This is a genomic window from Coprococcus sp. BIOML-A2 (assembly GCF_009875795.1).
Classification (GTDB): domain Bacteria; phylum Bacillota; class Clostridia; order Lachnospirales; family Lachnospiraceae; genus Coprococcus; species Coprococcus aceti.
In genome coordinates, this window is the sequence record NZ_WWSI01000003.1 from 558,186 (window position 1) to 610,501 (window position 52,316).

The 52,316-nt window shown below is 45.2% G+C and carries 34 protein-coding genes, 6 tRNA genes and 1 rRNA gene (1 of these 41 only partly in view); all 41 read right to left on the reverse strand.

The features are described 5' to 3' along the window. Positions 1-1,455, reverse strand: partial view of a VirD4-like conjugal transfer protein, CD1115 family gene (locus tag GT575_RS09405; protein WP_161171907.1) — the 5' portion only. 378 nt of this gene lie to the left of the window's left edge; the window shows 1,455 of its 1,833 coding nt (coding positions 1-1,455); the start codon lies at positions 1,453-1,455; the stop codon falls past the left edge of the window. Beyond that, positions 1,452-1,952: a PcfB family protein gene (locus tag GT575_RS09410; protein WP_055169325.1), complete on the reverse strand. Its 501-nt coding sequence runs from the start codon at positions 1,950-1,952 to the stop codon at positions 1,452-1,454. Before GT575_RS09410 ends, GT575_RS09405 begins: the two co-directional genes overlap by 4 nt. An 86-nt stretch (positions 1,953-2,038) precedes the next feature. Further along, complete coding sequence (locus tag GT575_RS09415) at positions 2,039-2,458, reverse strand: DUF4313 domain-containing protein (protein WP_002576240.1); 420 nt, start codon at positions 2,456-2,458, stop codon at positions 2,039-2,041. Between the two features lie 12 nt (positions 2,459-2,470). After that, on the reverse strand, positions 2,471-2,782 hold the full coding sequence (locus GT575_RS09420) for a DUF5720 family protein (protein ID WP_025487374.1): 312 nt from the start codon (positions 2,780-2,782) through the stop codon (positions 2,471-2,473). A gap of 22 nt (positions 2,783-2,804) precedes the next feature. Then, a complete protein-coding gene (locus GT575_RS09425; protein WP_009004944.1) occupies positions 2,805-3,551 on the reverse strand; it encodes a BRO family protein in 747 nt (248 codons plus the stop codon). Positions 3,552-3,585: 34 nt separating this feature from the next. Continuing rightward, the gene (locus GT575_RS09430) at positions 3,586-4,449 is read right to left on the reverse strand and encodes a DUF6017 domain-containing protein (protein WP_055194503.1); all 864 of its coding nucleotides are present in this window, start codon (positions 4,447-4,449) and stop codon (positions 3,586-3,588) included. Positions 4,450-4,516: 67 nt separating this feature from the next. Further along, positions 4,517-4,708, reverse strand: a complete 192-nt coding sequence (locus GT575_RS09435) for a hypothetical protein (protein WP_005335946.1) — start codon at positions 4,706-4,708, stop codon at positions 4,517-4,519. 23 nt (positions 4,709-4,731) lie between these two features. Next, a complete protein-coding gene (locus GT575_RS09440) occupies positions 4,732-5,007 on the reverse strand; it encodes a DUF5720 family protein (protein ID WP_002592134.1) in 276 nt (91 codons plus the stop codon). A gap of 12 nt (positions 5,008-5,019) precedes the next feature. Then, a complete protein-coding gene (locus tag GT575_RS09445) occupies positions 5,020-5,946 on the reverse strand; it encodes a ParB/RepB/Spo0J family partition protein (protein ID WP_055290218.1) in 927 nt (308 codons plus the stop codon). Then, a complete protein-coding gene (locus tag GT575_RS09450; RefSeq protein ID WP_055228680.1) occupies positions 5,903-6,724 on the reverse strand; it encodes a ParA family protein in 822 nt (273 codons plus the stop codon). Before GT575_RS09450 ends, GT575_RS09445 begins: the two co-directional genes overlap by 44 nt. Positions 6,725-6,843: 119 nt before the next feature. Continuing rightward, complete coding sequence (locus tag GT575_RS09455; protein ID WP_161171908.1) at positions 6,844-7,206, reverse strand: RNA methyltransferase; 363 nt, start codon at positions 7,204-7,206, stop codon at positions 6,844-6,846. A gap of 263 nt (positions 7,207-7,469) precedes the next feature. Continuing rightward, positions 7,470-26,327, reverse strand: coding sequence for a fibronectin type III domain-containing protein (locus GT575_RS09460; RefSeq protein WP_161171909.1), 18,858 nt, complete (start codon positions 26,325-26,327; stop codon positions 7,470-7,472). Between the two features lie 200 nt (positions 26,328-26,527). Further along, positions 26,528-27,151 carry a hypothetical protein gene (locus tag GT575_RS09465; RefSeq protein WP_015533966.1) on the reverse strand — a complete coding sequence of 208 codons (624 nt, stop codon included), beginning with the start codon at positions 27,149-27,151 and terminating at the stop codon, positions 26,528-26,530. Between the two features lie 104 nt (positions 27,152-27,255). Next, positions 27,256-28,218, reverse strand: coding sequence for a class B sortase (gene srtB / locus GT575_RS09470; RefSeq protein ID WP_055147022.1), 963 nt, complete (start codon positions 28,216-28,218; stop codon positions 27,256-27,258). Positions 28,219-28,225: 7 nt separating this feature from the next. Then, a complete protein-coding gene (locus GT575_RS09475) occupies positions 28,226-29,200 on the reverse strand; it encodes an LCP family protein (RefSeq protein WP_158576563.1) in 975 nt (324 codons plus the stop codon). A gap of 97 nt (positions 29,201-29,297) precedes the next feature. Next, positions 29,298-30,533 (reverse strand): serine hydroxymethyltransferase, encoded by a 1,236-nt coding sequence (gene glyA, locus GT575_RS09480; protein WP_055147028.1) that lies wholly within the window; start codon positions 30,531-30,533, stop codon positions 29,298-29,300. 46 nt (positions 30,534-30,579) lie between these two features. Then, entirely contained in the window at positions 30,580-31,542 is a 963-nt protein-coding gene (locus tag GT575_RS09485; RefSeq protein WP_055147031.1) for a glycosyltransferase family 2 protein, read from the reverse strand. 25 nt (positions 31,543-31,567) lie between these two features. After that, positions 31,568-32,509, reverse strand: coding sequence for a hypothetical protein (locus GT575_RS09490; RefSeq protein WP_055147034.1), 942 nt, complete (start codon positions 32,507-32,509; stop codon positions 31,568-31,570). 146 nt (positions 32,510-32,655) lie between these two features. Next, on the reverse strand, positions 32,656-35,232 hold the full coding sequence (clpB, locus tag GT575_RS09495) for an ATP-dependent chaperone ClpB (RefSeq protein WP_161171910.1): 2,577 nt from the start codon (positions 35,230-35,232) through the stop codon (positions 32,656-32,658). 130 nt (positions 35,233-35,362) lie between these two features. Beyond that, entirely contained in the window at positions 35,363-36,811 is a 1,449-nt protein-coding gene (locus tag GT575_RS09500) for an LPXTG cell wall anchor domain-containing protein (protein WP_161171911.1), read from the reverse strand. Positions 36,812-37,018: 207 nt separating this feature from the next. Beyond that, entirely contained in the window at positions 37,019-38,467 is a 1,449-nt protein-coding gene (locus tag GT575_RS09505; protein WP_055147043.1) for a glycoside hydrolase family 1 protein, read from the reverse strand. Between the two features lie 65 nt (positions 38,468-38,532). Beyond that, positions 38,533-39,255 carry an NAD-dependent protein deacylase gene (locus GT575_RS09510; protein ID WP_022216138.1) on the reverse strand — a complete coding sequence of 241 codons (723 nt, stop codon included), beginning with the start codon at positions 39,253-39,255 and terminating at the stop codon, positions 38,533-38,535. A 23-nt stretch (positions 39,256-39,278) separates the two neighbouring features. Next, on the reverse strand, positions 39,279-40,538 hold the full coding sequence (locus tag GT575_RS09515) for a CdaR family protein (RefSeq protein WP_022216139.1): 1,260 nt from the start codon (positions 40,536-40,538) through the stop codon (positions 39,279-39,281). After that, positions 40,528-41,451, reverse strand: coding sequence for a diadenylate cyclase CdaA (gene cdaA, locus GT575_RS09520; protein ID WP_055147046.1), 924 nt, complete (start codon positions 41,449-41,451; stop codon positions 40,528-40,530). The genes GT575_RS09515 and cdaA overlap by 11 nt, the downstream gene beginning before the upstream one ends. 91 nt (positions 41,452-41,542) lie before the next feature. Beyond that, the gene (locus GT575_RS09525) at positions 41,543-42,565 is read right to left on the reverse strand and encodes a hypothetical protein (RefSeq protein WP_022216141.1); all 1,023 of its coding nucleotides are present in this window, start codon (positions 42,563-42,565) and stop codon (positions 41,543-41,545) included. A 2-nt stretch (positions 42,566-42,567) separates the two neighbouring features. Further along, positions 42,568-42,999, reverse strand: coding sequence for a hypothetical protein (locus GT575_RS09530; RefSeq protein WP_015533974.1), 432 nt, complete (start codon positions 42,997-42,999; stop codon positions 42,568-42,570). Between the two features lie 124 nt (positions 43,000-43,123). Beyond that, positions 43,124-43,867 (reverse strand): tetratricopeptide repeat protein, encoded by a 744-nt coding sequence (locus tag GT575_RS09535; protein WP_015533975.1) that lies wholly within the window; start codon positions 43,865-43,867, stop codon positions 43,124-43,126. Then, the gene (locus tag GT575_RS09540; protein ID WP_015533976.1) at positions 43,864-44,811 is read right to left on the reverse strand and encodes a vWA domain-containing protein; all 948 of its coding nucleotides are present in this window, start codon (positions 44,809-44,811) and stop codon (positions 43,864-43,866) included. The genes GT575_RS09535 and GT575_RS09540 overlap by 4 nt, the downstream gene beginning before the upstream one ends. A gap of 19 nt (positions 44,812-44,830) precedes the next feature. Further along, complete coding sequence (locus tag GT575_RS09545; RefSeq protein WP_015533977.1) at positions 44,831-45,862, reverse strand: VWA domain-containing protein; 1,032 nt, start codon at positions 45,860-45,862, stop codon at positions 44,831-44,833. Further along, positions 45,853-46,329 (reverse strand): hypothetical protein, encoded by a 477-nt coding sequence (locus tag GT575_RS09550; protein ID WP_055147058.1) that lies wholly within the window; start codon positions 46,327-46,329, stop codon positions 45,853-45,855. The genes GT575_RS09545 and GT575_RS09550 overlap by 10 nt, the downstream gene beginning before the upstream one ends. A gap of 45 nt (positions 46,330-46,374) precedes the next feature. After that, the gene (locus GT575_RS09555; protein ID WP_022216145.1) at positions 46,375-47,265 is read right to left on the reverse strand and encodes a DUF58 domain-containing protein; all 891 of its coding nucleotides are present in this window, start codon (positions 47,263-47,265) and stop codon (positions 46,375-46,377) included. Between the two features lie 16 nt (positions 47,266-47,281). Beyond that, on the reverse strand, positions 47,282-48,271 hold the full coding sequence (locus tag GT575_RS09560) for an AAA family ATPase (protein WP_015533980.1): 990 nt from the start codon (positions 48,269-48,271) through the stop codon (positions 47,282-47,284). Between the two features lie 283 nt (positions 48,272-48,554). Next, positions 48,555-50,225, reverse strand: a complete 1,671-nt coding sequence (locus tag GT575_RS09565; RefSeq protein WP_161171912.1) for a Na+/H+ antiporter NhaC family protein — start codon at positions 50,223-50,225, stop codon at positions 48,555-48,557. A gap of 984 nt (positions 50,226-51,209) precedes the next feature. Further along, complete coding sequence (locus GT575_RS09570) at positions 51,210-51,389, reverse strand: DUF951 domain-containing protein (protein ID WP_015533982.1); 180 nt, start codon at positions 51,387-51,389, stop codon at positions 51,210-51,212. 115 nt (positions 51,390-51,504) lie between these two features. After that, positions 51,505-51,577, reverse strand: a tRNA-Phe gene (locus GT575_RS09575). An 11-nt stretch (positions 51,578-51,588) separates the two neighbouring features. Then, a tRNA-Met gene (locus tag GT575_RS09580) sits at positions 51,589-51,662 on the reverse strand. A 14-nt stretch (positions 51,663-51,676) separates the two neighbouring features. After that, positions 51,677-51,758, reverse strand: a tRNA-Tyr gene (locus tag GT575_RS09585). Between the two features lie 37 nt (positions 51,759-51,795). Beyond that, positions 51,796-51,868: transfer RNA gene (locus GT575_RS09590), tRNA-Thr, on the reverse strand. 16 nt (positions 51,869-51,884) lie between these two features. Then, positions 51,885-51,956 (reverse strand) — tRNA-Glu (locus GT575_RS09595). A 16-nt stretch (positions 51,957-51,972) separates the two neighbouring features. Continuing rightward, positions 51,973-52,044, reverse strand: a tRNA-Asn gene (locus GT575_RS09600). 146 nt (positions 52,045-52,190) lie between these two features. Beyond that, positions 52,191-52,316, reverse strand: a 23S ribosomal RNA gene (locus tag GT575_RS09605); the annotation flags it as partial.

The window sequence follows — 52,316 nt, forward strand, 5'->3', positions numbered from 1 at the left end:
GAAAAGTGTGCAGTCACAGTTGCCCGTGATGGTGTCTGCCGCATCCTTGTAGATGGTCTTGAGCTGAGACTGGGACTGCAAGATGATTGACGCCGATATTTCACGGCTTCGGATGGTGGCGATAAGCTTATCAAACTTCGGGATTTGACCGATGTTCGCAAACTCATCGAGCAGACAGCGCACATGGACGGGAAGCCGTCCGTTGTAAACGTCATCTGCCTTGTCGCAGAGAAGGTTGAAGAGCTGGGAATACATGATTGCCACTACGAAATTGAAGGTGTCATCGGTATCGGAAATAATGACGAACAGCGCCGTCTTCCGGTCTCCGATGGTGTCCAGTTCCATCTCATCGTAGCTCATCAGCTCCCGCAGCTCTGCAATGTCGAAGGGCGCAAGCCTTGCACCGCAGGAAATCAGGATCGACTTCGCAGTTTTTCCGGCGGCCAGCTTATATTTTTTATACTGACGCACCGCAAAGTGGTTTGGCTTCTCGGCTTCCAGTGCATCAAACATCAGGTCTACGGGATTTTTGAACTCCTCGTCATCCTCCCGGACTTCCATGGCGTTGATGAACTCGATGAGGGTGGAGAAGTTTTGCTCCTCCACTGGAGCTTCATAGTGGATATATCCAATCAACGCGCAATACAGCAATGTTTCCGCCTTGACCCAGAAATCGTCTCCGGCCTTGCCTTCGCCTTTGGTATTGGCAATCAGCGTTGTTACCAGCTTCAAGATGTCCTTTTCGCTATGGATATAGGCGAAAGGGTTATAGTGCATGGACTTCTTGAAGTTGATGGTATTTAGGACCTTGATTCGGTACGGCTCATAAATGACTTTGCCGCGCTTATCCTTCATGGGCTTTCCGTCCTTCCCCAGCTTGGGCGCACCCCTTTGGAGCATTTTTCCGCACTCCACCAGAATTGTTCCCTTCGGGTCCGTCACAACATAGGAGCTGTGCATCTGCATCAGGTTGGGTTTCAGCCAGAATCGGGTTTTACCGGAACCGGAGCCGCCAATCACCAGTACATTTTTGTTTCTGGCAGTCTTGGGGTCCTTGGGGCGGCTGTTCATGGTCAGGCTCTCCGTTTTCGTCAGAATCACATTGTTCTGAAATACAGGATCAACGTAAGGTGCAATATCCTCACGGGTTCCCCAGCGGGCCGAACCATATTCCAAACCATGTCGATATTTCTTGGTGTTCTTGCTTTTAAGATACACCGCCAGCCTCAGACCAACACCGCAGCACAGCCCTACCAACAAGTCCAATGGATGCAGGCTTGGCCAGAAACTTTGCAACGTCCCAGGCAGAACCGCAACCAGCGAAAGAAACTTTTCTGAAGCATCCGCCCCTTGTGCCATTCGCCATGCCTCTCCAAAATTGGTAGCAAACAGCCCCAGCAGGATATACGGCATATTCAGCAAAATGAGCTTTTTGATGTCCAATGTCTTTTTCATCGTTCCAGCTCCTTTCGCTTGGTGCGATCCACCACGGCATTTTTGACCATCTCTTTGAACTGACTGAGTTTTGCCAGCACAGACGGGCGTTCCGTTTTCTCGGCCTTCTTGACCTTTTTGCTGGTGTACTCGGTAAATGCAGCGGTCAGCGCATCGGCGTCACGGCCTTTGAAAAAGATCAGGTACTTGGGTGGGGAGCTACTGCGGTCTTTCTTCACCGCATAGTCCACACCATATTTCCGGGCGATCTTCTCAAACTCCTTGATAGATGGGTCTGTGATCTCAATATTGGAGATCCCCTGATTCTGACCAATGATCTGCTTGACGGTCTGTTTGCCGTGGGGTGTCACAGGAGCGTCACGGCTTCTCTGCTTTTGCAGCTTCTTTTCCTTGCAGTGGGCCATGTACTTGCTGATGGCGGCTTTGAGCAGCCTGCCGGTGAACTTTGTTCCACTGACAACCAGTGTTAAAGTCCTGTTTTCCACTTCTTCCTGCATTTTCATCGCCTCCTTTCCACAAAATGTGCAGGGGTGGTGCACTTCTTTCTAAGGCGGGACCACCAGCCGCCGGAGAAAATATTTCTTCATCGCTCCATCCCGCGGTTCTTTTTCTTTACCGGCTTCTTATCCGGCAGATTCCACTCTTCCCGAAACTCTGCCACACCTTTGGGGTCAAATGCCTTCAACTTCTCCAGATCAAAGGCAACGGCAGAATATTTTCCATAACCGGACTGCACCTGATAGGGAAGCACCTTCCCCAACTTGTTCTCTTTGATGAATCGCAGCAAATCCTTGCTGATGTCACCGGAAATAAACGCCTCTCCGGGGTCCAGGGAATATCCTGGTAGGTTCACCGTCATATCTGCAAACGCCTCTGCTCCATCTTCTGTATGGGTAATCATGCCGATATAAAGCCGCTGATTATTCGCATACATTCCAAGTTGCAGCGATATGGTTTCTTCCCCATATTCCCACTTAAAGGGTACTTTCTTTTCCTCATTCATATCGGATTCCTCCTATCGTATCTGTTCTTTGTGGTCATAAAACAAATCTCCATTTCTGACCTTTGCATGGCTGAGAATCTTGATCTGCCCATTTGCCTGACTGTCCAGAGCTTTTTCATAGCCTATATCTGACAAAAACAGGCGGGTGCGTTCTCCTTTCCAGCCAACCGGGGAGTCATGCGTCAGTACATCAAAAATAATCATGTGCCGGGTGTTCTCCGCAAATCGCTGGAGATCCATGTAGTCATGACCGTGATAGTTCTGCGCCCCGGCTTTCTGGCGCATTTCCTCCATCAGCTGCCCGATTGTTTTGCCTTCCTGCATAAAACCCACTTCCTTTCCGTTCTTATGAGACCAGCAAGATCATCTCCCGCAGCTGAGCAAAGTAGAGCTTTCCCTTTGGCGTAACCAGCGTGTAGGAGCCGGTATGCCCGTGATTGCAGTAGTCTTTCACACAGAACAGCCCCGTATTTTTCACATTGGCATAGGGCAGCACATTGCCGGATGCTGTGCGGTACACAAACCGTCGTTCTATCAGAAACCGAACAAACCGGCGCTCCGGGACATCCAACTCTTTGGCGGTTGTCCTGAGATTGGTGCTGTGCTTTAAGTCGATGAACAGGTCATAGAAAGCGGCTTTGCCCTCCAGCTGTGCATTTTCCTTACGCAGAGAAATATTTGCTTCACGCTCAGCCAACAAGTCTGAACAGAGCTTCATCAGAGCCTCCGGGGAAGTAGCTACCTCCCAAAGCTTCTCTCTTGTGAGATAGGCCCCGTGCTTGCGAATGGTAGGCAGAACCTCATCGAATACCCACTGTTCAAACTGTTCTGCCGATGGCAATTTGCTGTGAACAATCAGGCGGTACAAATCTCCTTCGGGGATAAAAGTCATACTGATTTTGCGGTCGGGGCTTTGTGGGTGAGGTGCGTCGCGTTTCACGACATACCTACAATGGCGGATAATTGCATCGCGGGAATTGCTGTACCCCAGCGCAGCGGCCACATCCGTTCCGCAGAACAGGTATTTGCCGTTTTCTTCGATGACCCGGATACTGCCAAACTCCGGGTTTTTGAAAATTTCCATCTGGTTCATGTCGTGCCTCCTTTGGCATGATAAAAGGCGGCCTTTACCAGCCGCCTGCGTGCATATCGTGGTTGACCAATGAAGTGAAGTGATTATTCATGGTGGTAGGCGCATTGAACAGCACCGCAAGCAGGTACTGCTTCATGTTGCGTACCTGGGTGGTGTTCTTTTGCAGACAGTCCATGACAAACTCGATGTGGGAGCTGTCCAGTTTCAAAAAACGGGAACGCACGATCTCGTGAGGAAAGTCTGCCCCAGAGATCCGGGTGGTCTTTCGTCTGGCACAGACCGTTTCTACCAACAGCTCTACGATCTCATTCAGGTCATCCAGGTAGAGAGGATAACGCTGCTTCAGACAGTCATACTCGATATTCTCCAAAATCAATTCCCGATAATTTTCTATCTCTGTGACAGACATCGCATCTCTTCCTTTCCGTTCCGGCGGTCTTGCCGCCGCTGTTTCCCGGAAGGGAATGGAATCGGTACTTGATCCATAAGTAATTGATTTTTCTGTATTTGATTTCTCTATATTTAATTCTGCGGGCTTTTCCGTATCCGGTTTATCCATATACGGGTTTTCCGTATCTGGTGAATCCGTATCCGGTTTTCTAAGCTGTGGCTGCTCGTATATGACATACTCTGTATCGCTGATGCGTCCCTGCCGGTCACGCAGCTTGTGCCGCACAATGTAACCGGCAGCCTCCAATTCCCGCAACGCAGCGCCTATGGCATCCACGCCCTCCTTACAGATCTTTGCAAGACCACGGGTGGTGTAATTCCAGTCCTCTGGCAAAGACAGCATCATGGAAAGCAGCCCCTTGGCTTTTAACGACAGGTTTGCATTTCGTAAATGATGATTGCTCATCACGGTATAATCACGGGTCCGTTCAATACGAAAAACGGCCATCGACCTCACTCCTTCCGAATTTTGGGTACAAAAAAACCGCAATCCTCATTTCAAAGAATTGCGGTGTTCAACACTTTTCAAATTTTCTTGCATAGAACCAAAACAGCGGCTTTCGAGGACGCGCCTCTGTAAATGGCTCCTCCTGGGCGAAAGGAAGTGTTTGCATCACTCGGTCAATATCCGTTGAATCCATGTCATGCTGAGATTTGCAATCTTCCCGGATTGCTTCTTGAATTTCCTTTACCGTACACATAGTCATTCCTTTCCTTTCGTTGTATGGGTTTATGAGCGGCGGCGTTTTCCCGGTTTAAAATCGAGGATATGTCCCTCAATCACACGAGCGTAACGCTTGATCTTAATCTCCCGGCGCTGCTGGCTTTGCAGGGCAGCCTGATACCCGTCCTCGGTCAAAAACAGCCGCATTTCCTCTCCGGGGCTGCCGTAAGCTGTGCTGGGACGCAGGACGGAAAACTCAATCATCCAGCGGGTGTTATCCCAAAACCTCTCTACGGCGAGAATGTTGTGTCCTTTCAGCTCGCGGGCTGAAATATCCCTCATAGGCGGCTCCTTTCATCGTTCCTGATCTCTCTGACGCTTTTTCTGCCATGCCTCCAGCAGCTTGATGATGGTTTCCTGCATCCGCTGGGGCGTATAGCTTTTAGGGAAATACTTTCGCAAGGTGTCAGAGGTAAATGTCACTCGGTCCAGATCGCTTTTCTTTTCCTCACCCATGATGACACGCATCATATCGAGGGTCAGATGCCCCTCCTGACTGTATTTTTTGAGCCGCTGAGCTTGAGAAAGAGAAGGGGTAGCCTGTTCGCTGTCCATCGCGTCCAACAGGTCTACCTGTTCCTCCTTTTTGAGAAAGGACAGCTCATAGGCAGGGTTCAGGGCAATCTTCTTTTCATCCACCATATCCATCAATTCAGGAATCAGCTCTGTCAGACGGATATAGCGCTGAACTTGATTTCTGCTTGAACCAGCCTGCTGAGCCAATATTTCATCGGCTCTCAACTTCGTCCCAACTTGGGACGAAGTTAAATCAACTCGCTCTCCCTGATGTTTCATGGCATCCAGCTTCATCTTGTAGGCAAACGCTCTTTCACTGGGGAGCAGACTTTCTCGTTGCAGGTTGCTGTCAACCATAATGATCGTGGCGGCATCATCATCCAAATCCCGAACAATGACCGGCATGGTCTCCTTTTCTGCCAGCTCACTGGCTCTGTGCCGCCTGTGTCCGGCTACCAGCTCATAACCGCCCTCCGGGTCCGGTCGAGCAATCGCCGGAACCAGAACGCCATACTGCTTGATACTGTCTGCGGTCTCCATCATGGCTTCGTCATCCTTGACTTTGAATGGATGCCCTTTGAACGGGTGCAGTTCCGACAGCGGGATTTCTACTACTTTTTCTCTCTGAGCATCGGCACGGCTCTCCTCCGTAGAAAACAGATCATCTACCGATGCCAGTTCTACTTTTTTCGCGCTGCTTTTCAAGTTTCAACACCTCCTTCGTCAGATTTCGATACCCCTCTGCCACCTTACCGCCAGGGTCATGGACGAAAATGCTTTTTCCCTCTGCGCTAATTTCCTTTGCACGGACAGAGTGTGGAATCTCCGTTCCAAAGACTTTGATTTTACTTCCATAGGTGTCCCGCAGCAAAGCAGCAATCTCTTTGGCAAAGTTGGTGCGGTTATCCACCATCGTCAGCAGTATACCGTCAATCTGGAGCTTTGGATTGATCTGCCGTTTTACCTTGCTGACCGTAGATAAAAGCTGTTCCAGTCCTTTGGCGGGCAGATACTCTGCCTGAACGGGAATTATGATCCTGTTCGCAGCCGCCAGCGCATTGACCGTAAGCATCCCCAACGAGGGCTGACAGTCAATCAGGATATGGGAATATTGTCCCTTCAGTGTGTCCAGATATTGCCGTAAAACCGTTTCACGGCTCATGGCGTTTACCAGAGAAACCTCCATACCGGAAAGCTGAATATCCGCAGGCATCAGGTCAACGCCTTCTGCATGATGCAGAATACCTTCTCCGGGGCGTATAGGCTGATCCATCAGAATTTTGCCCATTGCATCCGACAGTGTAAATGGCAGCTTGTCCGGTTGCGGATTTCCCAAGCTGATTGTCAGACTTCCTTGTGGGTCCCCGTCGATCAGAAGCACTTTCTTTCCGGCCTGTGCCAGACCTATTCCCAAGTTCGCACAAGTTGTTGTTTTGCCAACGCCGCCTTTCTGGTTGGCGATGGCGATGATTTGCGTGTTCAAATAAACCTCCTCCTTCTACAAAAAATATCCCTATTCCGAAAAATAGGGATGAAAAAAGCCGCTTACTCAAATAAATGAATAAACGGCTATGTAAGAAATATTCGATTGTAAGTAAAGTTTTATATCACTGCAAAATACCGAAGTGCATCTTTGATTGCTTCTACCTTTTCTGGTGTCGGATGCTTCCTCGGCTGTTTCAATTCTTCTACCGCATTAGGAGCATCATACATTGGCAAGCCTAAATCTCTCTTTACCTCTGCGATATATGCGGTATGTACTTTGAAGCCGTATTTCGCTTCTATGTACTCCTTAATCATTTTGTAGGTCACTTTTTCTTTGGGCTTGTACGCTTCGGCTCTTTTAGCAATACTATCTACCGGAATCTTGCCCTCGCCCTCTCCAAACTCCACATCAATGTGGATATAACTGTCGGCTTTTTTGTGGGATAAAAGAACTACCGTCTCATCACCTGATATGACCATAAAAAAATGTCTATGTTTCTCACAGAGCAGACTGCGGAGTGATCTCGACTCATTCACCTCCATAGACACCGATGTAGGCAATAATACAACGAATGTATTTCCATATAAAGCACTTAAGGACTTTATCATCTCTCAGGCGGACAGATTCCTCCGCCTCATAGATAACAAAAAAGCATCCACCAGATAAGCCTGTTTCCAGGCTCACCCGGTTGGATGCTTTTTATAGTTTTATTTCCGGCTTTCCCTTATCTAACTGTCAGTCACTATTTGACAACGATCTTCTTTACTGTTGAGTATGAACTCTTATATGTTGTCTTACCTGACTTGTTAAATGCACGCACCTTGAAGTAATATGTCTTGCCTTTCTTCAGGCCCTTCTTGGTGTACGAAGTCGTACTGGCCTTTCTTATGGTTGCAACAGCCTTATAAGTGCCTCTCTTTGATGTTGACATGTATACGATGTAACCTGTTGCTCCCTTGGCTCTCTTCCATGCAATTTTCGCCTGCTTGACTCCGGCCTTCGCTGATACAACAGGTGTTGCAGGAAGTGTAAATCCTGATACATATGTTCCGGCATTCTCTACGATCGCCTTTCCATCCTTCTTGTATGCCACAACTCTGTACTTATACGTTGTTCCGGCACTGAGCTTTGAGCTTACAAATACGACCTTTGACTTGCTTGTGATGGTCTTGATCTTGACTGCTCTGTTGCCGCGGTATCTGTAAACTATGTATCCATCAGCGTTGTTTACCTTGCTCCATTTCATCGTTATCGATGCATTGCTTCTGGCACTGATCTTAAGATTCTTGACTGCCGATGGCGTTGTCATGATCCTTGCTGTAGCATCCTCACCAACGAGCTCCTTGCTGCCGACCTTCTTGTATGCAACTACCTTGAATGTGTAAGCTGTACTTCCAGTCAGACCGTTTACATTATAAGCTGTCTTTGATGTCGAACCAAGATATTTGTAATTGTCCTTTGCTACAAGTCTGTATACCTTGTAGCCTGTAGCTCCCTTAACTGTATTCCACTTGAGCGCTATCGACTTCTCTGCCCTGCTGCTGAATGAAATACCTGAAACCTTAGCTGGCTTTGTTGCTGCATTTATGACTGTCTTCTCGCTATACAGTGTCTTGCCTGACGACTTCACATATGCTGATACCGCGAACTTGTAATCAGTTCCCGCTGCCAGACCTGTGATATTGCTGCTTGTGCCCTTCACTGTTGCAACCTTCACATATGTCTTCTTACCTGTATCATATCTGTACACCTCATATCCCTGGGCATATGCACTGCTGCTCCATGATAGCTTCAGTGATGTTGTTGTCTCACCGCTTGCCGCAAGGTTCTTCACCTTTGCAGGAAGGATGTTGAATGTAACCTTCTTTGTTCCGTAGAAGTTGTTAAGTCCTGTGATCGTAACACTTGCAACACCCGGCTTCACGTTGTTGCTGTACTCAACCGTGTACTCCTTTGGATTTATCACTGTACTGCCGATCTTAACTGTAACCGCCGGCTTGATCGCTGATCCTGTGTAGGTCTTGTCTGCTATCGCTGATACGGTTGCCTTTGATATGTCAAATGCCTTGATCCTGAACTGCTTTGTAACGCTTCCCTTGTAGTCGCCCATGAACTTCACAGTGACTGAAGCCTTACTTGTTCTCGTCATGGTGATTCCGCTGTTGTTCTGGTATGTGATCGTGTAATCTCTGCCTTCCTTCAGCACATTTGTTCCCCATGTTATCGTGACATTATCAAACTTAAATGCTGTGCCCTTGTATATAACCTCGGACTCAATTCCGTTTATAACAGCCGTGTTGCTTATATCTGCCTTGCTTATCACAAAGCTCTTCTTTACAGAATCTGTGTAGTTGCCTGCACCTGTTATTGTTATGACTGCTGTTCCTACATGAACATTGTTCTCGTACTTCACAGTATAGTCCGTTCCCTGGCTGAGCTTCTGTCCATCCAGTTCAACTTCAATATCCTGTGTTATTGCATTACCTGTGAATACCTTTCCTGTAATACCCTTGATCTCAGCTCCAGCGATACTCTTCTTTGTAATTGCAAAGTATCTTGTCACTGAATCCTTGTAGTTGCCCTTACCGGTCACAACCACCTTTGCGCGTCCTGTCACATCTGTGTTCATATCGAAGCTGAGTATGTAGTCAATTCCCTCTGTCAGCTCCACATCACCATTCTTTACCTTTACAACAGGTATGAGCTGGTTTCCTGTGTACTCGATCGATGTGCTGCACTCAACTGTACAGTTCTTGATACTTCTTGCTGTTATCTCAAATGTACCTGTTGTCTCTCCGGTGTAGTTGCCCTTTCCTGTTATGCTTACCTCTGCGGTTCCGACCTCAGTGTTGTTACTGTAAGCCACTGTGTAATCCGCTGCTGATAACACAACACCGTTGACTGTCACTGTAACGGCTGGAGTTACCGGCTTTCCTGTGTATTCCGTATCCTCTGCCACAACTACTGCATTATCGATTGATGCCGCTGTTATGGCAAATGTTGCTGTCACACTTCCTGTGTAATTAGACCGGCTTCCTGCTGTAGCTGTAACCGTTGCTGTTCCAACGTTTACATTTGAAGCATATCTCACTATGAAGCCCGCGATATCTTCATCGTCAAGCACAAATGCTCCGTCACTGCTGTTAATAGCTGTAACTGATGGAGTGAGTGCCTTTCCGGTGTATGTCATGCTGCTCTTTGAAAGCTCTGCTACATAACCTGTTACGTCTCTCTTGACGATCTCGAAAGTTGCCGTCTTAGAACTTACGTAGTCTCCATATCCTGTGATCGTCACTGTGGCAGTTCCAACATTATAGTTATTGATGTATGAAACCTTGTAATCAGTTCCCTGTACAAGCGTCTTGCCACCGTATGTAACATTTACCGCAGGTGTGATATTCTTCTTTGCAAACTCCTGATCAGGTATTGCACTGATCTTGGCTCCGCTTATATTTACAGGATCCTTTGTAATGGTAAATTCTCTCTCCACAGTTCCTGTGTAGCTTCTCTTACCTGTTACTGTTGCCTTTGCCGACTGTCCGCCTGCTGTAGGCTCAATATTATTGCTGTACTCGATCTCGTAGTCAACACCCTCTACAAGCACCAGATCTCCATATGTAATTGTGAGCTCCGGCTCTATCTTCTTGCCTGTGTAAATCTGACCCTCGATCTCGCTCACATGACAGTCTGCAAGATTTCTTCTTGTTATAGCAAAGTATCTGTTAACACTTCCTGTGTAGTTGCCAATACCTGTGATGGTAACACTTGCCTTGTCCGTCACGTTCTTATTTCCACTGTATGATACAGTGTAGTCTCTTCCTGCCACAAGTACATCGTCGCCGTATGTTACCTTAAGTCCGGCAAATGTTATTGCCTTTCCTGTGTAGGTTACGCTGTCTTTTATACCTGTTATATCTGCATCTGCAATATCTGCACCGCCAATAGCAAACAGCTTGCTGGCAGTTCCTGAATAATTGCCCTTTCCTGTTATCACCGCAACTGCTGCCGTTGTCACCTCGACATTGTTCTTGTAGCTTACGGTGTAATCCCTGCCTGCCACAAGCTCTCTCTGTCCGTCAACAACAGTGAGCTTTGGTGTAACCGCATTACCGGTATAATTCTGTCTGTCGATGTCCTTTATCTCTGCAAGAGATATGTCTCTAGCTGCGATATCGAATTTCTCAACCGCCGTTCCAGTGTAGTTGCCTATACCTGTGATGGTAACGCCTGCCTTATCTGTGTCTGTTGTGACATTCACATTGTCACTGTATGAAACTGTAAAGTCTCTGTCCTCCACAAGAGCTGTTCCGCCAAGTGAAACTGTAACTGCAGGTGTAAGTGGATCTCCTGTGTATCTTGCCGATGCCACCGTAATGTCTGCATCTGCAAGATTTCTGGCACTTATCTTAAATCTTGCTGTGGTGCTTCCACTGTAGTTACCCATACCTGTGATGGTGAGCACTGCACTGTCTGTCACGTTCACATTGTTGCTGTAGTCTGCTCTGTAGTCGCGTCCCTCAACAAGTGTCCTGCCTCCGAGTGTAACTGTGTGATCCGGAGTTACAGCTTCACCCGTATAAACTCCGTTTCCAACCTTTACTGAAGCATTGTCGACTGAAGCACCTACTATTGCAAATGTCTTGCTGACACTTCCTGTGAAGCCTTCACCCTCAAGTGCCTTTATAGTAACCTTACCTGTTCCAACATTTGTATTTGACGAGTAGCTGATCTCAAGGTTGTCAAAATCAGTAACTGTCACTGTCTTTCCAGCTCTCTTCACTGTAAATGAATTGATCACCGGTTTTACTGCTGTTCCTGTATACATATACTCGGATGCATCAAGAGCTATCTGTCCATCACTTATATCGACCGGATTGATGTTAAACTTAGCCGATAAAGATCCGGTATTTGAATTGATACCTCTAACTGTTACGGTTGCCACACCCTCATCGATGTTGTCCACATATACGAGTGCGTAATCCTCGCCGTATACAAGTGTCTTTCCACCAAATGTAACTGTCACATCCGGTGTGAGCGGCTGGCCGAAGTTGTAAAGCTGATCACTGATCTTGCTTATCACAGCCTTGGATATATCCACAAGATTCTTAGATATCGTGAAGTTCACTGTTATGCTTCCTGTGTAGTTACCAGATCCTGTGATCTTGATCTCAGCCTTCGAGCTGGCCGTTGTCTCATTTATGTTGTTGCTGTACTCTGTCTTGTAATCTGTTCCAGACACGAGAACCTGTGTTCCGTCTCTCACTGTGACCTCAGGTGTTACAGCCTTTCCTGTGTGTACCTGTCCGCCAATCGCATCGACTCTACACTTGCTTATGTCCTTAGCTGTGATCTTGAATGTTCTGCTCAGCTCTCCGCTGTAATTGCCGATACCTGTTATCACAACCTCCGCACTGTCTGTCACGTTTACATTGTTCTTATACTCTACTGTGTAATCCTCATCCTCGGACAGTTTCTTTCCGACCAGTGTCACAACGATCTCGCCAAATGTTATGGCCTTTCCTGTGTATTCTGTGCCGGCTGGTATACCTGATACCTCTGCGTCCTCAAGAGTGAGACTCTTTATACTGAAGTTCTTCTCTACAGTTCCCTTGTAATTGCCCTTACCGGTTACGATAAGCTTGGCTGAATCTGAAACCTCTATGTTGTTCTCATATGTCACAGTGTAGTCCGTTCCTGCAACAAGCTGTACTCCATCGAGTGTCACCTTTGCATCCGGTCTGATCTCACTGCCGCTGTACATCTGATCCAGTATATCATTGATCTTCGCCTCATTGATCGCCTTTGGCTCAATGTCGAATGTAGCAGTCACAGTGCCCTTATAGTTTCCTGTTCCCTTGACGGTCACAGTCGCCTTTGACTTTGCTGTCGTAGCGTTCACATTGTTGCTGTAAGAAACAACATAATCAATGTCTGCATTTAATATCTCATCATCGAGAGTTACTGTCACAGCCGGTGTAAGTGGCTTTCCAGTGTAAACTGATGACTGGACATTCACATCTGCCTTGCTCAGATCCTTTGCAGTTATCGCAAAGTATGCGACAACTGTTCCCTTGTAGTTTCCTGTACCGGTCACTGTGAGGATGGCTGCTGTTCCAACATTTACATTGTTGCTGAACACCACATTGAAATCTGTTCCCGCAGTGAGTTTCTTGCCATCAAGTGTCACTGTATATGCAGGCTTTACTGCACTTCCTGTGTACACATGGTCTTCCACATCAACTACAGCCTGTGCGATATCCACCTCTGTGATCTCAAACTTCTTTGTCACAGATCCTGTAAATCCGCTTCCCTGTGCTGCCTTTATAACCGCACCAGCAATTCCGACATTTGTATTGTCCGTGTATGTCACATCAAATGCTGTCATAGATGTCACTGCCGTCGCCTTGCCATCCCTGCTTACTGTTATCATCTTAACTGCAGGTCTGATCTCTGATCCCGTGTACTCAAATGAGTCATTCTCAAGTACAACCTCAGCAGTTGTTATATCTACTGGCTTTATGGCAAATGTTGTGCTCACCGAGCCTGTGTTCTTGTTGATACCATTTGCCTGTATCGTCGCCGTACCTTCATTGATATTGTCGATGTATACAAGCTCGTAGTCCACATCCTGTGTCAATGTCTTGCCGCCATATGTAAGTGTAACCTCTGGTCTTATGGCATTTCCAAAGTTGTAATACTGGTCATCGACCTTGCTCATTACAGCCTTTGATATATCCACAACCTCCTGTGTGATGGTGAATACCGCACTGTTGCTGCCTCTGTAGTTGCCCTTACCTGTTATGGTGACCTCAGCACTGTCTGTCACATCTGTGTTGTTGCTGTAAGTAATGTCATAATCCTTTCCGGTCTCCAGTATCCTTGCGCCATCTCTGACTGTGATCTCAGGCTCAACCGCCTTACCTGTGTATATCTGTCCGCCAATCGGATCAATGCTGCATCTGCCGATATTCTTAGCTGTTATGGCAAATGCTGTTCTAACCTGTCCGCCGTAGTTTCCTGTGCCCTTTATGATCACATATGCAGGATTCTTCTCATCTGTAACGTTCAGGTTGTTCTCGTAGCTTACTGTGTAGTCCGTTCCGTTCACAAGTGTCCTGCCGTTTACTACAACTGCTATATCTGCAAATTCAATGGCATCTCCTGTAAATACTACCGCATCCTGGATTCCACTTATCTCTGCATTGTCTATGCTGTATGCCTTTATAGCAAATGTTCTGGTCACTGATCCCTTGTAGCTTCCTCTACCTGAGATAATAGCGCTGGCCTTGTCTGTAACCGAATCGTTGTTCTCGTATGCCACTGTGTAATCAGTGCCCTCTGAGAGAACATTGTTGCCATTTACAATTCTCAGTTCAGGTTTTACTGCCTGACCGCCGTATGTCTGATCTGGTATCTCCGGTATGTCAAGCTTTGATATATCCATAGGAGTTATAGAGAACTCTCCCTGGACTGTTCCTGTGTAGTTGCCTGTTCCTGTCACTGTCACAACAGCCTTTGCTGTGTCAGATGTGACATTCACATTGTCGCTGTAGCTGAGCTTATAGTCAGTTCCCTGAACAAGAGTCTTTCCATCAAGGACTACACTGACTGTTGTCGTAACTGCGCTTCCTGTGTATTCAGCATCATCGGCCTTTACCTCAGCCTGTGATATCCTCTTAGGAGTTATGCTGAACTTCTGTGAGAGCTTTCCAGTGTAATTTCCGGTTCCCTCTATAGTAACCAGTGCATTGTCAGTAACATTCACATTGCCTGAAACTGTTACCTTGTAGTCAACGCCCTCTGCAAGAGTCTTTCCTCCGAGAACTACTCTGCATACAGGAGTGATCGCGCTTCCCGTATATACTGCACTGTCAACGCTGACCTCTGCCTGCTCTATTGAAGCTGCAACGATCTTGAAGGATGTGCTTGTGCTTCCTGTATAGCTCTGGCCTTCGCCTGCGGCGATCTTAACTGTAGCCGTACCGACATTTACATTGTCTGTACATGTGATCTCAAATCCTGCGAGATCTGTGAGTACCTTCTTAACTCCATTTCTTGTGACTGTTATCGATTCTACATCTGCTGTTACCGCATCTCCTGTGAAACCATATGAATCCTTCACAAGTGCGATCTCTGCAGTTGTTATATCTATAGGAAGGATCTTGAATGTCTTACTTACCTCGCCCTTATTCTGGTCGATTCCCTTCACTGTAGCTGTAGCCGTACCGGCCTCAATGTTATCAGTGTAGGTTACGCTGTAATCAACATTCTCTGTAAGCTTTCTTCCTCCAAGATTTACACTGAGTGCAGGTGTGAGCTCCTCACCGAAGTTGTAATACTGATCTGCGATATCACTTATCACCGCATTTGAAATGTCGAGCACTTCCTTTGCGATGGTGAACTCTGCTGTAAGCTGTCCGGTGTAGTTGCCCTTACCTTCTATAACTGCCTTGGCATTCTTGCCCACCTCGATATTATCACTGTAAGATACCGTGTAGTCTCTTCCATTTTCGAGTACCTTTGATCCATCTCTTACTGTAACCTCAGGGGTGATCTCCCTGCCTGTATATGTCTGTCCTCCGATGGCATCGACCTTGCACTTCTCAAGACTTCTTGGGGTTATGCTGAAGGCTGTTCTTATCTGTCCACCGTAGTTGTCGTTACCCTTTATGATAACGTATGCCATGCTGTCCTCAGTGGTTGCATTGACATTGTTCTCATAACTTACTGTGTAATCTGTTCCATATACAAGTGTCTTTCCATTCATCACAACTGTTATGTCCTTAAAGGTTATGCTGTCACCTGTATATTCTGCGCTCTCAGGTATTCCTGTCACAACCGCCGGTGCTATGCTTGCTCCGCATATCTCAAACAGCTTTGTAACGGTTCCCTGATAGTTACCCTTACCTTTGACTACTGCTCTCGCCTCTGTAGTCTTGTCTGTATTGTTGCTGTATGTTACATCGTAATCTCTTCCCGCAACAAGAACTGTGTCTCCGTTTCTTACGACCACCACTGGCTCTATCGCCTCGCCGGTGTATTCCTGAGCATCAATGCTGTCAACATCGGCTGCTGTAAGAGTCTTTGCCGTGATGTCAAAGTAAACTGTGAGCTTTCCTGTGTAGTTGCCCATGGCCTTGATGATCGCTGATGCCTTCTTCTCAGCCGTTGTGACATCTATGTTGTCTGCGTATGTAACTGTGTAGTCCTCACCCTTGGTCAGAGTCTTGCCTCCAACCTCAAGAACTACATCAGGTGTCAGCGCAGATCCTATATATACCTGAGCCGGTATGCTGCACTTTCCGCCGTCTATGCTCTTTGCACTGATCTCAAATGTCTGGCTCAGTACGCCCTCATAATTACCGCATCCGGTGATCTTTAACAGAGCGTCCTCTCCTGCCTCTACATTGTTTTCAGCCGATACCGTGTAATCCACGCCTGCTGTCAGCACCTTATCTCCCAGAGTTACCTTTACATCCGGTATAACCTCTGATCCGGTGTACTCAGCATCTGCCACGCTCACGACCGCACCGCTTATACTCTTTCTTGTGATAGTAAATGTGGTTGATGCAGTTCCGGTGTAGTTCGTATCCTTTCCTGCACTTACAGTAACCTTTGCCGTTCCGGCATCTGTATTGTCACTGTATTCCACAGCGAATGAAGAGAGATCTGTGATACTCTCAGTCACACCACCATTAGGAACGCCAAGTCTTGTCACTGCAGGTGTAATCGCCTCACCTGTGTAGGTGAATGATGTTCCCCTGAGAACTACTGACGCCTTTGATATATCTGCCGGCTTTATGACAAATGTCTTTGTAACTGACTTGTTGTAATCACCTGTACCTATGATCTTTACAGTTGCAGTTCCCGCATCAATATTATCGGTATAAGTCACTGTATAGTCGGTGTTAAGTGTGAGTGCCTTTCCTCCAAAGCTTACCTTGACTTCAGGGGTTATGGCCTGTCCAAATGTATATGTCTGATCCGGAATAGCCTCTATCTCAGCCTTTGATATATCTGTAAATACTCTTCCTATAACGAATTCCTTCGTTACCTTTCCTGTGTAGTTGCCCTTTCCTGTGATTATAGCCTTAGCCTTTGTTGTCTCTGTAGTCTCATTTATATTCGACTCATATGTGACATCATAGTCAACGTCGCTCACAAGAAGAACATTACCATTTCTTATCGTTACTTCCGGCTCTATGGCCTTTCCTGTGTATATCTGGCTTTCAATCTCCTCGACATCACATTCCCTGAGATCCTTTGCCGTAATCACAAAGTGTACATCCTTGCTTCCGGTGTAATTGCCTGTACCTGTTACTGTAAAGTATGTACCATCCTCTGTTGTGACTGCCTTGTTGCCTGTGTATGTGATCCTGTAATCAATTCCCTCTGTGAGGATCTCGCTTCCATCGGCAACTATAATATCTGCAAATGTCACATCAGCACCTGTGTAAGCCACAGACTCACTGTATCCGCTGATGGCGACTCCTGTAAGTGACTTAGGTACTATCGCAAATGTTGTTCTGAGGGTTCCTACATAGTTGCCCTTTCCTGTGATAACCACCTGTGCAGGTGCATCCTTTGTCGTAACATCTGTGTTTCCTGTGTATTCAGCCTCATAGTCAACACCGGCTTTCAGTGTTGTTCCATCAGCCATGCTTACTGTCACTGCCGGGGTGATAGGACTTCCGGTATATGTCTGATCACTGATCTTATACGCAACTGCACTTGAAATGTCTGCTGCAGCTATTCTAAAGGTCTTTGTGATAGTGTCTTTATAATTGCCGGTTCCCTTTACTATAACGTTTGCCGTGCCGACATTGACATTCTTCTCATAGGTAACTGTGTAATCCACACCATTTGTCAGAAGCTTGTCTCCAAGTGTTACTTCCACATCAGGAGTGAGCTCCTTACCTGTGTAGATCTGATCTGCGACTTCCACATCGGCATCAGTGATCGTTCTCTCTGTTATAGCAAACTCTGCACTGACGGTGCCCTTATAATTGCCACTTCCTGTAATCTTTACAGTACCCTTGCCTACGTTTGTGTTACTGCTGTAGCTCAGAGTGTAATCCCTGCCCTCTGTCAGAACCACTGTACCAAGTGTTACCCTGACAGCCGGGGTAAGAGGTGTTCCCTGATATACCGCATCGTCTACCTCAACTGCTGCGCCTGACAGATCTGCCTCTGTTATGGCAAACTCACCTGTCACGCTGCCCTTGTAGTTGGTGTTGCTCTTTGCTGATACGCTGATGGACGCTGTTCCTACATTGACATTGCTGCCAAAGCTTATGTCAAAGCTGTCCATATCAGTTATCATCACATCTCCAAACTCTATGCCTGTAACCTCAGGCTTCTGGCTCTTTCCTGTGTACACAAAGCTTTCCTGATCTATAACCACACGGCCTGCTGATATGTCCGCAGGGTTGATGGCGAAGCTTACTCTCTTTGTCTTGGAGTAATACTTTGTTCCGGTTATGATCACATATGCTGTTCCAGCATTTATATTGTTCTCATATGTTAAGGTGTAATCTGTATTCTCTTTCAGTGTAATTCCGTTATACATAACAGTGACTGAAGGAGTTACAGCCTTGCCAAATGCATATGTCTGCGTCGGTATAGCCGACACTGTAGCGCCGTTTATATCCACAACGCTTCTTGTTATCGAGAAGTAGACTACAGCAGTTCCTGTATAGTTGCCAATACCGGTGATCTCTGCCTTCGCCTCATCCGTCTCGTCTATATTGTTGCTGTATGTAACTTCATAGTCTGTTCCGGCCTTCAGGGTGACGCTGCCATTCTTTATGGTGAGCACCGGCTCTATGGCCTTACCTGTCCATGTCTGTCCCTGGATCGGGCTGATTTCGCAGTTTGCTATATCTGCCTTTGTTATCTTGAAGGCTGCAGTCTTCTCACCGCTGTAATTGCCTGCTCCGATGAATCTGACAGTCGCTGTTCCGATCTCCTTATTATCAGTGTACTCAACAACGTAATCCTGATTCTCTACAAGTTTTGTATCTCCAAGTGTGAGCTCATATCCTGTGAGGACTATGCTCTCACCGGTATACTCTACACTCTCAGGTATTCCTGTTATGACTGCATCTGCAAAGTCTGCCTTTGTTATCTCAAACTCAGCCACACACTGACCTGTATAATTTCCACGGCCTGTGATAGTTGCCTTTGCCTTTCTTGAGTCTGTTGTAACACTTACATTGTCGCTGTATGTGACGTCATAATCACTGTCCTCTGTCAGAACTATCTCTCCGTTCTTGACTGTAACCTTTGGACTGTGGGCTGTTCCGTCGTATACAACAGACGCTATAGGTGAGACCACGCACTTGCTTATATCCATTGCGGATATGGTGAATGTCTCTGATGCTGTTCCTGTGTAATTGTGCTTACCTGTTATCGTCACTGTGGCTGTACCCTTATCGGTATTTCCACTATAGTCAACATCATACTCGGTGTCTGCGATCTGCTTTCCACCTAATATAACTGTTATCTCCGGTGTAAGCGGAGCTCCAGTATACACCTGATCTGCAACAGTTATCTTTGCTGCACTTATGGATCTTGCTGCGATCTTGAAGGTCGTCTTAACTGTTCCGGCATAGTTGCCCATACCCTTTACAGTAACCGTTGCTGTTCCGGCATCGGTATTGTCAGCATATCCCACTGTGTAATCTGTTCCCTCTATAAGCTTTGTCTGTCCCAGATATACTGTCACTGCCGGCTTGAGTGCAGCACCTGTGTATGTCTGATCGGCAACCGTGAGCTGGGCATCTGTGATGTCTGCCGCAGTGATCGCAAACTTGCCTGTAACTGTTCCCTTATAGTTTGAACTGCTTCTGGCTGTGAGAGCTATCTCTCCACTGCCTACATTTATATTGTTGCTGTATGTCACGTCAAAATCTGTGCCAGGCTCTATGCTGCCGCCAGCCAGAGTGATTCCTGTCACTACAGGCTTGATCTCGCTTCCGGTATATCCGTAAGCATCCTTCTCAAGCTCAAGGACTCCTCCTGTCACATCGAGCTGTTCGATAGTAAATGATGTATCTATGACTCCATGATACTCTCCGGCTCCTGTCACGATTATGTATGCCTTTCCGGCATTCACATTGCTCTGATAGCTTACTGTATACGCATCCTCTGGAAGCACCTCTCCATCCAGTGTAACTGATATAACCGGTGTGATCTGCTTGCCATAGTTATATACAAATGGTCCCTTGTCTGTTATAGAGATGACCGCAGGTGTTATATCTATAACTCTCTCTGCTATCATAAATGTCTTCTGTACAGATCCGGTGTAGTTGCCCTTTCCTGTGACAACCGCCTTTGCCGGCTTGTCTGCTGTTGACACCTCAATATTGTCGCTGTATACGACATCATAATCCGTGCCCTTCACAAGAGTTCTGCTGCCATCCTTGACTGTTATGTCAGGTGTAAGTGCCTTTCCTGTGTGGGTCTGTCCCGGAATATCGCTGACTGTACAATCCTCTATGCTCTTTGCTGTGATAGTGAATGTCCAGCTTGCTTTTCCTGTATAATTACCCTTTGCACTGAAGATGATATTCGCCTTGCTGCTGGCAGTAGATACATTCAGATTGTTGACATATTCAGTCTCGTAGTCCACACCATTTACAAGCTTAACACCGTCCACAGTGAGCACAGCCTGATCAAATGTAATAGCCTTTCCTGTGTATACGACTGAACTCTCCACGCCGTCCATCTCTGCATCTGTTATATCCTTCTGTCCAATTGTAAATTCTACACGTCTTGTTGTACTGCTGTCATAGTTACCCTTACCTCTGACTATAACTGCAGCCTTTGAATCTGTGGTCGATGCATTGACGTTATTCTCATAGTCGACAGTGTAATCTGTTCCCTCTGTGAGAACCGCATCTCCATCCTTAACTGTTATATCCTGTGTTATCTCAAATCCGGTGTATGTCTTATCTGCCACACCTGCAACCATAATGCCCTCAGCATTTATACTTCTCGCATTTATGACAAATGTGCCGTCAAGCTCTCCGGTATAGTTGCCCTTACCTTTGATCTTGAATTTACCGGTTCCTGCATTTGTAACTTCGCCTTCTACATACTCTACTGTATAATCCTGGCCCTCCACAAGTTTCTCGTCTCCAAGTACGACTGAGATCTTCGTGGTGAGCGGCTTACCTGTATAGCTCTGTGCCTGAGCACTTACCTTTGCTCCCGTGAGCGACTTCGCACCGATAGTAAAGAGAAGCTTTACCTCTCCTGTATAGTTACCTGTACCTGTCACCATCACGCTTGCCTTATCGGAACACTCCACATTGCTGTCGTAGCTGAGTGTATAGTCGACATCCTTCTTGAGAATGACATTTCCACTTCTGACAACCGGCTCAGGAGTTATCTCAGATCCGGTATAGCTGAACTCTGTCTGCTCAAGGCTTGCCCAGCTCTCCTCTATCTTCGCTGCAGTTATTGTCACTGCGATATCAAAGCTTCCTGTAAAATTACAGTCAGCCTTTGCAGTAACTGTTATTGTTCCTGTTCCAACATTTATCAGGTTCTTCTGTGTTACAGTGAAATCTGACATGTCCGTCACAGTGTACTTCTTGCCATCAACTGTGATGTCAAAGCTCTCCACTGTAAATGTCGTTCCAGCCGGTGTGTACACCGCTGAATAAGTCTTAGATGCCACTGCCTTTGCAATAGACAATGGAAGTATCTTGAATGTCTTCTCGACAGTTCCTGAATATCCCTGTACAGTGATACCTGTAACTGTCATTGTCGCAGTTCCGACATTCACATTGTTTGTATAAGTTACCGTATAGCAGTCAGCGTCAAGCTTCACGCCATCCACTGTGACTGTTGCAGCCGGCTCTATCTTATCTCCCATGTGGTATGTCTGATCTGCTATATCAGCAACATCCGCATCTGTTATCTTGACGATCTTCTTGGCAATATCAAATGTTGCCTTCACAGATCCCTTATAGTTGCCTGTTCCACTTATATCAGCAACAGCCTTTGACTCGGTTGTTGTGACATTGATATTGTTGCTGTATGCAACGGTATAATCCGTTCCCTTTACAAGAGTGTTTGCACCGTCAGTGACAGTCACTTCAGGCTCAACAGCCTTTCCTGTATAGATCTGTGCGCTGATCGGCTGAACTGTGCAATCTGCTATATCCTTCTGCTCGATCACGAACTGAACTATCTTCTCACCGGTGTAATTGCCCTTACCTGTGATAAGTATCTCTGCCTTGCTGTCAGTTGTGGAAGCATTTCTGTTATTTGTATATTTCACTGTGTAGTCAGCAGCAGTGAGCTTTCTGCCCGACACTGTAACTGCCAGTCCTGCAAATGTTATATCTGCGCCAGTGTATACCACACTGTCCTCAACGCCTGTTACAACTGCCTTGCTGACTGATGCAGGAACAATATTGAACTCGATCTTCTTTGTTCCGCTGTATACGCCCTTACCAGTTATGGTTATCGACGCCTTAGCTGAAGCCGTGCTGACATTCTCATTATTATCATATGAAGATACAACATAGTCCTCACCCTCAACAAGCTCGGTGCCATCGTAGCTGACTGTTATATCCGGTGTTATCGCTGAGCCTGTGTATGTCTGGTCAGCTATATCAGCCACATCGGCTCCGGCAATATCTATAGCCTTTATCTCGAAGCTTCCTGTAGCGGTTCCATCGAAATTGCCATCCTCCAGAGCTGTTACCGTGATCTTAGCTGTACCAACATTGATATTGTTGGCATACTCAACGCTATAACTTCCTGAAGGCACTGCCATTCCGTCCTTGCATGTAACTGTCACCGCAGGAGTCTGTGCCTTACCTGTGTATGTCACACTTGAAGCTGAAACTGTTGCACCTGTAATACTCTTCTTGTATATTACAAATTTCTGTGTGAGCTCTCCTGTATAGCTGCTGTCCGCCTTTGGAGTGATGGTCACACTTCCATTTCCAACATTTGTATTCTCACCGTATGTGACATTGAAATCATCAAATGATGTTATTCTGTTGACGGTTCCAACCTTCACAGCCACAAGTGATGGCTTGATAGCAGTACCGCTATATTCAAATGTGTCGCCTGATATAATCAGTGTATCACCTGATATGTCATACTTGGCGATCTTGAACGTGTATTCCTTTGTTCCCTTGTACTTGCCCACACCTGTTATGACAAGTGTTGCGGTACCGACCTCATAGTTGTCCTTGAAGGTATATGTATAATCACCGTTTGATCCGGCTGTCATCTCCTCGCCGTCATAGCTCAGAGTAAAGCTTGGTCTGACCGCCATGCCAAAGTTGTATGACTGATCCTCAAGTCCCGTCAAAGTGATCTTGTCACTTGTGCTTATGTCTATAAATTCCTTAGTAATATTGAAGTATTTGATGATCTGACCTGTGTAATGATCACCACAGCCTGTTATGGTCACTGACGCTTTTCCGGCATCCGTGTTGTCTGCATACTCTACTGTGTAATCCTCATTCTCAACAAGCTTGATCTCACCGTTGTATATATTGATCTCAGGTGTTATAGCTGAGCCTGTCCACAACTGATCCGCTATAGCATCCATCTGACAGTTATACACAGCTCTCTTCTCTATCTCGAAACGTATAACCTTCTGTCCTGTGTAATTTCCTATACCGGTTACAGTGATCGAAGCCTTCTCTCCTGAACCTGTTACCTCTATATTATTCGCATACTCAACAGTATAGTCCTTGTCTCTCTCCAGCTTGATAATTTCACCATTAACGTATCTGGTTACATTTATCACCGGTTCGATGGCCATACCTGTGTACATCTGTGACTGGTCGGCCTGGGTTATTCCCATTCCGCTTGAAGATGAAATGATTGAAACAGGTGTTATCTTGAAATACTTGACGATCTCGCCTGTATAATTATCATTTGCAGCCTTTATTACGACCTTGGCCTCATCTGTCACATCCGTGTTATTGCTGTACTCTACCGTATAGTCTACATCCTGCTCCAGCTCAACACTGCCATTCTTGATGGTGACTGCCGGCTCTAATGCCTCTCCTGTGTACTGGCTGTCGGATATATCTTTGACATCGCAGTTCTCAAGAGGCTTAGGTAAAATGTTGAACTCAAGAACCTTAGTTCCGCTGTATGAGCCCATTCCTTCTATAGTAATAGTAGAAGTTCCTACCTTGTCATTGTTCTTTCTGTCGGTGACTGTGAAGTCTGTTCCCTCCTTCAGAACATAACTGCCATTCTTAATGGTAAGCTCCGGCTTCACCTCGCCGCCGTTATAATACTGGTCAGGTATATCCTCATATGTAAGTTTGCCCATATCACCTGACGGAGCAACTATAGTGATCTGGAATGACTTTGAACCGGAATAATATACCGATGCTGACATGGCAATGACTGTCCATGTTCCGGTCTCCTTGTAGCTGAACGGGAAGGTGTAGTTAACTCCCTCAACCAATGTCATTCCGTTGTATGTAATTGTTATATCCGGCTTTATGTTCTCTCCGGTATATTCATAACTGGACTTATTCACAGTCAGCTTTACATCGGCATCTGAGAATGACTTTGCAAGTATGTTAAATGATTTGTACACAGTACCCGCATAGTCTCCCATACCTGTAAATGTAACCTTACCATTGTTGGTTCCCGGCACGATATTCTCGCCGTAAGCAACAGAGTAATCGGTTCCCTCCACAAGTGTCTTGCCGTCGTATGTCAATGTCACATCCGGCTTCAACTGTGCTCCGGTATATTTCATCGATGATATCGTAGAAAATTCCACATCATTCATGCTGATCTTAGATGTCTTTATCGCAAATGTACCTACACATGTTCCCTGGAAATTGCCGAGACCCTTGATCATGACTCTGGCTGAATTTCCGATCTCCACGTTGTTCTCATAACCTGATATCTCGTAGTCAACGCCCTCCACAAGATCCGTATTGCTGAATGTGACCTTTGACAGGGTTGTGGTCACCTCAGAACCTGTGTACTCGGCGTCATCGGCAGTTATTACAGCTTTGGATATATCCGCTGCAACAATCTGGAACTCACATGGAACAGTTCCAGTGTAATTCCCAATACCTACTATATTAAACTTATGTGTTCCTACATTGTAATCCTTGGCATTCCAATACTCACTGAAGTCATATGAGAAATCCTGGGATAACTTAAGTGTAGTTCCAAGTTCCTTATCCTTGACAGAAATATTCTGTGGAGAAACCTGTATCGTTATGTTGTTTGCGGTGTTGAACACTGCATCATCAAATGTTACGGAGAGATTTTCCGTGCTCCTAGGCTTGATGGTGAAGTTCACCGTCTTTGAACCCACATATGAACCAAGTCCTGATATAGTCAGTGATGGCTTAGATGTGGATGTGGATGCATTTGTATTGTTGGTGTAGTATGACACCTTATAATCCTTGCCCTCGACAAGTGTCGTGCCCTTATACTTAACCACCGGACTTGGAGTCTTGGCAGTTCCGTCATATACAAGGTCGTCATCCACCGTAACGTCAGCGTCTGCTATGCTGTATACCTCAGTTCCCTGATCCACGATCTGGAAAGTCTTGGTGACAGTTCCCTTGAATCTGGTAGGTGCTCCTGTTATTGTGACAGTCGCCGTTCCAACATCTGTATTGTTGGTATACTCAACCTTGTACTCATAGTCATTTGTACCCCACTCGTCTATGCTGTGCAGATACTTGTTGTTGGTCTTGTCCAGTATCTTAACAGCCGGCTTTATAGGTTTTCCTGTATATACAAATGTATCACCCTCCAGTGATATCTCCTGATCACTGAGGTTTGCAGCGCTGATTCCGTAGTATATGTAATACTCTCCGTCGCTACCGATCTTATAATTGCTGTTCTTTGCAGCGGACACTACAACTCTAGGACCGTCCCCAAGAGGATCCTCCACTACCTCTGACTCCTCGTCGTTGTTATAATAATCGACAACATAGTCAGTTCCTTCTGTAAGGAAATATCCTGATGATGTATTCGCTGTCTTTACATATATCTGCGGCCATACACCACCAGCCTGATATGTGTAAATTTTATTTTTGCAATTTTTATGCTGGTTCGCTTTCTCTTTTCCATCTATATAGAAAAGTGCAGTCGAAGTTATACTCTTTGCCTTTATAGTAAAGGTACATGTAAGAGTACCGCTGCAGTTCATGTCTGCATTACCTCTGACTGTAACTGTTGCCGTACCAACATTAACATTGTTACTGTATTCTACAGTATAATAATCTGACGACAGCTTCGTGTCGTTGGTCGTATCTCCAATCTTCTTTACCACCAGCTCTGACGAAGTGAGCGTCCATGGTTTTCCCGAATACGTCTTACCGGATGTCACCGTTGTATAACAATAATATCCGTCCGCATTCAGATCTATAGCATCATCCGCCGCCAGCGTGGCAACAGAATCCCCCACATCACTCTGCTTCTCCGCATCACTGGCCGTCGCCACATTCTGTGACTGTGCCGCCAGCACCTGCGCAATCCCTCCGACCGCAATATCACTCTGGAACAATACGGACAATGCCATAATGAATGCCATGAGAAATGCGATCATTCGTCTGCCATAACTTCTTCTCATAAATTACTCCCTGCCTTTCTTGATATGTACATTTGCGGAATAACCAGTATAAGTGTCTGGAAACCCCATTTATATACAATTTTACCAAAAATCAATATGTTATTCAATGTGCTTTATGAAATAATCACTTGACTTTCTAAACATAAAAAAGAACTTTTGCACATATATATGCAAAAGTTCTTTTTTATATACACTATATATTATTTTCTTATCTTTCTCACTGATACAACCACAAGTGCCGCCGCTACGATTCCGGTAAATATGTATATTGGGAGTCTGTCTCCTGTCTGTGGTGCCTTTCCTGCCTGTGATACACCCGCAGTCTGAGGATCATCATCATCCGGTATATCTATGTCATCCTTGACAAACACTGCAAGCTGTCCATCCGATGGGAATTCTGCCAGAAGAACTCCGCTCTCTACGCTGAATGGAATCTTGGTCCAGTCTCCGTCATCCGGAAGAAATCTCACCTGAACTGTCATATCACTGGTGATGGCTGCTCCTCTTATCTTTGTCGTCTCTATCTCAGAATAATCATAATCATTCACCGCTGTAACTGAGAACACTGCAAGAGTTGAATATCCATCCAGTGATTTATCTCCAAGCACCTCCGATGGTGCATCTCCAAGCATGAGATTGTCAATATCCGCTATAGTTGTATCCGCCTCGGATATGAGAATGTGTGTCGAATCTGTCTCATAATCATTCTCCGGGCTGTTATTCGCAAATGCTGTTGTTCCGCAGCCTAATGTTATCGCCACCGCTGCAAGCCAGGCTGCCGCTTTTCTCTTAAATGAAGCTGCCTTCCCCAATCTTGTTGTCATAACCTTCACTCCTTGTCTCCCTGATGTCCTTCTCCTGACATCATACTTTGTTCCAAAGTATACCATCATAAAAAGAGCGCGTCAATTGTGCAAAACTCCCTTTTTTATCTGGCATCCGCTTCTATTTCCCCTGTGAGTACCGACTGCACGATCCATCTTTTTCCATCCATTCCACAACATGTAGAAAGAGTCAGCAGTCTGCTGTCAACATCTATTTTTTGGTCATTTTGCACAACCCCAGTATCAAAATTCTCGTCAAATATTCCATCTATGTACGACCGTCTGCCTTTTTTGTCAGAGAAATCATTGTATGTGAATATATGTCTGTCATTTGTCCTGTATGCAGCAAACACCGTATAACACAGCGTACTGTTCGGTGTGTATACATACACATTCCTGTTGTTTCTGAGGAATTCCTCATCCTCATAATTGTGCAGAGTCTTGAACATAGTTCCACTGGACATGTTGTGTCCATACATGACCGTATCAAAATCCGAAAATCCTCTGGAATTTGCAGAGTCTATGAAGATTGCTCCATCAGGGCTGTACTCCCCATATGCATCATGGCTCAGATAATAGCTGTTGTCACTGCCCTGCAGTACCGCATAATCGACATCTGTTCCAGGTATGTATATCCACGCACATATATCCTGATTCTTTTTCTGAAGTTCATCAAAGTCCACCTTCACATGCGGGAATATCACATCATCAATTCCTGCATCCTGCTTGGACGAGGCATCGCTCTCCGTAGCTCCATCTGTTCCATAATCCACATACTCCCTGAGTGCCCGGTTTGCACGGTTGCTCCGGTTATGTGCAAACGCATATCTCACGATCAGGCAGATGCACACCAGCAAAACCACCGATGATACCCCCAAGACTACCTTCCATAAGAGCTTCTTACGCTCTCCTCCCGGTTCGGTCATCACTGCCTCTATCTCAGGGCTGTCGGTATTTCCATTTTCTGCGTGACTTTCCCGCTCATTGTCCTCGACAACGGATTGCGCGAGCGCCACCGCCTCTGCAATTTTTCTTTCTAATTCTTCCTGTCTATCATCGTTCTGCATACAGGCATTACTCCACTTCTCTGTAGAACATTTCGACAAGCTGCTCCTTTAACGCCGCATCGTCAACAATATATTCATCATAATAATTCTCTCTCTCATATGAACCCGGGAACTCATACATTCCGTCATCAGTAAACTCCGCCCCGGCAAATTTCCACGCCAGATACAGCATCCCGGTTCTGGATATGTCTGTTGATATATATCCCGACATCTGTTCATACATATCCCATATCTTCAGGGGATTTCTCTTAAGCTTTTCCTTTAGCAGGCCGCACCATGCACACATGTACTGCTTCTGCCTGTCCATACGGGCGGCATTTGTTCCTATATCCTCCGAGGCACTGTTGCGCTCCGTCACATAATATACCGCCTGCTCCCCTGACAGTGTCACTGTCTCGCCCTGGCGTATATCTGCTCTGTCCAGATCCTCCATGGCTTTCACCGTCACTCCGCCGACAAGCTCGTTCATCTTGCTGATCCCATCAAAGTCAAGCGTCACATATGCATGTATCGGAAGTCCGTCAAGCAGTTCTGATACCGTATATTCCGTGAGTTCCGCACCGTCAGCCACATCACTGCCATATGAAAATGCCAGTGCTGCCTGAAGATTCTGGGTCGTGATATATTTGCCCGCAACACCAAATACCTTGACAGGTGCCAGAGTATCCCTGTTGATATTCAGGCATCTTATCGTCTTGTCCCTGACATTGAGTGTGACAAGTATCAGGGCATCCCCCTGTCCCACGGTGTCAGCCTCTCCTCTGGCATCCACACCGATACACAGTATATTAATGTTGTCTTCATCATACATGTAGCTGTGACCTTCATACAGCATTTCAGCATCCCTGGATCTTTGTCCTCTGAGGGAGCTTCTGCCCGCATGAAGATATGCCGCACATACCAGGATCACCGCCACAACTATAGCCAGAACAGCCACGGCTGCTATGAGTAATTTTTTCTTAACTTTACTGTTACTTTTCATGTTCATGTTCTCAAAAAGCGGCACGGAAACTTCCGTGCCGCTCTTGTTCTTATCTTATATGCCTGACGTACTGCAATGCATCAATATTTCTTATCGATTATGCATACAGTGGATACTTCTCTACAATACTCTTTACAAGCTGCTCAGCCTTTGCCTTATCATTGTCAAGGACTGCTGCCTTTATGGCGTCTGCTATGATCTCCATGTCAGCCTCATTTGCACCTCTTGTGGTAACGGCTGGTGTACCAAGTCTTATTCCACTTGTTACAAATGGTGACTTAGGGTCGTTCGGAACAGTGTTCTTGTTTGCTGTGATATGAACCTCGTCAAGAAGCTTCTCAACTTCCTTACCTGTTAGTCCAAGTCTCTTGAGATCCATGAGCATCAGATGATTGTCTGTTCCACCTGATACAATATCAAAGCCTCTTGCCATGAGTGCCTTTGCAAGTGCTGCCGCATTCTTGACAACCTGCTCCTGATATGCCTTGAACTCAGGTGTAAGAGCCTCCTTGAAGCATACTGCCTTACCGGCTATCACATGCATGAGAGGACCGCCCTGGATTCCAGGGAATACAGCCTTGTTGAAATTAAACTTCTCATTTATCTCGTTGCTGCACATGATCATACCACCACGAGGTCCGCGGAGAGTCTTGTGCGTTGTGGTTGTTGTCACATGGGCATATGGGATCGGGCTCATGTGAAGTCCTGCTGCCACAAGTCCGGCGATGTGTGCCATATCTACCATGAGATATGCTCCAACCTCATCAGCGATCTCTCTGAATCTCTTGAAATCAATAGCTCTGGCATATGCTGAAGCTCCTGCTACGATAAGCTTTGGCTTGCACTCCTTTGCAATCTCGAGAACTCTGTCATAATCTATAAATCCGTCATCGTTTACACCGTATGGCACGCAGTGGAAATACTTTCCAGACATGTTGACCGGTGAACCGTGGGTGAGATGTCCGCCGTGATCAAGATTCATTCCCATAAATGTATCGCCAGGATTAAGCATTGCGAAGAATACTGCCATGTTTGCCTGTGCTCCTGAGTGCGGCTGTACATTCACATACTCACAGCCAAACAGCTCCTTGGCTCTCTCTCTCGCAAGGTCCTCAACAACATCCACATACTGACATCCACCGTAATATCTCTTACCAGGATATCCCTCTGCATACTTGTTGGTGAGATGGCTGCCCATGGCTGCCATAACCGCCTTTGATACTATATTCTCGGAAGCTATGAGCTCCAGATTGTTATTCTGTCTGTTGAACTCGTCTGTCATTGCTGCCGCTACTTCTGGATCTACCTTTGTTATCTCGTCAAAACTGAACATCGAATTTACCTCCATCAAAAATTTGTTCCTATTATACTCATATATATCACTGTTTTTCAACAGTAAAATTTAACATGTCCTTGTACTGGCCATACTCGTACTCATTATAAAAATATTCCTCAGGTCTTGCGGATATTCCAAGCTCGTCATACCATTCGCCGAGAAGCTTCTCTCTGAGCTTTGTCTTTGTCGGCTCCGCCAGCGTGTTGTAGTTCCACAGGCTGAAGTGAAGAGCGTAATTTATATAGTCCTTCTCTATCTCTGTGTACAGACCGTGATCCTTCAGCATCTGTCTGAGTGCCAGCAGCATGTGATAGAAGTTATCCCACGACTTCTCTCTGGTCTTGGACAGCGAATCCCGGGTATCCACTCTTCTGTGGATGAGTATCTCACTTACTGTACATATGCGCTCAGCCAGCACCAGCGCGCTGAACACGAACAGCGCATCATTTGTGGTTCTCTGCTCCTGAAATTTCAGATCATTCTTCATCACAAATTCCCTGAGATACAGCTTATCCCACGCCCATCCCACAAATGCTCTGAATATATTTGTGGATATCTGTCTGCGGTTAAACGGCTCATACGGTGGAAGTGCCCACTCTATCATGGCCCACTTCTCATATACATACTCCTCAGTATCCATGTTGTACTGGTCTGATTTGTAGATGACTATCTCCGCCTGCTCCTCCTCGGCTCTGCGGAAAGCCTTCTCTACCATCTCAGGCTCGTAGAAATCGTCGCAGTCGAGAAACAGTATATATTTTCCTGTTGCCTCCTGCATTCCACGGTTTCTTGCCGCACCCGCTCCGGCATTCTTCTCTCTTATAAGTACGATCCTGTCATCCTTCTGCGCATACTGTTCTATGATCTGCGACGAATTATCGGTGGATCCATCGTCAACGCATATTATCTGTATATTTCTAAGGGTCTGTCCGGTTATCATGTCCAGACATCCCTCTATGTAACTCTCCGCATTGTATACTGTCAACACAATCGATACATCAATCACTGATACACCCCCTCCATCTCATCTGTTAGTTTCTATGCAAAAGCTTCTTTACAGCCTTCTTCAGTGTCACCGGAACAAACATCACAGCCTTGCCCACACGGAAAGTGGTTGATGTCTCATAATTGATCCGCTGAGCTTCCATCTCTCTTCTGAGTTCATCATTTTCTCTGTGACTCGCATCCAGCTCTTCAGCGCGTCGCCCCAGTTCATTGTTAAGGTCAAATATCTTTTTGCTGTAGACTACCTTGCCGAGATAATATCTCTTGAGAAATCCCGGATCCTTAGCAAGAACATAAAGCCCTGTCTTCTCCTCCTGGCTGAACAGCTCCTGGTCAAGCTCATCAAGTTCCATGCTCCTGTGGAAATCAACAGCCATACGCTCAGCAAACTGCCAGCCCGCATCCTCTGTCATCCAGTGAAGCATCTCGTAGTAACATCTCCATCTCTGAAGAGTGTAATATCCCTTCCACTTCTCCCACACAGACCAGTCCTGCATGAGATGATCCTTTATGCGGTCGTAGGTTATATTGACCGTGTACGCCGCATCCACATCGTCTATCCACACTGTGTCTATCTCAACTCTGTCACACATGTCACAGGCTGCAAACATCGCCCTATCAGCATGTACAAATGCCATCCACAATATATACAGATCAGGAAACAGCCCCTGCTGATGTGCCTCCACTCCGTCGCAGTATGTGTCCAGAAAGCTTCTGCTGTAAAGCCCCGCGCACACATGCCGTATCGCTATCGATATCTCAGGAGACGATGCCAAGCTCATAACCACTTCCCGCTGGACACTGTCATCCATTCTGTCATCAAACACTCCGATAAATTCCAGTTTTCCCTGCACGGCCCTTTCTGCCAAATGCTTCACAGCCTCCTCCGAAACAGCCACGCATGGTCTCGCCAGAAAAACATAATCGCCAAGATCTATCTTTTTTAAGCTGACATTCTCTGTACTCACTCCCTGCCCTCCTCATGTAAATTTCAAATAATATACCGAACATTTTTCATCAGCGCCAATTATACCATTAATTTCATTTTTTGTGAATACAGAGAAGGGCACAGGAGTATTACCCCTGTGCCCTTCTCTGTATGACCTGTATTATTTTATCTCTCATTTCCTGCCACAAGAGCCGTTCCATCATAATCGATGACTATGGCTGACTGTGTGCTCACGCTGCCCGCAAGTATCATCCTGGCAACAAGCGTCTCCACATTCTTCTGCAGATATCTCTTGAGCGGTCTTGCACCATACACCTGATCATATCCCTGATCGATGATGTGCTGCTTTGCACTCTCCGTAAGTTTGATAGTGATCTCCCTGTCTGCCAGTCTGCTGTTGAGATCTGCCATGAGAAGATCAACGATACCACTGATGTTGTCCTTGGACAGTGCCCTGAATGTAATGATCTCATCAATACGGTTCAGGAACTCAGGTCTGAATCTGCTCTTAAGCTGAGCCATTACGTCATTCTTCAGTTCATCTGTGATCTCTCCGCCGGCAGCTGCAATATCTGCACCACCGATATTTGATGTCATGATAATGATCGTATTCTTGAAGTCCACAGTTCTGCCCTGAGAATCCGTGATACGTCCATCATCAAGCACCTGAAGGAGCACATTGAACACATCCGGATGTGCCTTCTCTATCTCATCAAAGAGGACAACCGAATATGGCTTTCTACGAACAGCCTCTGTCAGCTGACCGCCTTCATCATAACCTACATATCCCGGAGGCGCTCCTATAAGTCTTGACACACTGTGCTTTTCCATGTATTCACTCATATCGATACGGACCATGTTCTGCTCATTGTCAAACAGCGCCGCAGCAAGACTCTTTGCAAGCTCTGTCTTACCTACACCGGTTGGTCCAAGGAATATAAATGAACCGATTGGCTTGCTAGGATCCTTTATTCCTGCTTTTGATCTGATGATCGCATCGCTGACATAGTCAACGGCTTCATCCTGACCTACAACTCTCTTCTTAAGTTCACTGGCAAGATTAAGAGTTTTACTCTTTTCACTCTCCGTAAGTTTTGCAACAGGTATTCCCGTCCACTTGGATACGATCTTGGATATCTCGTCCTCTGAAACCACCTCATGTACGAGCTCCCTCTCCTTATCTGAAGCTGTAGACTCAGCCTCTGCAAGTTCCTTCTGGATAGCAGGAAGCTTACCATACTGAAGCTCTGCTGCCTTGTTCAGGTCATAGTTTCTCTGAGCAGCCTGTATATCGGCCTTGACCTGCTCCATCTCTTCCTTGAGTGTTCTTATCTTCTCAACTGCAGCCTTTTCATTCTCCCACTTTGCTTTCAGGGAATTTGCCTGATCCTTGAGTTCTGCCAGTTCAGCCTGAAGGTCTGCCAGTCTCTGCTTTGACAGATTATCCTCCTCCTTCTTAAGGGCTGTCTCCTCAATCTCCAGCTGCATTATCTTACGTGTGATCTCATCCACTTCAACAGGCATTGAATCAAGCTCTGTCTTGATCATGGCACACGCCTCGTCAACAAGATCTATTGCCTTATCCGGCAGGAATCTGTCTGTTATATATCTGTTGGAAAGAACCGCTGCGCTTACAAGGGCACCATCTGATATCTTAACTCCATGGAACACCTCGTACCTCTCCTTGATTCCTCGAAGGATAGATATTGTATCTTCAACGGTTGGCTCATCCACCATAACCGGCTGGAAACGTCTCTCAAGAGCCGCATCCTTCTCTATATACTGTCTGTACTCGTTCAGTGTTGTGGCACCTATACAGTGCAGCTCACCTCTGGCGAGCATAGGCTTAAGCATGTTTCCCGCATCCATTGCACCATCAGTCTTGCCTGCTCCGACGATAGTGTGAAGCTCATCGATGAACATAATCACTTCACCCTCAGACTTCTTAACCTCATCAAGGACATTCTTAAGTCTCTCTTCAAATTCACCTCTGTACTTGGCACCGGCCACAAGAGCTCCCATATCAAGTGCAAATATCTTTTTGTTCTTAAGTCCCTCTGGCACATCACCTCTGAGTATCCTCTGTGCAAGTCCCTCTACAACCGCAGTCTTACCTACGCCAGGCTCACCGATAAGCACCGGATTGTTCTTTGTCTTCCTTGACAGGATCCTGATCACATTTCGTATCTCAGCGTCACGTCCTATTACCGGGTCAAGTTTCTGCTGTCTTGCCCTCTCGACCAGATCATATCCGAACTTCTCCATAGCCTCATATGAGCTCTCCGGATCATCGCTGTCCACCTTGTGGTTACCTCTGATTTCTGCCAGCTCCTTGAGGAATGCATTCCTGCTAACTCCCCAGCCTTTAAGAAGCTCCTTGATATCCGAATCAGCCTTATCCACCATGCCGAGGAACAAATGCTCAACAGACACATATGTGTCGCCCATCTGCTTCGCTTCCTTCTCTGCCTGGATGAGAGCCTTTGAGAAGTTATTTCCGGCATACATATTGCCACCGCTGACCTTCGGCAACCTTGCCAGCTTATCCTCCACCGCATTCACGGCACCAGTAACATTCACGCCCATCTTCTCAAATATCTTGGCTATCAAACTGTCATCTATCTCAAGCAAGCCAGCCAAAAGGTGCATCTGCGTAAGTTCCTGATTGTCGTACTCCAGAGCTTTTTCTTTTGCTTTCTCTACAACTTCCAACGATTTACGTGTGTATTTATCCATCTCCATAGCTGTTTACCTCCTAAACTAAACTTTCAGGGAACTGATACCTTAATATCACTTCCCTGTCTGATGATAATATAACACACTTGTTAGCACTCGTCAACACTGAGTGCTAACATTTTTTTATTATTTTAAATTATTTCTCTCTATGGTAAACTACCACCCCGGCAGCCCCTAATAAACATGCCATCATGACTATGAGCATCAATGCCACATTTCCGTCATCTCCGGTATTTGGTACACCTGACCCCTTTTTTGAGTCTGCTACAGTTGTATTCTCTGTTGAGGTCACGTTAGTTTTCTCATCGGTTGTCTGTCTCTCTGTTGTTACCTTCTCTGTCGTCTGCTCACTTGACGTTGGTTTTTCAGTTGAAGGTTCATTTGTAGTCGGTTCATTTGTTGCTGGTACATTCCCCTTCTTTACCACTACCTTTGCAGCAGGAGATGCATAATAATTTTTGGTCTCCTTATATCTCACATAATAATTTCCATCTGCAAGTTTCTTAAGTACCGTGCTTTCACAATCCAACCATTTTTTCTTGTCGACACTATATTCCATTGACGTCTTCAGATTAGATATCTGACCATCATTTTTCCCATCCACAGTTTCTGCCGTTGCGACCAAACCTGTAGGTGCCTTCTGCTTTGCCTTATCTATTGTGAACTCTTCCACGATCTGTCCATGCATGGTATTCTCACCCTTGATAGTAACTGTAGCTGTTCCCGCATCAATATTATCCGCATATACACATGAGTAACTTTTTCCCTCTGTCAGAGTCTTTCCGCCATAAGAAACCGTAACCGCAGGTTTCTTTTCTTTTCCATCGTACACATATGTTTTTGGATCAATGCTGACAGCGACATCTGCATCATCCGACAAGCTGCGGTAACGGAGAATAAAATCCTTAGCCTTGGCTCCTGTCTCATCATCAATGATTGTCGTTCCTTCTACAGAAAGTCCCTCTGGTACAAACTCTTTCACGCCGTCAAATCCATCTGCAATATTCCCAAAGTTGCTAAGTCCGTTACTGTTCTGTACCGTGAATACACAGTCTGTATCCATCTCAAGTTTTTCAAACCAACACTGTGAACCGTTGAGTGTCACATTTGAGCCATTATTCAGACAGATTCCATCATTTGTCATCCAGTTGATATCATCCGTAATGAATTTTACATTTGACAAAGTCAGCATAGCATTAGTAAATCCAACACTTCCATTTGTGATACCGCAATTTAATGTTCCGTTTTTCACGTATAACGAATAATCAAAATTCATCATCTGCAAAGTGACACTTTTACCGTTGAGATCTATAATGATATGTTTATTATGTTCACTATCATTGTATCCTATAGAAGCCGAAGGATCATATATATCACTAATTATACATATTGTATAGCCATTCTGTGCGGCTGCAAATGCATCAGCCAGTGTAGCATATGATCCGATCTCATCGCCATTGCCATCCGTCACAATTGCCACATCCCCATCCGCGGCCTGCACCTTCACAGAGTTCTTTCCCGCAATAATCACTACAGCAAATATACATGCCATAATCAACCCAGTTACCAATTTCTTTGATTTCATAATTATCCCTTTCCTCCTGTCTTTAATCCCTGGCAGTTACTGCCAGATATTGCCATCAACATAACAAATAATTATAATACACTGGGGCTTTTAGTAAACTAGCCAAACGGCTAGTTTTAAAAATTAAATGACTAAATGCATAACTTTAGTACGAAAAAGAACCAGCACTTATGTGCCGGTTCTCCCTGTTCTGATATTATTCTATTATCACAGCTCCTCACCATTGGTCTCTATAACATGTTTGTACCAATAATAAGAATCCTTCTTGTATCTGTTCAGAGTTCCACTGTTCTCGTCCTCTTCTCTGTCCACATACACAAATCCGTATCTCTTCTGATATCCGTTGAGCCAGCTGAGAAGATCTGTGTAAGACCATGTGCAGTATGCCAGGACACGGCAGCCATCATCACACGCTTTCTTGAGCTCCTCTATGTGATGTTTCAGGTAATCTATCCTGTACGGATCATGGATCTCCCCATCCTCGAACTTGTCAAATGCACCGAGACCATTCTCAGATATTACGATCGGAAGGTCGTATCTTGAAGTGATCTGTCTGCAGCACATACGAAGTCCCATCGGATCGATAGTCCAATCCCAGTCCGTTGTAGGGAGGAATTCATTTGCAGGATTCTTGTAGAGTCCCGGAACACCCTGAACCTTTGCCGTGCCCTTCTTGCCGGTCGTGTTCATCTCGTGAGTCGTTCCCACTCCGTCTATCGGGTTGTGCTCGACAACGCATGACTGATAATAGTTTACACCCATGAAATCTATGAGACCTGCAGCCTTCCTGAGGATATCCTCGTCACCGTCCTCCATAACCGGAGTTAGATCCTTGCTCTTGAGGTAAGCAGCGGCAGCCCTTGGATAACGGCCATAGGCATACATATCCATCCAGTAGAAGTTGTTCAGATCATCATAATCCATCTTCGCCATCGCATTTTCAGGCTTTCTGTCAAATGCGTATGACGGTGTATATGCGAAGGATGAACCGACCTTAGCATCCGGGCAGATCTCCTTGAGTGCAATAACACTCTTGGCGTGTGCCATAAATGCATGATGGTTTACCTGATAGAACATCTTCTGGTCATCAACCTTTCCTGGTGGGTGCATTCCTGCATTCCAGCCAAGACCTGTAAATACATTCTGCTCATTCATGATTATCCAGTGCTTTACCCTGTCACTGTATCTCTCAAACAGAACCTTTGCGTATCTGACGAAATCATCGACTATTCGTCTGCTCTCCCATCCGTGATACTGCTCCTCAAGTGCCTGTGGCATATCCCAGTGGTACACTGTTACCATAGGAACAATTCCATACTTAACCAGTTCATTGATCAGGTCATCATAGAACTGTAAGCCCTTTTCATTTATCTCGCCATTGCCATCAGGTATGATCCTTGGCCAGGATATTGAGAACCTGTAAGTCTTAAGTCCCATCTCCGCCATAAGTGCCACATCTTCCTTGTATCTGTGGTAATGGTCAACCGCCTTATCACCTGTCGTAGCCTTAAATGTTTTTCCCGGGATCCTTACGAACTGATCCCAGTTGGATGGGCCTTTGCCATCCTCATTCCACGCTCCCTCTATCTGATATGCAGCAGACGCACTGCCCCACAGGAAATCTTTCGGGAAGCCATTTGATCTGTCAAAATACATAAACCGTCCTCCATACTATATAGAATCTGTATAGCATGCCTTCAACATGCCTTTGTCGTCATATGCTACAGACTGCCCAGCACATCTCCTATCTTATCCGCTATCAGAAGATCTGCATTGCTGTCCGACTGTGTCGGGGACATATTTATAACCACCAGTTTCCGCCCCCTGAAATATCTGATAAGTCCTGCTGCCGGATACACAACAAGCGATGTACCACCGATTATCATCGTATCCGCCTCGGATATATACTGGAGTGCCCTCGACATATTATCCTCATCAAGTGCCTCCTCATACAGCACCACATCCGGTTTTACAGTGCCTCCGCACTTTTCACACTTAGGCACACCATCCGAATTGACTATATAATCCAGGTCATAGAAAGCATGGCATTTCTCACAGTAATTTCTATGAACAGAACCATGGAGCTCTATGACATTCCTGCTACCTGCCATCTGGTGAAGTCCGTCGATATTCTGCGTTATCACCGCCTTGAGCTTTCCCTGTTTCTCAAGCTCCGCCAGCTTTATATGAGCCTTGTTCGGCTTTGCATCAGCAAATATCATCTTGTCCTTATAGAATCTGTAAAATTCCTCCGGGTTCCGTCTGTAAAAGCTGTGGCTGATTATAGTTTCCGGCGGATACTTATACTTCTGATTATACAGTCCATCCACACTTCTAAAATCTGGTATACCGCTCTCCGTCGATACTCCTGCACCGCCAAAGAAAACGATATTATCCGAATCTTCTATGATCTGTCTCAGCTCATTCAACTTTTCTGTATCCATATACATACACCTCCAGACAATGACTACTGTGTCTCAGTAACCTTTACCATAACTGTACACGTATTTACCACGGTGTACTTATCTCCATCAGGGACACTGAGCGTGATCGTATTATCGCCATATGAGAGCTTGGAAGCATCTATGGACAGCTTCAGGCTCTTGGCCGATACCTTGGACACCGCACTTGAGATTCCGCTCACGGTTATCGTATTGCTATCACCCATGCTCATCTCATAGCTGTATCCACTCTGCTTGCCCCTCAGGATGATATCCCCTGTGGTCACCGTTATATTTCTTGTAACTGATTTCTCGATCGCTATCTTCACATTGATGTATGCGCTCTCCTTTGTCACGACCACACCCTCTGGAAGATACTTTGATACATCAAGTGTCGTCTCAACATCTGCTGTACATCCGCTCACATCAACATCCGTTATATCAAGGCTTGTTATATCCTTTATTATCGATGCGTCTCCACCTATATCAACGGTCTCCGGTACATATGTTATATCTGATACAAGATATCCATCCGCAGGATCTCCTGTGACATCCACATGAACAGGTATATTCTTAGTCTTGTATACCGGAACTGTGACTGCTATCGATATCTCATCGTAGGATATCGACTTGTCTGATATCTTCTCACCATCAGCGGTTACAAATACAGGAGTACAGTTTGTCGTTATATCATCCTTTGCACTGGTCACATCAACTGTCACCTCTGCACGATCTATGCTCGAAACTATACTTGCAGCACCCTTTATCGTTATGAGGTTTGGAGCTGCCACACTGTTACCAACCGTATATCCGGAAGCAACCTCGCCTGTTGTCACCACGGACACAGGAACTGACACTGACTTCTCGTCCTCAAGTTCAACTGACAGCACGTTGTCCACAACAGTTATGCTGACCTTTTTAGCTATGTTGGTGCTGTTCGCAGTTACAGTGATAGGCACCGCATTTGTTATGGATATCTTTGACATATCCGCTACAGCCTTGAAATCCGACGCATCAAGATCGCTTATAAGTGATTTACGTCCTTTGACGACTATATCCACGGTATCACCTGAAGTTATCGTGTACAACTGATTCTGACTTGTTATGGCGTCAGTATTTACCAGATTGACCGGAATGTCCCTTATGGTCCTTGTCACGGCTGAATCATCGATGTTCAGTACAAGAAGCCACACCAGAAATCCAAGCACAACCGACAGAAGCTTAAGACCTATATTGCTGTATATCTTATTTGCCTTTTTCTTAGGCTCTGCGCTGTTATTTTTCATTCTCATCAGCCTCCTTTCTGGAAGCTTTATTCTTATTCTCCACAACGACTCTCTTTCTCCGCTTAACCGGACGGGCACCTGAAGACCTGTGGCTCTTTCTTCCATTATACTCCTTGCACAGCGTCTGAAGATGCCTTCTCACGCCCTCGCTGTCCAGATTCCTGAAGAGCTCGCCTCCCTGTGCAATGGATATTGAACCTGTCTCCTCAGATACGATAAGAGTCATACTGTCTGACACCTCACTGATACCTATACCGGCTCTGTGTCGTGTTCCAAGCTCCTTGTTGATGGAGTCATTTGCAGACAGTGGCAGATAACATGTGGCAGAAACTACCCTGTTCTTTCTTATGATCACCGCACCATCATGAAGCGGTGTGTTGTGCTCAAATATATTGAGAAGTAACTGGTTAGTCACGACCGCATCGATCGGTATTCCCGTATCAATATACTCGCCCAGTGCAACTTCATTCTCAATGACTATGAGTGCACCGGTACGGTTTGCAGACAGGACCTGGGCCGTCTTCACAAGCTCATATATCGTTTTCTCCGATATAACACCATCATCCTCGCCATCTCGTATAATGTAATTGATCAGCTTCTTTCTTCCAAGCTGTTCAAGTCCTCGTCTGAACTCCGGCTGGAACAGGATCACCACCGCTATTATTCCCACACTGAATGCATTCTTAAGCAGATATAAGATCGTATTGAACTGGAACACCGCCGCAATGGCAGTGAAGAGCACGATCATAACTATACCCTTCAGAAGAGTCCATGCTCTGCTCTGCTTGAACCACAACATGATCCTGTATATAAAGAATGACAAAATAAGTATCTCTATTATATCTACTGTGCCTGGAACTGTTATATAAAACCAATCAAAATACGTTGATATAAACGTTGATATCTTATCCATTTCATCCTCCTTTCGGTATATAAATACTCCGTATAATTAATGTGACCTGACAAAAGTCAGGTCACTCACATGTAAGCTCTTTTCAATGTATCTATCTTGTTGATCCTGTAACAGAATCTTCCTTTGCCGCAGACCGGCTTCTCTGTGCGCCTGATCCGGACGAAGTCGACCTCTTCTGCTGTGGTCTTGGCGATGGCTGCTCTCTTCTGGCTGCCTTTCTCTGGGCACCACCCATGACCTTTGGCACAGCCTTTACATAGTAGTAGTAGTCATCGTCCTCAAACTGTGTATTCTCAACACTTGAGTAGTCCACAACTATCTTGAAGAACTGAACCACTATGGCCACCAGTATCGCCAGTATGCATCCAAGCAGAGCCCCCGCAAGGGATACCTCAACTTCCATGGACAAAGTTCCAACCAGGAACAGTATGATCTCTACCACACCGCCTGTGATGATGGCAACGTACCATGAATATGCAAATGACATTCTATATATTATGTATGTAAGAACTATAACAACTGCAAACACTATTATGGTGAGCAGAAGTGTCTTATCCTGCACCAGATGCTGGAAAATATACTTGTATCCCTCTATCAGATCACCCTCTGCTGAACTTGAGCTTAAAGCAACGTAATCAGCAGTATGCTTCAGGAAGAAGTAGAATATACAGCCAAATGCTGCAGGAACCATTCCTGTGAATCCAGCTGTCATTCCAGCCAGGATCGGCATGAAATACTGGAACTTTATAATGTAAAAGAATGGCATAAACAGAATGATCCATGATGCCTTAGGGAAAAATCTTATATATACACAATACATTATCACAAATATGACAACAAATGAGATTCCAAGCTCCAGACTTGCGCTGGCAACCTGGGCACATGCGTACAGTCCTGCAATGGCAAGTGTGAGCTGGCCTGAAAGGAACGCACACACAAAAGCTGCTGCCAGGACCACTACGATACTGCTTATCGTGCTGTTATATCCTGTAAGATGGTTTATTGACCAGAACACAACAAGTGCCAGTATAAACTTACACAGTGGTGAAACAAATTTATCATACTTACTACAAAAATTCTTTACTCCATCGCGGAAATCCAGAAGTGTTGACATTATCAGTTAGCCCTCCTCTTTTTTTTGACAGAACGGCGTGTTCCGTCCTCGTTCTCATAAAATTCTATCAGTTTCTTAAGATTCTGGTTATACTTTATGAGTTTTGGCTTTGCCTTCATATATCTGTATGTATATAAGACCCACGCGAAAAGCGCAAATGCAATACACACCACTGCATAGCCGCCCACAATGCTGCTCGCCACCTTCACATAGTCAAGCTCTGTGAGCTTCTCAACTATATCTGCAAGATTATAGTATATGTAAGCTGCGGCAAAAACTACAAACAGCACCGTAGATGAAACAATTGTCTTAAGACAGTTAAGCTTCACATAGTCACTTTGAAAATATTTACCCTTTTCGAGATCCTCACGCCCAAGCGACTCCTTGTACATGGCGATCTTCGTCATTAGAATGACCTTTTCTTCATTTACCATTGCTCGATTCTATCTCCTTATTCTGGTCACTTTTCCACAAATGACCATAACTAGCAGTATTATACCCCGCGTCTTAATATTGCGCAAGTTTTATATTTAGAATTTAATGTCTATTAATGTATGATCACCAAGTGCGTCCGCCGTAGTAATCATGTTCATTTTTGTATGTCTCGTATGCATCCATCTCCTGATTTCGTTGCTCAAGACTGTCTCCCTGGATGGCATCGAGCTGCTTTCGTATCTCCGATTCCTTATCAGAAGACTGAGGCTCCTGTGTATCCTCTTCGTTTTCATCGTCACTGCCCTGATCCTTCTGGTCATTTGGATCCTGATCACCTTTCTGATCCTGTTCCTCCGTCTGCTTCCTGAGCTGTTCCTCAAAGGCATCTATCTCATCCTTCAGAGTCTGTGCATCCTCGTAATGTCCATCCTCATCATCCCTGTGAGCGCAGTCATTCTCTATGAGAATGTCCTTTGCCCCCTCAAGTATGTCTATCACCTCATCCAGATTCTCTTTGGTAACACCATCAGGATCTATCTGCTTCACTATGGACAGCGCGAGGTTGACCCTTGTCTTACAGTCGGACTCACCACCCGGCTTCTTTTCAAGTGCCTTACGAAACTCCTGCTCGGCGCCCTCGTAATCTCCCTGACTGTAATATACATCACCAAGATTATAATGGTATATATGTGGCTGAGTAAAGCCAAGCACGGCGTTCACTGTGCTGTCCACATATTGTCCCTTTTTGTATTCACTTATAAAATGCTCATTGCACAGATAATTCACCAGAAGCACCGCCATACACAGCAGGCTGACAGCTCCGGTCACTGCAGCAACGATCTTTATTATTCCTGATCTGTTTTTCATTTTATGACTTTCTTTCTCATATCAAAAAATTCATATACAACAAGTCCTGCAAATAATGCTGCAAACAGATAATATATATCCACATATCCTATAGTCTTACCCTTATCCGTTGACTCAGCGGTTCCCCGTGACTTCTCCACAACCTTATCCAGCGCAGAACCATCGTTCATATTTATATAGTCGACGCCCAGATCATCGGCAATCTTTTTCAGATTATCCTCATCGATCTTCGACACCGCTGGTTTATACGGGTAGTCCGATGTGTCCTCAAGCAGCTCCTTCCGGTCATCGTAATATGATTTCACATACATGTTGCCGCCTTCCTTTGTGCCGTACCCCAACACTGCGCCTCCATCAATATATTTTTTCGCCCCGTCAAATGACTTGAGTCTGTCGTCGTTGGTTATTTCACCATCGCTTATAAAGAACACGACCACATTTCCATCATTTTTCTCCTTTGCACGCTTAAGGGTATCCGTCATCACATCTATGCAGACATTCATGGACGACCCCCTGGCATATAGCGAATCCAGCGGATATATTGAATCCAGAACACTTTTTGCAAAATTTGAATCATCCGAATATGGCGATATCAGATTTGCACTATTATTGAAAGTTATGACTGCAAATTTAGCACCGTCCATCTCATCAACTATGTGCTCGCAGTCTTTCTTCACCGCCGTCAGCCTCTCTGTATCCCCAGCATAATCCTGAGCCAGCATGCTTATGGTGTCATCCACAACGAACAGCACATATGTGTCAAGCTTCCGGACACTTGTCTCCACGTTGCTGCTTGGGACCATGATCCTCAGATTGATGAGAAATATCAGTATGATGGCAGCTATCTGCCTTATATATGCGCTTCTCTTCCGCCTTTTCAGGAACGCCATGCCAACGCACAATATGAGCATAAGCCAGATTGGTATAATTGGATCTATTCTCATAATTCTCTCCTGTAACGTCTTATAATTTGAGCCAGCGGCCAAGTCCTAGCATTCCTGCAAACAGAACCAGCATCAATACAAATGGATATAACAGCTCAGGTGTCTCAACATCCACCATCCTCACCTTGACCAGATTCTTACTCAGCTTTTCTATCGATGATACTATCTCTCCAAATGATCCGGATTCCTCCTCAAGATAGAATTTACCACCGGTCTTCTCCACCGCATTCTTCATGGACTCCTTGTTTTCCGGTGTCATCTCCTTTGTTCCAACTCCATACACCGTGACATTGTTTGAAACACATATATCGGCCGCCTCATCCAGAGTTGCCACCGGTGTTCCCTGTATATCATTGTCAGTGGAGAATATTACCACCTTTGTCCTCTCCTTGTCAGCATCCGAAAAATCGATTGCCGCAGCAGCAAGGCCGTCCCCTATAAGTGAGCTTCCCCTCTGCTCATTTCCAATCAGAGTTCCAGATGATATATATGCCTGATAATATATCCAGTCGTACCCCGATGAAAATGCATCGTCCAGATTCACTTCATTTCTGCTCTTCAGACACTGTGCGATCAGATCAAGCTGATCCTTCACATACTCATAATCATCCGTGAGCGGAGTAAGCAGCACCGGACTTGTGTTAAATATCACGATTCCAAAACGTTCGCCCTGAAGCTCATCAACTGTTTTCTTCAGCTTGTCCAGCAGATTCTCGTTGAGATAATCCACGGATGTTGATATGTCGATACACAGAATGATGTCCCTGCAATACTTTTCATCCTGCATACGCCTGCTCGTGTATGGTTTTGCCATGAGCAGGAATGCCGATACGACAACCAGTACGCAGCATATGAGCGTGGCTGTAAGCCCGGTCTTATATAATATTTTTCTTTTCCTGAAATATGCCTCATCTTCCTGGAATATGAGCCCTGCGATCTTTTTTCCTCCGGCATATTCCTTTGTCTTTTTGTATTTCACAAACACAAATACCAGCATAAACAGCGCAATAGCCAGGCCTGCATATAGAACAATATGATATTTTATTGCCATCTCTCAATCAAACTCCTTGTCTTCTCAAGGGAAGCCCTCACATCACCATCGGACTTTCTTGCAAATTCCGGCGCATAATACTCAGCCACAAGGTAGTACAGCTCCGGCATGTTTAATCTTTCTATATCATACAGAGTATAATTCTGAACCCTTATGCCGGTTGCAGCATGAACAAATCCCCTGATACAACGGCTCATACGCTGATATGCACCTCTTACATCAAGTTTTCCCTGATCATACTGTCCCGCAATATCCGCCAGTTCTGACAGATATCTGGCCTTCACTCTACCCATATCCATAGGCGCAGGCTTCACCACCTTCGGCAGCTCCGCCGCCATTTTTCTACGTCTTCCCAGATACCAGCAGACACCAAAGAACAACAGCACTGCGGCTGTTATCGCTCCGGTCAGCACGATCGGCCATACCACATACGAAAGCGGCTCCTGCAAATTCACTGAACTTTCCATATCTTATATCTTCTTCCTCTTATCTCCGGGCATCAGCCCATTTAACTACTTTCCAGAGCTCTCAGTCTTGTGCTTGTTGAGCAGCTCTACTATCTTTTCATCCATGCTGTCAGAAGACCTGACCGTCAGGTACGAAATACCAAGTTTCTTAAGCTTGTCGTCACAGGCACTTGAAAGCTCCTGCCTTTTCCTCTCTTCTTTCTTTGCCAGCTTCATGTCCCTGGTAAAAAATTCAGGAATATATGTGTCACCGGATATGTCATATACATTCTTACCGTTCATCCCGGCATCCTCAACATTTATAAGCAGTATATCATGCAGTACCTTTAACTGCTTTACAGTTGCCTCCGACATATTCAGGATACCTCTGGTGTCCGTCACCACAAGTATGATCATTCTCCTCCTGAAATTCCTCGCAATGAAGCTCAGCGCATCCCCCGTATCCGAGTCATTAGTCATGGTAACGTTCCTGTGGTAACCCGCAAGAATATTTTCGACATTTGCAAAGCCTGTCTTAAACGGATAGTGCTCCACGCCCCTGTCTGAAACATAAGTAGCGCTCACATAATCACCATTGTCACACACCATATATGCCAGGGTTCCTGCCGCCATAAGTGCAACGTCACTCTTCTCCTGAACATCATTGGCATATCCAAGCATACGTTTTCCGGCATCCATCACCAGCATTATATTATGCTTCTTCTCGGCGATATACTGTCTGACCAGAAGCTTCTGGCTCCTGGCAGATGCTTTCCAGTCCATGTCCTTGATATCATCGCCAACGACATACTCCCTGAGCTCATCAAAGTTCATACTCCTGCCCTTATAGATGGAATTGTACGAACCATCGATTATCCTCGACGTTGCCTTGGTAGTATATATGGTCTTATATCCCTTCATATTTCCCTGTATTCTGGATATATATGTCATCTTCATAATTAACTGTCTTCCCCTACGGCGTCTTAACCGAACCTATTATGGCATCTATAATCTTCTCAATCTTCACGTCTTCCGCAACAGCGGCAAATGTAAGCATGATCCTGTGTCTCAGGACTGAATATCTGAGTGCTTTCACATCATCAGGAACACAATATCTTCTCCCATTTATAAGTGCGATCGCCTTTGCTACCTCCATGAACGCAATAGCCGCTCTTGTGCTCGCACCCATGGCAACATACTGTGCAAGCTCAGGTGCAAGTATCTTATCCGTCATTCTGGTTGCCTGAACTATATCAACTATATATTTCTTTATCGCCGGATCTATATAAATCCTCTTGCACAGCTTCTGAAGATACACCACATCGTCAACGCTGGCAACGGACTTCACGTCTGAAAAAACTCCTGCCTCCACTCTGTTGAGTATCTCCATCTCATCCCTTGCGCTTGGATATGTCACAGTCTCCTTGAGAAGGAATCTGTCAAGCTGTGCCTCTGACAGCACATACGTACCCTCAGATTCGATCGGATTCTGGGTCGCTATTACCACGAACACCTCCGGCAGCTTATATGTCTTTCCTCCTATACTGACTTCTCTCTCCTGCATCGCCTCCAGCATGGCACTCTGTGTCTTCGCACTGGACCTGTTTATCTCATCGAGTAGTACAAAGTTCGAATAAACCGGACCTATCTTATCCTCAAATGTATTGGTCGCCATGTTGTACATCTGGGTTCCAATTATGTCGCTCGGTATAAGATCCGGTGTACACTGGATCCTTGAAAATGATCCATTAACCGCCTCTGTCATAACCCTGGCAGCAGTGGTCTTGGCAAGTCCTGGAACGGATTCCAGAAGCACATGACCGTTTGTCATCATTGCAACCAGAAGTGAATATCCCAGATAAGGCTGTCCCACAACCTTACTGTTATAGTAACTCAGCAAATTGTTGATTATCTCCGAAGCCTTCTGGACTTCTTCATTTGTTATCTCTCTGTTATCCTGCATAACTACTCTCTTTCCTTTATTTATTATGATGTCTGTCTCCCCGGCATCTATGGTATATAGAATATACCTTTACATGTGATTGCTCAAGTTAACAAATATAAAGTGCCCATGCTATATTTTGTCCATATAAACAAAAAAGTGACCAGGGGGTACCTGGTCACCATAATGAGGGGAGAGAGGATTCAAATAAATGAAAACTCTACTCTCACATATTAACTTATGTTCCATCATAAGTCAACTATTTTTTTCGTTAAATATACCTTTTATTTACAATTTGATCTGCCTACTCCGCATCCGCTACTCTAGTATCCGCATTCACATAACTTGCAGGATTCCTGCGCTTGATGACCCTGAGTACAAATATCAGAAGAACCATCATTGCTATGAATATCGGAAGCATGATAAACCACTTAACATGCAGATGGTATGTAAGCGGTCCAACTATAGCATATGACACGAATGACATGATAGCCGCTGTTATCGCATATGGAAGCTGTGTTACCACATGATTTACATGGTTACACTGCGCTCCTGCTGATGCCATGATAGTGGTATCTGATATAGGTGAGCAGTGATCTCCACACACAGCTCCAGCCATACATGCTGATATCGCTATGATCATAAGCTCATTATTCTTACCCTCAAATACTGCACACACAATAGGGATAAGTATTCCAAATGTTCCCCATGATGTTCCTGTTGCAAACGCCATGAGACATCCAACTATAAATATAACCGCAGGAAGGAAACTAAACAGACTTCCCGATGCAGATGTCATTGCTGTCTGTACAAAATCCTTTGCACCCATCATATCGGTAGTTCCCTTGAGCGTCCATGCGAATGTAAGGATCAGTATAGCCGGTACCATTGCCTTAAAGCCCTCTGGTATAGCCTCCATACATTTACCAAAATCCAGGACTCCTCTTATCACATACAGAAGAATTGTAATAAGCAGTCCGAACAAGCTTCCAATTGCAAGTCCAACAGATGCATCACTGTTTGAGAATGCCTCTACAAAGCTTACACCGCTGAAGAATCCACCTGTGTAGATCATTCCTATAATGCAGCAGATAACAAGACATATGATAGGTATTATAAGATCAACTACCTTGCCGTTGCTGTTGACCACATCAGTCTCCTCTGCTGTGACAGTCTTCTTGCCATCTCCCATTGAGAGAAGATCTCCCTTCAGGGCATTGAGCTCATGCTTCTCCATGGAACCAAACTCAACCTTCATAACGATCATTGCGATCATCATCGCAAGTGTGAGGAATGAATAATAGTTATATGGTATGGCCTTTATAAACAGACCAAAGCCATCCTCACCCTTTACAAATCCACTGACGGCCGCAGCCCATGATGATACAGGGGCTATGATACATATAGGTGCCGCTGTTGCATCTATAACATATGCAAACTTCGCCCTTGATATCCTGTGTTTATCAGTTACAGGCTTCATAACGCTACCGACTGTGAGGCAGTTAAAATAGTCATCGATAAATATCAGAACTCCCAAAAGAACTGTGCAGAGCTGCGCGCCCTGTCTGGTCTTGATATGGGTAGCTGCCCAGTCACCAAATGCCTTGGATCCACCTGCCTTGTTCATAAGTGCAACTATGGTTCCAAGAATGACAAGGAATATCAGTATACCTACATTATATGAATCTGAAAGCTGTGCGATCAGTCCATCCTGCAGTACATTCGATATACTGCCCGTAAAACTGAATCCGGAGGCAAACACACTTCCTATTACAATTCCTATAAACAGTGAACTGTAAACCTCCTTCGTTATAAGTGCCAGCGTGATAGCGACAACCGATGGTACAAGTGCCCAGAATGTCGCATATGTCGATGGCGATGGAATCTTATCTACATATATAGACAGAATTCCGAGAACCGCAATAATGAGAATTACCACGGCAATGGCAATAAGATTTTTCTTGCTACTCTTCATCTTGATCCTCCCTGATCTTTTTTCGTATGCATATTATCTGTGATAATTCATCTGTGGAATAATGTATTATCACGTCATATAAGTAAAGTTATATCACATAAGCATGCCATTTGAATAGTGCAAATGTCTGATTTATTCCTTTTCAGTCAAAAACAGTCAAAATTTATTATGAATATGTGAATATGACGGAAAACAGTCAAATGCTATTGCATAAATAACATTTATGTCATATTATCAGCTTGTAAGCAAGAGATACAAGAACAGCAGAAACATCTTCAGCTTACACTGGAATTTGACAATTTACTATTTTTTGTTTTTACTCCCTTTTTTCGTAGTCAGAAATGACTACACCCCCCAATCCCTTAATTGACGCAGCCGTCAAGCGGCTGCGTCCCTCCCTTAAAGGTGAGTAATCAAAGGTTATGATATATTCAATATCAGCTCACAAAAAATCTTATATAAATAAAAAGAGCAGAAGCATGATCGCCTAATCGTGATTCTGCTCTTTTATTATTATATATCTCTTCTGTATTGCGCAACTTGCCTGTGTGCAACTTGCGCAATATCGTTGCGTTATGTTACATTAGATGATTTTTTACGATTATACATGCAAAAGTAGTCAAAAACAGTCAAAATCGCCAACAAATATGGCATTATAACCTAAATGAGCCAAATGCTATTGCAATCCTGATCCATTTATCATATTATCAACTTGTAAGCAAGAGATACAGAAAAACAACAGAAAGCGTTGACAGCTTACAATGAAATTTGACAATTTACTATTTTTTGTTATTTACTCCCTTTTTTGTAGTCAGAAATGACTACACCCCCCAATCCCTTAATTGGCGCAGCCGTCAAGCGGCTGCGCTCCTCCCTTAAAGAGAGTAAAGCTAATATATGAGTTATACTCAATCGGCTCACAAAAAACTTTATATAAAAAAAGAAGCAGAATCATAATCGCCTAATCATGATCCTGCTTCTTTTTTATTCTTCAATAAATCCCTTGAAGTTCTTCTCCACCAATTTTCTGGGCACCATGACCTGATGATCACAGCCAGTACATCTGAGTCTGAAATCCATTCCTACTCTGAGTATCTCCCAAGAATTCGTTCCACAAGGATGCGCCTTCTTCATCTTTATAACCTGTCCAACCTCAAATACCATTCTGATATCTCCTCCTTCGGAATCCTATAAATATACATACTGTACGTTTTGGAGGGCTTTGCCCGCATAAACAAATAAAAGCTGAAACTCATAAAAGTTTCAGCTTTTCATCTAGTGCCCAAAGCTGGAATCGAACCAGCGACACGAGGATTTTCAGTCCTCTGCTCTACCAACTGAGCTATCTGGGCTTACATAAAAATAGCGGGGACAGGATTTGAACCTATGACCTTCGGGTTATGAGCCCGACGAGCTTCCAGACTGCTCCACCCCGCGGCAAAAAAATAAAATGGGCGGAGATGGATTCGAACCATCGAAGCATTACGCAGCAGATTTACAGTCTGTCCCCTTTGGCCACTCGGGAATCCACCCATTTATTGCTTTTGGCAACTTCTTGCTTTAAGCAAAAAGCCGATGATCGGACTCGAACCGATAACCTGCTGATTACAAATCAGCTGCTCTGCCAATTGAGCCACATCGGCATATTTAATTGTCAAATGACCCCAACGGGATTTGAACCCGTGTTACCGCCGTGAAAGGGCGATGTCTTAACCGCTTGACCATGGGGCCAGGTTTTCAAAAGCAGCTCCCCGAGTAGGGCTCGAACCTACAACCCCTCGGTTAACAGCCGAGTGCTCTACCATTGAGCTATCGAGGAATATCACCTGGTAAACCACGGCGTCTTTGTCAATGTTAACACATTTGACTTGAAAATGCAAGTGTTTTTTATATTTTTTTAACTTGTACCTTCAGAATTTCACACAGAAAGAGGTATCTTCTAAAGCTTATCTCTTAGAAACCTCTAAGGATAAGTCCTCGACCTATTAGTACTTCTCAGCTGAGTGCGTTACCACACTTACACCTGAAGCCTATCAACCTTGTAGTCTTCAAGGGGTCTTACTCCGAAGATGGGATATCTTATCTTGAGGG

Excerpts from the sequence above, each read along its gene's own strand:
- GT575_RS09410 (WP_055169325.1), bottom strand. The coding sequence starts at position 1,952 with ATGCAGGAAGAAGTGGAAAACAGGACTTTAACACTGGTTGTCAGTGGA.
- GT575_RS09415 (WP_002576240.1), bottom strand. The coding sequence starts at position 2,458 with ATGAATGAGGAAAAGAAAGTACCCTTTAAGTGGGAATATGGGGAAGAA.
- GT575_RS09420 (WP_025487374.1), bottom strand. The coding sequence starts at position 2,782 with ATGCAGGAAGGCAAAACAATCGGGCAGCTGATGGAGGAAATGCGCCAG.
- GT575_RS09425 (WP_009004944.1), bottom strand. The coding sequence starts at position 3,551 with ATGAACCAGATGGAAATTTTCAAAAACCCGGAGTTTGGCAGTATCCGG.
- GT575_RS09430 (WP_055194503.1), bottom strand. The coding sequence starts at position 4,449 with ATGGCCGTTTTTCGTATTGAACGGACCCGTGATTATACCGTGATGAGC.
- GT575_RS09435 (WP_005335946.1), bottom strand. The coding sequence starts at position 4,708 with ATGACTATGTGTACGGTAAAGGAAATTCAAGAAGCAATCCGGGAAGAT.
- GT575_RS09440 (WP_002592134.1), bottom strand. The coding sequence starts at position 5,007 with ATGAGGGATATTTCAGCCCGCGAGCTGAAAGGACACAACATTCTCGCC.
- GT575_RS09455 (WP_161171908.1), bottom strand. The coding sequence starts at position 7,206 with ATGGTCATATCAGGTGATGAGACGGTAGTTCTTTTATCCCACAAAAAA.
- GT575_RS09460 (WP_161171909.1), bottom strand. The coding sequence starts at position 26,327 with ATGAGAAGAAGTTATGGCAGACGAATGATCGCATTTCTCATGGCATTC.
- GT575_RS09465 (WP_015533966.1), bottom strand. The coding sequence starts at position 27,151 with ATGACAACAAGATTGGGGAAGGCAGCTTCATTTAAGAGAAAAGCGGCA.
- srtB (WP_055147022.1), bottom strand. The coding sequence starts at position 28,218 with ATGCAGAACGATGATAGACAGGAAGAATTAGAAAGAAAAATTGCAGAG.
- GT575_RS09475 (WP_158576563.1), bottom strand. The coding sequence starts at position 29,200 with ATGAAAAGTAACAGTAAAGTTAAGAAAAAATTACTCATAGCAGCCGTG.
- glyA (WP_055147028.1), bottom strand. The coding sequence starts at position 30,533 with ATGTTCAGTTTTGACGAGATAACAAAGGTAGATCCAGAAGTAGCGGCA.
- clpB (WP_161171910.1), bottom strand. The coding sequence starts at position 35,232 with ATGGAGATGGATAAATACACACGTAAATCGTTGGAAGTTGTAGAGAAA.
- GT575_RS09500 (WP_161171911.1), bottom strand. The coding sequence starts at position 36,811 with ATGAAATCAAAGAAATTGGTAACTGGGTTGATTATGGCATGTATATTT.
- GT575_RS09505 (WP_055147043.1), bottom strand. The coding sequence starts at position 38,467 with ATGTATTTTGACAGATCAAATGGCTTCCCGAAAGATTTCCTGTGGGGC.
- GT575_RS09510 (WP_022216138.1), bottom strand. The coding sequence starts at position 39,255 with ATGGATACAGAAAAGTTGAATGAGCTGAGACAGATCATAGAAGATTCG.
- GT575_RS09515 (WP_022216139.1), bottom strand. The coding sequence starts at position 40,538 with ATGAAAAATAACAGCGCAGAGCCTAAGAAAAAGGCAAATAAGATATAC.
- cdaA (WP_055147046.1), bottom strand. The coding sequence starts at position 41,451 with ATGGATAAGATATCAACGTTTATATCAACGTATTTTGATTGGTTTTAT.
- GT575_RS09525 (WP_022216141.1), bottom strand. The coding sequence starts at position 42,565 with ATGTCAACACTTCTGGATTTCCGCGATGGAGTAAAGAATTTTTGTAGT.
- GT575_RS09530 (WP_015533974.1), bottom strand. The coding sequence starts at position 42,999 with ATGGTAAATGAAGAAAAGGTCATTCTAATGACGAAGATCGCCATGTAC.
- GT575_RS09535 (WP_015533975.1), bottom strand. The coding sequence starts at position 43,867 with ATGAAAAACAGATCAGGAATAATAAAGATCGTTGCTGCAGTGACCGGA.
- GT575_RS09540 (WP_015533976.1), bottom strand. The coding sequence starts at position 44,811 with ATGAGAATAGATCCAATTATACCAATCTGGCTTATGCTCATATTGTGC.
- GT575_RS09545 (WP_015533977.1), bottom strand. The coding sequence starts at position 45,862 with ATGGCAATAAAATATCATATTGTTCTATATGCAGGCCTGGCTATTGCG.
- GT575_RS09550 (WP_055147058.1), bottom strand. The coding sequence starts at position 46,329 with ATGGAAAGTTCAGTGAATTTGCAGGAGCCGCTTTCGTATGTGGTATGG.
- GT575_RS09555 (WP_022216145.1), bottom strand. The coding sequence starts at position 47,265 with ATGAAGATGACATATATATCCAGAATACAGGGAAATATGAAGGGATAT.
- GT575_RS09560 (WP_015533980.1), bottom strand. The coding sequence starts at position 48,271 with ATGCAGGATAACAGAGAGATAACAAATGAAGAAGTCCAGAAGGCTTCG.
- GT575_RS09565 (WP_161171912.1), bottom strand. The coding sequence starts at position 50,225 with ATGAAGAGTAGCAAGAAAAATCTTATTGCCATTGCCGTGGTAATTCTC.
- GT575_RS09570 (WP_015533982.1), bottom strand. The coding sequence starts at position 51,389 with ATGGTATTTGAGGTTGGACAGGTTATAAAGATGAAGAAGGCGCATCCT.